General features: G+C 36.1%; 63 protein-coding genes and 3 pseudogenes (1 of these 66 running past the window's edge). 22 read left to right on the forward strand and 44 right to left on the reverse strand.

All coding sequences use genetic code 11. The annotated features are described in order from the left end of the window. The 15 genes from J2T59_RS07355 to J2T59_RS07425 form a co-directional block, all read right to left on the reverse strand. On the reverse strand, positions 1-542 hold a 542-nt coding region (locus J2T59_RS07355), incomplete at its 3' end, for a hypothetical protein (RefSeq protein ID WP_259135289.1). Between the two features lie 5 nt (positions 543-547). Next, the gene (locus J2T59_RS07360; RefSeq protein ID WP_259135290.1) at positions 548-811 is read right to left on the reverse strand and encodes a hypothetical protein; all 264 of its coding nucleotides are present in this window, start codon (positions 809-811) and stop codon (positions 548-550) included. 35 nt (positions 812-846) lie between these two features. Further along, positions 847-1,203 (reverse strand): hypothetical protein, encoded by a 357-nt coding sequence (locus J2T59_RS07365; protein WP_259135291.1) that lies wholly within the window; start codon positions 1,201-1,203, stop codon positions 847-849. A gap of 2 nt (positions 1,204-1,205) precedes the next feature. After that, on the reverse strand, positions 1,206-2,000 hold the full coding sequence (locus J2T59_RS07370) for a hypothetical protein (RefSeq protein WP_259135292.1): 795 nt from the start codon (positions 1,998-2,000) through the stop codon (positions 1,206-1,208). Between the two features lie 30 nt (positions 2,001-2,030). After that, positions 2,031-2,420, reverse strand: a complete 390-nt coding sequence (gene gp17, locus J2T59_RS07375) for a tail completion protein gp17 (protein ID WP_259135293.1) — start codon at positions 2,418-2,420, stop codon at positions 2,031-2,033. Then, complete coding sequence (locus tag J2T59_RS07380; RefSeq protein WP_259135294.1) at positions 2,417-2,848, reverse strand: HK97-gp10 family putative phage morphogenesis protein; 432 nt, start codon at positions 2,846-2,848, stop codon at positions 2,417-2,419. The genes gp17 and J2T59_RS07380 overlap by 4 nt, the downstream gene beginning before the upstream one ends. Further along, complete coding sequence (locus J2T59_RS07385) at positions 2,848-3,096, reverse strand: hypothetical protein (protein ID WP_259135295.1); 249 nt, start codon at positions 3,094-3,096, stop codon at positions 2,848-2,850. Before J2T59_RS07385 ends, J2T59_RS07380 begins: the two co-directional genes overlap by 1 nt. Then, entirely contained in the window at positions 3,093-3,452 is a 360-nt protein-coding gene (locus tag J2T59_RS07390) for a hypothetical protein (RefSeq protein WP_259135296.1), read from the reverse strand. Before J2T59_RS07390 ends, J2T59_RS07385 begins: the two co-directional genes overlap by 4 nt. Further along, the gene (locus J2T59_RS07395; protein WP_259135297.1) at positions 3,453-3,830 is read right to left on the reverse strand and encodes a hypothetical protein; all 378 of its coding nucleotides are present in this window, start codon (positions 3,828-3,830) and stop codon (positions 3,453-3,455) included. A gap of 8 nt (positions 3,831-3,838) precedes the next feature. Further along, a complete protein-coding gene (locus J2T59_RS07400) occupies positions 3,839-4,060 on the reverse strand; it encodes a hypothetical protein (RefSeq protein WP_259135298.1) in 222 nt (73 codons plus the stop codon). A 15-nt stretch (positions 4,061-4,075) separates the two neighbouring features. Continuing rightward, the gene (locus J2T59_RS07405) at positions 4,076-4,942 is read right to left on the reverse strand and encodes an encapsulin (protein WP_259135299.1); all 867 of its coding nucleotides are present in this window, start codon (positions 4,940-4,942) and stop codon (positions 4,076-4,078) included. 1 nt (position 4,943) lies between these two features. After that, entirely contained in the window at positions 4,944-5,474 is a 531-nt protein-coding gene (locus J2T59_RS07410; protein WP_259135300.1) for a structural cement protein Gp24, read from the reverse strand. A 1-nt stretch (position 5,475) separates the two neighbouring features. After that, entirely contained in the window at positions 5,476-6,498 is a 1,023-nt protein-coding gene (locus J2T59_RS07415) for a hypothetical protein (RefSeq protein WP_259135301.1), read from the reverse strand. A gap of 157 nt (positions 6,499-6,655) precedes the next feature. Continuing rightward, positions 6,656-7,864, reverse strand: coding sequence for a hypothetical protein (locus J2T59_RS07420; protein ID WP_259135302.1), 1,209 nt, complete (start codon positions 7,862-7,864; stop codon positions 6,656-6,658). Beyond that, on the reverse strand, positions 7,854-8,123 hold the full coding sequence (locus tag J2T59_RS07425; RefSeq protein WP_259135303.1) for a hypothetical protein: 270 nt from the start codon (positions 8,121-8,123) through the stop codon (positions 7,854-7,856). Before J2T59_RS07425 ends, J2T59_RS07420 begins: the two co-directional genes overlap by 11 nt. A 329-nt stretch (positions 8,124-8,452) precedes the next feature. Between J2T59_RS07425 and J2T59_RS07430 the strand changes: the two genes are divergently transcribed. After that, the gene (locus J2T59_RS07430; RefSeq protein WP_259135304.1) at positions 8,453-9,082 is read left to right on the forward strand and encodes a hypothetical protein; all 630 of its coding nucleotides are present in this window, start codon (positions 8,453-8,455) and stop codon (positions 9,080-9,082) included. Positions 9,083-9,098: 16 nt separating this feature from the next. Beyond that, positions 9,099-9,428, forward strand: a complete 330-nt coding sequence (locus tag J2T59_RS07435; RefSeq protein WP_259135305.1) for a hypothetical protein — start codon at positions 9,099-9,101, stop codon at positions 9,426-9,428. Positions 9,429-9,732: 304 nt separating this feature from the next. Here the strand turns inward: J2T59_RS07435 and J2T59_RS07440 are convergent, their stop codons facing one another. The 13 genes from J2T59_RS07440 to J2T59_RS07500 form a co-directional block, all read right to left on the reverse strand. After that, positions 9,733-9,939, reverse strand: coding sequence for a hypothetical protein (locus J2T59_RS07440; RefSeq protein WP_259135306.1), 207 nt, complete (start codon positions 9,937-9,939; stop codon positions 9,733-9,735). A 5-nt stretch (positions 9,940-9,944) separates the two neighbouring features. Beyond that, a complete protein-coding gene (terL, locus tag J2T59_RS07445) occupies positions 9,945-11,351 on the reverse strand; it encodes a phage terminase large subunit (RefSeq protein ID WP_259135307.1) in 1,407 nt (468 codons plus the stop codon). Then, positions 11,341-11,796, reverse strand: a complete 456-nt coding sequence (locus tag J2T59_RS07450) for a hypothetical protein (protein ID WP_259135308.1) — start codon at positions 11,794-11,796, stop codon at positions 11,341-11,343. The genes terL and J2T59_RS07450 overlap by 11 nt, the downstream gene beginning before the upstream one ends. After that, positions 11,793-11,960 (reverse strand): hypothetical protein, encoded by a 168-nt coding sequence (locus J2T59_RS07455; RefSeq protein WP_259135309.1) that lies wholly within the window; start codon positions 11,958-11,960, stop codon positions 11,793-11,795. The genes J2T59_RS07450 and J2T59_RS07455 overlap by 4 nt, the downstream gene beginning before the upstream one ends. Further along, on the reverse strand, positions 11,957-12,154 hold the full coding sequence (locus J2T59_RS07460) for a hypothetical protein (RefSeq protein WP_259135310.1): 198 nt from the start codon (positions 12,152-12,154) through the stop codon (positions 11,957-11,959). The genes J2T59_RS07455 and J2T59_RS07460 overlap by 4 nt, the downstream gene beginning before the upstream one ends. Then, a complete protein-coding gene (locus J2T59_RS07465; protein WP_259135311.1) occupies positions 12,151-14,922 on the reverse strand; it encodes a bifunctional DNA primase/polymerase in 2,772 nt (923 codons plus the stop codon). Before J2T59_RS07465 ends, J2T59_RS07460 begins: the two co-directional genes overlap by 4 nt. Next, a complete protein-coding gene (locus tag J2T59_RS07470) occupies positions 14,879-15,370 on the reverse strand; it encodes a hypothetical protein (RefSeq protein WP_259135312.1) in 492 nt (163 codons plus the stop codon). The genes J2T59_RS07465 and J2T59_RS07470 overlap by 44 nt, the downstream gene beginning before the upstream one ends. Continuing rightward, the gene (locus tag J2T59_RS07475) at positions 15,327-15,572 is read right to left on the reverse strand and encodes a hypothetical protein (RefSeq protein WP_259135313.1); all 246 of its coding nucleotides are present in this window, start codon (positions 15,570-15,572) and stop codon (positions 15,327-15,329) included. Before J2T59_RS07475 ends, J2T59_RS07470 begins: the two co-directional genes overlap by 44 nt. 2 nt (positions 15,573-15,574) lie before the next feature. Further along, positions 15,575-16,330: a phage recombination protein Bet gene (gene bet / locus J2T59_RS07480; protein WP_259135314.1), complete on the reverse strand. Its 756-nt coding sequence runs from the start codon at positions 16,328-16,330 to the stop codon at positions 15,575-15,577. 19 nt (positions 16,331-16,349) lie between these two features. Continuing rightward, positions 16,350-16,667 (reverse strand): hypothetical protein, encoded by a 318-nt coding sequence (locus J2T59_RS07485; protein WP_259135315.1) that lies wholly within the window; start codon positions 16,665-16,667, stop codon positions 16,350-16,352. After that, a complete protein-coding gene (locus tag J2T59_RS07490) occupies positions 16,664-17,011 on the reverse strand; it encodes a hypothetical protein (RefSeq protein WP_259135316.1) in 348 nt (115 codons plus the stop codon). The genes J2T59_RS07485 and J2T59_RS07490 overlap by 4 nt, the downstream gene beginning before the upstream one ends. A 187-nt stretch (positions 17,012-17,198) precedes the next feature. Next, on the reverse strand, positions 17,199-17,453 hold the full coding sequence (locus J2T59_RS07495; protein WP_259135317.1) for a hypothetical protein: 255 nt from the start codon (positions 17,451-17,453) through the stop codon (positions 17,199-17,201). 1 nt (position 17,454) lies between these two features. After that, the gene (locus J2T59_RS07500; RefSeq protein ID WP_259135318.1) at positions 17,455-17,577 is read right to left on the reverse strand and encodes an AbrB/MazE/SpoVT family DNA-binding domain-containing protein; all 123 of its coding nucleotides are present in this window, start codon (positions 17,575-17,577) and stop codon (positions 17,455-17,457) included. 103 nt (positions 17,578-17,680) lie between these two features. Here J2T59_RS07500 and J2T59_RS07505 point away from each other — a divergent pair, with 103 nt between their 5' ends. Together J2T59_RS07505 and J2T59_RS07510 are read left to right on the forward strand one after the other, a co-directional pair. Continuing rightward, positions 17,681-18,304, forward strand: coding sequence for a hypothetical protein (locus J2T59_RS07505; RefSeq protein WP_259135319.1), 624 nt, complete (start codon positions 17,681-17,683; stop codon positions 18,302-18,304). 79 nt (positions 18,305-18,383) lie between these two features. Then, positions 18,384-18,734 (forward strand): hypothetical protein, encoded by a 351-nt coding sequence (locus J2T59_RS07510; protein WP_259135320.1) that lies wholly within the window; start codon positions 18,384-18,386, stop codon positions 18,732-18,734. 165 nt (positions 18,735-18,899) lie between these two features. Here J2T59_RS07510 and J2T59_RS07515 read toward each other — a convergent pair whose 3' ends face one another. Next, positions 18,900-19,802, reverse strand: coding sequence for a helix-hairpin-helix domain-containing protein (locus tag J2T59_RS07515; RefSeq protein WP_259135321.1), 903 nt, complete (start codon positions 19,800-19,802; stop codon positions 18,900-18,902). Positions 19,803-20,011: 209 nt separating this feature from the next. Here J2T59_RS07515 and J2T59_RS10270 point away from each other — a divergent pair, with 209 nt between their 5' ends. The 7 genes and pseudogenes from J2T59_RS10270 to J2T59_RS07550 form a co-directional block, all read left to right on the forward strand. Beyond that, positions 20,012-20,161, forward strand: a complete 150-nt coding sequence (locus tag J2T59_RS10270; protein WP_259135322.1) for a hypothetical protein — start codon at positions 20,012-20,014, stop codon at positions 20,159-20,161. Between the two features lie 298 nt (positions 20,162-20,459). After that, positions 20,460-21,254, forward strand: a complete 795-nt coding sequence (locus J2T59_RS07525) for a metal-dependent hydrolase (protein ID WP_259135323.1) — start codon at positions 20,460-20,462, stop codon at positions 21,252-21,254. 479 nt (positions 21,255-21,733) lie between these two features. Further along, positions 21,734-22,996: an EVE domain-containing protein gene (locus J2T59_RS07530; protein WP_259135324.1), complete on the forward strand. Its 1,263-nt coding sequence runs from the start codon at positions 21,734-21,736 to the stop codon at positions 22,994-22,996. A 78-nt stretch (positions 22,997-23,074) separates the two neighbouring features. Next, positions 23,075-24,766, forward strand: a complete 1,692-nt coding sequence (locus tag J2T59_RS07535) for an McrB family protein (protein ID WP_259135325.1) — start codon at positions 23,075-23,077, stop codon at positions 24,764-24,766. Continuing rightward, positions 24,759-26,021 (forward strand): McrC family protein, encoded by a 1,263-nt coding sequence (locus J2T59_RS07540; protein ID WP_259135326.1) that lies wholly within the window; start codon positions 24,759-24,761, stop codon positions 26,019-26,021. Before J2T59_RS07535 ends, J2T59_RS07540 begins: the two co-directional genes overlap by 8 nt. A 71-nt stretch (positions 26,022-26,092) precedes the next feature. After that, complete coding sequence (locus J2T59_RS07545) at positions 26,093-26,302, forward strand: hypothetical protein (RefSeq protein ID WP_259135327.1); 210 nt, start codon at positions 26,093-26,095, stop codon at positions 26,300-26,302. Between the two features lie 387 nt (positions 26,303-26,689). Beyond that, positions 26,690-27,034, forward strand: a pseudogene (locus J2T59_RS07550) (IS1634 family transposase); the annotation flags it as partial. Between the two features lie 545 nt (positions 27,035-27,579). Here J2T59_RS07550 and J2T59_RS07555 read toward each other — a convergent pair. Genes J2T59_RS07555 through J2T59_RS07565 form a run of 3 tightly spaced genes read right to left on the reverse strand, consistent with a single transcriptional unit; the run spans position 27,580 to position 33,966 of the window. Further along, positions 27,580-30,570: a type I restriction endonuclease subunit R gene (locus J2T59_RS07555; protein WP_259135328.1), complete on the reverse strand. Its 2,991-nt coding sequence runs from the start codon at positions 30,568-30,570 to the stop codon at positions 27,580-27,582. Beyond that, on the reverse strand, positions 30,563-31,927 hold the full coding sequence (locus J2T59_RS07560; RefSeq protein WP_259135329.1) for a restriction endonuclease subunit S: 1,365 nt from the start codon (positions 31,925-31,927) through the stop codon (positions 30,563-30,565). Before J2T59_RS07560 ends, J2T59_RS07555 begins: the two co-directional genes overlap by 8 nt. Next, positions 31,924-33,966 carry a type I restriction-modification system subunit M gene (locus tag J2T59_RS07565; protein ID WP_259135330.1) on the reverse strand — a complete coding sequence of 681 codons (2,043 nt, stop codon included), beginning with the start codon at positions 33,964-33,966 and terminating at the stop codon, positions 31,924-31,926. The genes J2T59_RS07560 and J2T59_RS07565 overlap by 4 nt, the downstream gene beginning before the upstream one ends. 213 nt (positions 33,967-34,179) lie before the next feature. Between J2T59_RS07565 and J2T59_RS07570 the strand changes: the two genes are divergently transcribed. Together J2T59_RS07570 and J2T59_RS07575 are read left to right on the forward strand one after the other, a co-directional pair. Next, positions 34,180-34,551 (forward strand): CRISPR-associated protein Cas1, encoded by a 372-nt coding sequence (locus J2T59_RS07570; protein ID WP_259135331.1) that lies wholly within the window; start codon positions 34,180-34,182, stop codon positions 34,549-34,551. Between the two features lie 95 nt (positions 34,552-34,646). After that, positions 34,647-35,315, forward strand: a pseudogene (locus J2T59_RS07575) (IS5 family transposase); the annotation flags it as partial. 478 nt (positions 35,316-35,793) lie between these two features. On the opposite strand, the gene J2T59_RS07580 reads toward J2T59_RS07575, so the two are convergent. The 7 genes and pseudogenes from J2T59_RS07580 to J2T59_RS07610 form a co-directional block, all read right to left on the reverse strand. Continuing rightward, complete coding sequence (locus J2T59_RS07580; protein WP_259135332.1) at positions 35,794-35,991, reverse strand: hypothetical protein; 198 nt, start codon at positions 35,989-35,991, stop codon at positions 35,794-35,796. A gap of 106 nt (positions 35,992-36,097) precedes the next feature. Next, a complete protein-coding gene (locus J2T59_RS07585; RefSeq protein WP_259135333.1) occupies positions 36,098-36,229 on the reverse strand; it encodes a YgjP-like metallopeptidase domain-containing protein in 132 nt (43 codons plus the stop codon). Positions 36,230-36,441: 212 nt separating this feature from the next. After that, positions 36,442-36,774, reverse strand: coding sequence for a CGGC domain-containing protein (locus J2T59_RS07590; protein ID WP_259135334.1), 333 nt, complete (start codon positions 36,772-36,774; stop codon positions 36,442-36,444). Further along, positions 36,771-36,908, reverse strand: coding sequence for a hypothetical protein (locus J2T59_RS07595; protein ID WP_259135335.1), 138 nt, complete (start codon positions 36,906-36,908; stop codon positions 36,771-36,773). The genes J2T59_RS07590 and J2T59_RS07595 overlap by 4 nt, the downstream gene beginning before the upstream one ends. A 147-nt stretch (positions 36,909-37,055) precedes the next feature. Further along, positions 37,056-37,559 (reverse strand): annotated as a pseudogene (locus J2T59_RS07600) (threonyl-tRNA synthetase editing domain-containing protein). 623 nt (positions 37,560-38,182) lie between these two features. After that, positions 38,183-39,184, reverse strand: a complete 1,002-nt coding sequence (locus J2T59_RS07605) for a hypothetical protein (protein ID WP_259135337.1) — start codon at positions 39,182-39,184, stop codon at positions 38,183-38,185. A gap of 472 nt (positions 39,185-39,656) precedes the next feature. Next, positions 39,657-40,283, reverse strand: a complete 627-nt coding sequence (locus J2T59_RS07610; protein WP_259135338.1) for a MarC family protein — start codon at positions 40,281-40,283, stop codon at positions 39,657-39,659. 50 nt (positions 40,284-40,333) lie between these two features. Here J2T59_RS07610 and J2T59_RS07615 point away from each other — a divergent pair, with 50 nt between their 5' ends. From J2T59_RS07615 to J2T59_RS07625, 3 genes are all read left to right on the forward strand, one after another. Further along, positions 40,334-40,462: a hypothetical protein gene (locus J2T59_RS07615; protein ID WP_259135339.1), complete on the forward strand. Its 129-nt coding sequence runs from the start codon at positions 40,334-40,336 to the stop codon at positions 40,460-40,462. A 475-nt stretch (positions 40,463-40,937) separates the two neighbouring features. After that, positions 40,938-44,441 carry a beta strand repeat-containing protein gene (locus tag J2T59_RS07620; RefSeq protein ID WP_259135340.1) on the forward strand — a complete coding sequence of 1,168 codons (3,504 nt, stop codon included), beginning with the start codon at positions 40,938-40,940 and terminating at the stop codon, positions 44,439-44,441. Positions 44,442-44,534: 93 nt separating this feature from the next. Continuing rightward, positions 44,535-45,023: an AraC family transcriptional regulator gene (locus J2T59_RS07625; RefSeq protein WP_374761085.1), complete on the forward strand. Its 489-nt coding sequence runs from the start codon at positions 44,535-44,537 to the stop codon at positions 45,021-45,023. A 193-nt stretch (positions 45,024-45,216) separates the two neighbouring features. On the opposite strand, the gene J2T59_RS07630 is transcribed toward J2T59_RS07625, so the two are convergent. Beyond that, positions 45,217-46,593, reverse strand: a complete 1,377-nt coding sequence (locus tag J2T59_RS07630; RefSeq protein ID WP_259135342.1) for a dihydrolipoyl dehydrogenase family protein — start codon at positions 46,591-46,593, stop codon at positions 45,217-45,219. A gap of 926 nt (positions 46,594-47,519) precedes the next feature. Between J2T59_RS07630 and J2T59_RS07635 the strand changes: the two genes are divergently transcribed. Then, a complete protein-coding gene (locus tag J2T59_RS07635) occupies positions 47,520-50,198 on the forward strand; it encodes an NHL repeat-containing protein (protein ID WP_259135343.1) in 2,679 nt (892 codons plus the stop codon). Between the two features lie 879 nt (positions 50,199-51,077). Here the strand turns inward: J2T59_RS07635 and J2T59_RS07640 are convergent. Continuing rightward, complete coding sequence (locus J2T59_RS07640) at positions 51,078-51,230, reverse strand: DUF4177 domain-containing protein (RefSeq protein ID WP_259135344.1); 153 nt, start codon at positions 51,228-51,230, stop codon at positions 51,078-51,080. 78 nt (positions 51,231-51,308) lie between these two features. Between J2T59_RS07640 and J2T59_RS07645 the strand changes: the two genes are divergently transcribed. Next, a complete protein-coding gene (locus J2T59_RS07645) occupies positions 51,309-51,998 on the forward strand; it encodes a LiaF transmembrane domain-containing protein (RefSeq protein ID WP_259135345.1) in 690 nt (229 codons plus the stop codon). Positions 51,999-52,013: 15 nt separating this feature from the next. On the opposite strand, the gene J2T59_RS07650 is transcribed toward J2T59_RS07645, so the two are convergent. Genes J2T59_RS07650 through J2T59_RS07660 form a run of 3 tightly spaced genes read right to left on the reverse strand, consistent with a single transcriptional unit; the run spans position 52,014 to position 54,792 of the window. Continuing rightward, the gene (locus J2T59_RS07650; protein WP_259135346.1) at positions 52,014-52,781 is read right to left on the reverse strand and encodes an alpha/beta fold hydrolase; all 768 of its coding nucleotides are present in this window, start codon (positions 52,779-52,781) and stop codon (positions 52,014-52,016) included. After that, positions 52,759-54,030 (reverse strand): radical SAM/SPASM domain-containing protein, encoded by a 1,272-nt coding sequence (locus J2T59_RS07655; protein ID WP_259135357.1) that lies wholly within the window; start codon positions 54,028-54,030, stop codon positions 52,759-52,761. The genes J2T59_RS07650 and J2T59_RS07655 overlap by 23 nt, the downstream gene beginning before the upstream one ends. A 24-nt stretch (positions 54,031-54,054) precedes the next feature. Next, on the reverse strand, positions 54,055-54,792 hold the full coding sequence (locus J2T59_RS07660) for a hypothetical protein (protein ID WP_259135347.1): 738 nt from the start codon (positions 54,790-54,792) through the stop codon (positions 54,055-54,057). A 903-nt stretch (positions 54,793-55,695) separates the two neighbouring features. Here J2T59_RS07660 and J2T59_RS07665 point away from each other — a divergent pair. From J2T59_RS07665 to minD, 4 genes are all read left to right on the forward strand, one after another. Next, positions 55,696-56,112 carry a DUF4013 domain-containing protein gene (locus tag J2T59_RS07665; RefSeq protein WP_259135348.1) on the forward strand — a complete coding sequence of 139 codons (417 nt, stop codon included), beginning with the start codon at positions 55,696-55,698 and terminating at the stop codon, positions 56,110-56,112. After that, entirely contained in the window at positions 56,075-56,326 is a 252-nt protein-coding gene (locus J2T59_RS07670; RefSeq protein WP_259135349.1) for a hypothetical protein, read from the forward strand. Before J2T59_RS07665 ends, J2T59_RS07670 begins: the two co-directional genes overlap by 38 nt. A 287-nt stretch (positions 56,327-56,613) precedes the next feature. Further along, entirely contained in the window at positions 56,614-56,802 is a 189-nt protein-coding gene (locus J2T59_RS07675) for a hypothetical protein (protein ID WP_259135350.1), read from the forward strand. Positions 56,803-57,638: 836 nt separating this feature from the next. Further along, a protein-coding gene (minD, locus tag J2T59_RS07680) for a cell division ATPase MinD (RefSeq protein WP_259135351.1) crosses the window boundary here: on the forward strand, positions 57,639-57,671 show its beginning. It continues 807 nt past the right edge of the window; the window shows 33 of its 840 coding nt (coding positions 1-33); the start codon lies at positions 57,639-57,641; its stop codon lies off the right edge, out of view.

The following is a 57,671-nucleotide window of genomic DNA, read 5'->3' on the forward strand; positions in this document are numbered from 1 at the left end:
AACACTTCCTGTGCAAGTGCAACCCGTTCATATTCATTGTCCATTTCATGTAATGACTGGAGTATACGAATAAATGCATCTTCAGTTCCAATACTTCCATTAACTATCTCAGTTTGAGAGATACCTAACTTATCTAAAGCATCAATTGTCCTTTCAGTCCCACTCACACCTCTTGCTAATGTATCATTGACACGTCTTAGAGCTCTTTCAACCTCACTTGTCTCCATACCAGTTCTGCTTAATGCATAATCGAGTGCATGGAATGACTGTGCAGAAACATTGACACGTTCAGCAGCATCCGCCATTTCATTAGCTAGTTCTGACGTTTTCATGGTAAGTGCAATTAAGCTCCCACCTATCGCAGTAAGTGGTACAGTTATTCCTTTGGTCATTGCCGACCCTGCTCGTGACATAGTCTCACCAGCACGAGTGAACTGAGATCCAAGGTTACTCGCCTGTTCACCTACTTCTTGAAATGATTCCTTGAGTTTCTGAGTATCACCTATTATAGAGACTACAAGTTGACCTATTCCTGCTGACACTTCAATTAACCTCTCTTAACCCTATCACCATACAAAGCATGGAATCGTTTAATGTCAGGTGTATCCTTATCCCCTATTCCAAGCTCCTCTGAATTCCTGTCATTATTGCCATTTTCTTTCTTGCTTTGTTGCATAGCTTCTCCAAGAACGTTCCAGCACAATTTCGATCTCAATTCAACAAAATTTAATCCCTTTTCATAATAGAACAATATTTGATCCACTGATGTTTGGTCAAGAAGATAAGTGGGTGTAGCCCAACTGTACATCATACTCACCTGACAAAAAATGTTAGCTAGGGATAATCTCAGTTTTTTCCGGTTTTATCCTCCACTTGATCCAGCTCATCCATTTTTTTAAGAATTGGTTCAAGTACGAATTTAGCAAATTCAATTAAAGTTATCATATCGATATTATCCAGTAACCAATCCTTGGTTATCACAGGATTAGATCTCTGGCATGCAGTTGCAACCACGTCCACAAAACCATCAATATTCTGACCGTTCTCAAGCTGTTCGAGTTTTTCAGGAGTATCCGTCATCTCGATCAGTTTCAGAGTTGCACGAGTTGAGAATATTGAAACGTCCACGTCTTCACCCCCGATCTTAGCAAGACGTTTTGGTGGTATTATGTGATCAAAGTCCCTGATAATATCTGAACTCATATTCATTCAACTCCCTGTTCATCATATATCTCGAACAACTGGTCACCAACATCTCTTGTAGTATCAAGTATACCTTTCATCACCAATCTAGGCATTGCAGGATCATCATCGTCATCTCCAGGAAATTCTATTTCAGTTCCTTCATTAATTGTGGCTTTATAGAGTGTAATGCGAAACTCTTTCTCATTTTCATTGATGTTAGTTATCCGAATAACCCTGTCAGATATAGTGACCCTACCTCCAGATGTCATTGTAATGGCACTGGTGGGAGTGTATTGGTAGCTAACCTTAACCTCATCACCACTTGATAGAGCTCCATTCTCAATTCTGGCAATACAGGTATAACCTACAGAATCAATGGCTAGCACATAATCAGTGTTCCGTGTAAGTATGGTTTCATTCTCGTCTTTTACTACAATAGATCCAACCTCAGTACCGTCCCCGTTCCTGTACTGTAATCTCACAAAATCAGTGCTTTCAAGTACATGACTCTCATCTTCTATACTGGTAGGTTCACCTGCAACTGTTGTTAGTGTATCAAGATTACCTCGTACTGTTTTCATGGTCTCAAGGTTCACTTCCATCATATCACATTCAATGAATGCAACATGTTCCTTGATACCCACCTTGATAACACCCGCATTATCCGACCTAACTTCTACATCCTCCCACTCTTCTCGAAATAATGCGTTTCTAACTGCCCCGATATTAATTAGATTGTTAATATTTGGTCCGATCTCCAATTTACCTGACCCGAACCGAATCGCGTTTTTATTCTGTACTGTAGTTTGTGCCATTTATGTTACCTCATCTCATCTCATTTCATCTCATCTCATATGAATCACTTTAAAATCAATTGGAACATGGAATATTTCGGTCATATCTTCATAAACGTCCTCAGAACCAAGGTACACTACTTGTTTTATTGGATTACCTGATGCTGTACCCTTGAACCTGTTCAAACACTCAATCACAGTTTCTGAGAGTTCCTGGGCCTGAGAATACGAACGTGTCCAGCACGATACCTGGTAACGAGGAGTGGCTGTATTAGTAATATGATGAATTGGATAACTTATCCTATGAATTGAAATTGCAGGTAATTCGCAATTGAGTGGTAATTTATGTGGGTAGATCCGTTCATCCACCATTTCATCTATTAGTGGATTATCAAGAAGCATTAAGCGAAGAGAACTGTGTATTGATGATGTTGAACTCATCTCATTCTCCTGAACTTTCGTTTCATTTCTTTATTTATACGTCTTGATACCTCAGGTCCATTCTCATCAATTGCGGGTCTAAGGAACGCTCTTGGAGTTTGGTTATATTGTCTACCTATACTATCCATTCCAACAAACCCCAACTCGAGTCTGCGAGCATACTCTACATCTGACCCGATATCAACTCTAACAATACCATTTTTAGTATCACTACTTCTCCCCAAAATACGAATACTGTTTAGCAAATTACCAGACCGTTCATGTGGGAATTCAGTACCACCTTTTCTTGAATTGATCTTAGCTTCCCTGACAATGATCTCAGCACCTGAATCTACTGCATCCTCAAGTTCTTTCACCATTTCATCACCCAATACCTCGAATTTATTCCCCAGTTCTTTGAAACCATCAACCTTGAACTGTATCTTCATCAGAACACTCCACCAAGAATGAATACAAGTACTACCAAGATTATACCTACTAATAACTCGATTATAACAGCAGTCAGTTTCGAGTTCATACCATCGATACGACCTTCGATCCGCACTAACCATCCACGGATCTCATTGAGTTCCTTTTCTCTATCATCTTTTTCAGCTCTAATAGCATCACGGATCTCAACACGTAAACATCTTTGATTCTCAGTACACTCCGAACGAGTGACAGGCTCATTGTTCATTCAACAACCCCCAATTCACATTCATAATGATGGAGTTGTGACCTGAACATGTAATATACAGGTTTTATTGATATCACTCGATAATCACGTTCATAGCCTGTATCCTGACCACGTACGATCATTCCTTCAGTTACTGAGATGGTTGGCGGAAGCATGACAGTGGTCCCCGAATAAACTCTTTTACCACTACTCATATCCATAATATCCCCAGGATCCCTGATACCAACATTGATGAACCTACATTCAGTTTCAACCATTGTTTCTGTATATACAGGTGACCCATACTCATCCTGCCCAATTGTGGTCTTACATATTAGAGTGCACTTATGGATCAAGTTGATAGAATGTATGCTCATTCACACTGATCTCCCATTAACTGTACGAACACCAGCTCGACCCGATATTACTCTGGTTTTCGTGTACAAGTATTTTCGAATATATTCAAGTGCAGTATTCTCATGTTGCTGTATCTGCACTTCCACATCGTTCTGTTGTGTTTCTGACCCGAACTTGACCTGCTGTGCAAGTTCACCATTATATTTCATTTTTTCAAGTATTAGTGAGACTGAACGGTGAACACATGCGAGTTTCAGGTACGAGTTCTCAGTATCCGGGCCCGCATTTGATTGTGCGAGCACTGTGTTTGAAGCATGGGATATGATATGTTCAATTTCAGTATCATCAATTGACTTAGGGTCTACCAGCACCTTTACTTCATTAACTGAACATAGCATATCCAACCTCACTTTCCTTTACGTGAAGATCTCTTCCTGTTTGTTGCAGATGAACCTCCATTCTCAATATTTTGTGTTTCTTCACTCAACTCATTAATGACCTCTATGGAATTACCAAGTTTATTGATATTCTCTTTACCACCGATCTCGAAAATATCATGTTTTTTGTAAATAGTCTCTGTACCACCTGCATCAGTACAAAGGTTCTCCACAAGTACCTTGACCTTCATTCGCAGTACCTCAATTCAGATATCTGAGAGTTTACAGATCGCAGTAGGTTGTTTTATTCTCAGGATACCCGCAGAATAGACCCTACCATAGAGGTTGCCAGTATCAGGATGTTCCGATTCAGTACCGTGTTCAGTAGCAAAATCTTTAGTTAAATAGAAATCAACGTAAGGTTCACCTACTGCTTCTGTAGGTGCAATGAAACCGGTACCTGCACTCAGGACATTGGAGACCAGAACATCACCACCATTTAGCATATCCACGACATCACTATATTCTCGTATACCACTGGTAGACCTGCTTGCTCTCAGTTCCCTATATTGAGTTGGTGCAATGACAAGGTTGAAACTCAATGAATCCGTTGGAATATCGCTATTATCTAATAACGCATAGGCACCAGAGAGTGCATCGGTAGCATTCCCGAATGTACCAAAATCCTTACTCGTATTATAATCATTATCAGCACCCTGGTACAATCCTTCATGTGTATAATTTGTACCGTCACGAGTAACTCCCATGATAATAGCTTCATCTTCGGCTTTTGCTGCCTTATATGCTGCAAAGATAGCAGCTGAAGCATCAACGTCCAATCCCTTTGTGAGATAACCTTCGTATAATCTGCGATCGATCTTATAATCCTTCCAATAAACTGGAACCTTGGAGTTAGTTAATGTAACATCAATTGAATCGATGTTAGTGTCAGTGAATGCATACGATACCAACCCGTCACTTAGATCGATTATTTGACCCCAATCCACTGAAGTTATCCCGAAACCTTTAGGTTCAGTTACATGTACTAACCGTCTCCCTTTAAGCACTCTGCGTAACGGTTCCACGAGTTTCATATCGATCTCTTTTGAGAATGTTGCCAGTGCATTAACCATTTCAGATCACACTCCTTACAATGATCTCAGTAGCACCACTCGTTGCATTTATTGACTCTTCAGCATACGCAATTACCTGTCCACCAGGTACTAATGAACCCTGGAGTTCAGGTGTAGCACCCTCAACCTCATCTGCAGTATCCGTACCCTCTTTTACTGCAAGTGATACTGCAGCTTTCAGTTCACCATTATCACCAGCAACTAATGGATCTCCCTTACCCACATTCTCTGACTCTGCTAACATAGCTCTGATATAGAACCCGCCACCGTTTAGTACAGCCACCTGTGCCTCAGCACCATAGATAGATATGGGGTCCTTTGGCCGAAATACGGGATTGGTCTGTTCATACCCTAACCACCCGATAGGTTTCCCATCAGCCGTGTTTATAACAATATCCGAATCATTAGTACCTTTTTTCACTAACCTACCTGGATACATATTAGTCACAGTTTCAATGTTCAGTTCCTGAATCAGCGGTACACCCGCAGCGATTATTCTATTGTTTGGTTTTTGTATACCTGTATATACCATATTAGACCCACTCCTTTTTCACAGAATCAAATCTACCTACTGTCGTTGCAGTTTGGTTCGAATCCGCTGGATACTGGATTACATTATTCTTTGATGCATGGACCTTAATACCCTCAAACTCCATTGCAAGCTTTTCTAATTCACTTGCATTCAGATGCTGATATTCATCTGGTTTAGTGTCCAGGTTTAATTCTTGTCTTGCAGCCGTAAGTTTTTCCAGAGCTAATGAACGACTTAGTTCATCTTTATAGTCCTGGATCCTTGCAGCAGCGATCTCATTTGATTTGGATTCGATCAGTTCATTCACCTTGGACATGGGAACTGAAGTTGCTCTATCTTTTTCATAGGATGCGAGAACAGTTTCCAGTTCATTGACCCTGGATTGGAGTTTAGTGTTCGATACTTCGATCTCTTTAAGGTCAGTTATTTGTCTCTCTTTCTCCCCGAGTTGACGTTGTAGTTCTTCAACTCTAGGTTGAATATTTTCAGATTCAGATTCAGTTTCAGTTTCGGTTTGTTTGGTCATAGAGTCCACTCCAGTACTTTGACTTTGAATTGGTGTATATTTTGATGAAAAGAACAGTTGATTGGGTTCGAGTTCAGGTTCGGTCTTGGATGCAACAATATTGAACTTAGCTTCATCCCATGCAGGTTTTCGAACAAGGGTCACACTCCGATTCTCATAACCGTTCACCCACCCCTCATCTTCTATTGACAATGCTTTTCCATAAACTGACCATGTGGGTTCCCAGGTACCCTCAAGGATCTTCTGTTGAGCTAAAGTATCAGTGATATCTGCTCGTATCCGGATCTCATCTCCAGTTGACCATACATCCACCACCCTACCTATCTCGGTCCTGGGATCTTCAGTCACATCACAACCATGTTCAGAATCACGAGTACATACACGGACAACCGAACTTAGAAGAGACTTAACTGCATTCTCTATCTCACTTGATGGAATACCCCACCCGTTCTTATTGATCATACCAATTGGAAACGCAGTGCCTTCAATTAAAACCATTATAAGAAGTGCACGTATACAACCGCTATATAACTTTTATGCAACAGGGATATGAGGGGGAAATGCACTCTTTAGCTATCAAAAGTGAACTACCACCCTATGAATAGGGTGGTAGTTCACATTTGTTAACTGTATATAATATTGGTGGAAGGTCTCTTTATTGCTTTCCATTAAGGGAAAATCCTGCCCAATCCAATACCTGTTCCTTTGAAAGTATCTCTGCATTATACCAGTCCAGTATATCTTTTCCAGTCATTTGTGGCCTACTGAGTTCTTCGAATTCCAACCATACTGAATCAAGAGGCCAGTTCTTCATATCTAATCTCATGTTAATGAACTGTTGTACAATGTTCTGGATACTGTGTTGCAGACCTTCAAGCACGACCATCCTGTCAGCCTCGGAAACGTATCCCGCAGCATACGTGGACCCTTTGGTATCACCCATAGACAAAGGTGTCTGGAACAGTCCTAACTGGATCTCAGCTTCCAATGATCTCTTAAAGCTCATTACATCAAGTGAACCGTTAGAATCAATTGGTATTACATTTAAACCCACTGCAGCAATATCTTCATTCTCTGACAAGTATTGGTAATCCTCAAGCCAGGTATCAATGGCGTTTTGAGCATCTTCCATACTGATAAGATTCTGTTCAACCAATTTTTCCAATAATTGAAAGTTTATTAAGTATCGGCTATTCCCATACTTTTTAACAAAAGAGACATACCCGGAATTGATGTTCAACAGGTTTCGGATACTTAACTCTATAGGGTCTAGGAGTGAAGTCCCATACAATCCCCACGTTTCACGGTCCATGATATCTTTCTGAACACTATCCCACGCATTATATGTACCATATATCACGTCAGTTAAGTTAATATCCTGTTCTTGCACTCGGTTTCCAGTAACACCTTCATTCACTTTTATTTTATCAGCTGGTGCAGTTAACAGAACATTTTTACTGGATTTTGGGTTAAATCCTTCAGGCCAGATAGTGACTGCAGGCATATACAGAGGCTTTAATGAAACAGCTTCAGCATTTCCTTCAGGAATTGCGATATAAGTACCATCCCTGCACAGTAACCTTGAAAGTGTCTGTATCTGTTCTAGGAAATTAACACTTCTGCTCCATTTCTCAAACTCCTTAACATATTTCTTAGCAGTACCATCGAACTGCATGCCTTTAACTAAAGATAAACCTAGTTTGTTCAGTGAGGTAGAAACATGGGGTGTTGCTGTTGCAAGTTGTTGATAGTACCTGAACCTGTTCTTGGTATCGAACGCATAATATCCACCAATCGAAGTTGAGGTGTCCCTGCGTTTTATCCCGGAAGATGCTGTTAGAGTAACCGGTTTCTTATATGACATATTCTATCCCCAATTTTGTTAGGAGCAGTACAACTACAATTTCCAGTCCCCTACAAAACAAAAAAGCAAACAGATACAAATTATACTTTTTCTTCAGATCCGATTGAAGTTCAGGTGAAATATCTAGGTTCTTGATATTGCTGTACTTTAGTGGGGATTTACGAGTATGAGAGTGAACTATACCACCCACAAAAGCATTGATCTTGGAAGGATCTTCTAACAACTCATAGAGTGAGTGATAATTTTTAATATGTTGCATACAGGAAACTGCGTATACAACCAGTATATATGGTTTATGCAACAGTGGCATTCAATGCTTTACATTTTAAAATTCAAAATATGATGAGGTATTGGTAGCCATTTCAAAGGACCTGTTTAAATATAAATAGAAATTAAGAAAGCTTAATAACTTTAAAGAAAGTGTCCTTTGTGGTTTTAATGCATCTAGAAATACTAAATCAATATATGGAATATTGTAAAATTCGTAATAAAGCTTACAAAACAAAAGTAATTGATCTATCAGAATATTTGTTTTTATACCCGACGTGTTTACTTCCCCTAGTTAATTTTAAAAAAGATAATCCGAGAATGAAATATGTTCCCGCACCAGTAAATGTAGAGAAATATATGGCAGTTGTCGATAAAAGCAATTATTCAGAGCGTGCAACATATATACCAATAATTAACTTACCTCAAAAATATTTAGAGGCTGAAGTAGAAATTGAAAAATTACGTAAGCATCATAACAATGGAATCAATTATGGCGGAGAAGATGCTTTTAATTACATGATGGGTGAACTTATAGATAATATATATCAACATTCTCATTTCAAAAATGCAAATATAATGGCACAAAGATATGAAAAACAAGGCTTTGTGGACATTGCTATATTCGATGATGGTATCAGTATCCCATGCTGCTTTGAAAATCATGGGATACATATCGACAATGATTGTGCTGCTATAGAGATGGCTATACAAGGCAAATCTACAAAAAGCCAGGAAAGAGGATATGGGCTTGCAACTACAACAAATCTATACGTAAATGGGTGTAATGCAGAATTTTTAATAGTTTCCAGAGAAGGTGCATGGTATAAATCGAAAGGTTCCGAAAGGTTTTATAACATCAATGGAATATATAGGTTTAATGGTACTTTGATATCAATAAGAATTCCTTATCCACTAAAAAAAGTAAATCTATATGATTATATTTCATAATAAAAGGGAGCATAAAATGAATTCAGATAAAACTAAAAAAATAAAAATTAAAGATGAAATAAATATACATTTATCGTTAAGAGATTCTGCTGATCTTTTTTTTGATGAAATATCCCTTGTCAATAAAAATACAAATTTGGTAATTGATTTTGAAGGCATCAAGAGTATTAGTCGTTCCTTTGCACAACAATTTCTTTATAGGGTGGAAAAATCTGAGAATAATATTAAATTTGTAAATGAGCCAAATAACATCAAAATGATGTTTGATATAATAAAAGCCAAAGGTAAAAAGCCAAATGTTGTGGTTAGTAACTCAAGCAATGCAGTAAATCTGTCATCTGCTTGAAAGCGTGCTTTAATGAATTGGTTAACAATTCGGTTAAAACAAGCTCTAGATAGTATAGTAATCACATGGTTTGATTAATATAGAGAAGAGTTAGAGCTTTACTACCACTGAACATATAGTAGCAAAGCTCTAACTAATTTGGGAGAAATGGGGGTTGGGGGTCTAATTCAGTGATGCTAGAATTAGAATTAATTAGAACTTTACTACCTAATTAAAGATTTAAACGTTTATTATAAATAGATATCTAATATGGATGAAATATGTTGCACTGTTACGTGTGTGGATAACTTTGTGTGTGTATATTTTATTTAACAAACCGCTGATGTTTCTTTTGCAATTTCTCAACCACTCTATCAGCAACCTCATCCATTTGATTTTCACGCATACGCTCGTGATAATATTTTGCTATAAAATCAATGGCTTCACTGCGGTTACACTCACGTTCTTCCATGATCCTGTGAAGGATGGACATTGTTCTCTTTTCAATAGTTGCATATAATCTTAATCTCAAAAGTATCACCTGACCTTGTTAGTTTTTCGAATTAATGTAGATAGATCGATCTTATCTATATGCTGTTTTACCATGACCTGTACTGCGTAGGATAAGGTATCCACTTGATCATCATGAGCACCTGTGGGAAACGATAACAGTTCATCTTCAAATTCAGTAAGCCAAGAACCATGCAGAAAATAGATCGAACCAGATTCCATACGGGCAGCTGCTGGTAATGCCCGTGTTATTTTATCTCTATCAGCTCTCAATTCCCTTATAGGTAAACCTTCCCTGACAAGCATTTGATAAAGTGTCTTGCCAAGTCCGACAGATTCCACTGCCTGGAATGCTGGTTGCCATCTTGTATACTGTTGTTTGAATAAGTTTATCTGATCCGGACTCTCCATTCGAGTCCTTAAAACATCTAAGAGTATTAGATCATTATCAGGTGTTTGGGCCCAGGTAGATAATACGAAATAATCCGCTGTTGTACGAGTGGATGCTGCAGGATCACATGTCTGGAACACTCTACAATCCTTATACTTAACTTTCCTTGTATCATTTAATGAGAAAATACCATTTTCAAGTTTAGCATACCTGAAATATTCGCGTTTAAATGTACCGCCTTCAAGTGCCTGGGGGCGTTGTTGATATAATGCGTTCCACCAATATGACCCTAAAGTCTGTTTGATTTCTAGCAGGTCATCTACTGAATATCTTTGTGGGAAAAGAGCAGTACCTAATTTGCGGTCAAGTAGATCGTTCTTCATTGCCAGTGCAGGTAAATTGATAACAGTCCATTTATCAGACTCTTCTTGTAATAATCTACCAGATAGATCGTCCTGGTGCCACCGTGTCTGGATAATGATCACTGCACCACCGGGTTCTAGACGAGTATAGGCAGTGGACCGATACCATTCAACTGCCTTGTTCCTGTATGTCCTGCTGTTAGCCTCTTCCGCATTCTTATGAGGATCATCGATTATGAGCAGATCAGCACCTTTACCGGTAATAGCACCACCAACACCTGCTGTAGACATACCACCTACGTGACCTTCAATGTCCCACCGATTGACTGCAGAAGATCTTGATGCTACACTTATCCCGAACAGTTCAGGCCCGAATTCACTTAATACATTACGAGCTTTCCGACCCCATCCTGCAGCAAAATCGGCTTCATATGAAGTTAATATTATCCGTTTGTTAGGGAAATGACCAAGGTACCATGCAGGAAAATATTGAGAGGTTAACATCGATTTCCCATGTCTTGGTGGCATTGAGATCATTAAATGACCAATTTCACCACGAGCCACTTTGATAAGTGTATCTGATAAGAGCAAGAGATGTTCACCCGGGATCCATTTGAATTGTGTACAGTATTGAGTGAACAATGCAGGTGTTGCAGTCCAAGGAATTTGATCAGTTATCATTCTCATCACTCTCGGTTTCATAGACTTGGTTGATCTTGCGGGACAGTTCATTAGCTTTCTTGAGGATCTCTGGAGAATTTACTATACCAACTGCATTAGTAATGTTAACCTGTGGAGTATTATCGGTAAGACCCATCATATCTGCAATGAATTTGAGATAATCTAATTCTGTACTCCTATCTTCATTTGCAACCAAACTTTTCTTTTCAAGAGTTTTCAGGGCCCTGCGTAAAATACCGGCCTTAGTAGCACGTTCATCTAACAGTATGAGCTCGGCCACCTTTTCCTTGAATTCAGGTACCTGGTTCCATTTAGTAACGGTTACACGGTTGACACTACACTCATTTGCAATCTGTTCCTGAGTCATAGTTCCGCTTGCCATCAATTTAGCAGCTTTCAGGCGTTGTCCTGTCCAGTTCCATTTTGTAGTTTTCTGTAAACTCATACATCCTCTCTTTCAACCAACTTAACACCACGACTAAGTGTATTAGAAACAATGAACTCAGTTTCACAGTTCGAGCAAGTAACAATGTCCTGTTCCGGTGTCATCACGAACAAGGCTACATTACAGCTAGAACAGCGTTTAGATATCGGTTTAAAATTGTTCATATTCTGATCTCCCACACCAAACCGTTCCTACACCTACCAATTTTCTTAATATACCCACGATAATGTGCCATCTGGACAGTACCTCTTTGTCTCAGTTCAATTGGAATATCACTGAACGAGAATATATTGCACCTAACATGCTGTTTGACCTTCTGCACCCATACACGAGGTGGATCACTACCTTTTCTGGTCATGTCCTACACCACCACCCATCCTCGTTCAATTTCTTCATTACCCACAAACAATTATTATACCCATAACTCTGCCTATGTCCAGGATAATTCCTGCAAAACTCGAAATTAACTTTCTTGATATCATCGATCACAAAATTAGGGTACTTTTTCTTCACAAAACTGGTCATATCGTAAGCTAAGAGCTTGAGATCGCCATCATTTAAACCTAAAGATTGGTCAAAGTCAGTATTGGAACAGTGATGTGATAGCGAATGACCAAAATTTGTGCTGCTATTGATACCGGTTTTATCATCTTTGGGTAGGTCTTGTGGGTCACTATCACACACTATCACATCGCTATCACATACATTTTCGCTACCAAGCTCCGACTCGCACATTTTTCCCGGAATATAAGAGAGAGTATTGTGATAGTCATGTTGAAATTGGCTATTCTCACACGTACTATACATTTTCTGTTTTTGTGTGATAGTGTATATAATTGTATTATATATTCTATCTATTGTTATTGATTTATCACTATCACATTTAATGTGATGGTCATGTGATAGCGTGTGATAGCCACCTGAAACCAACTGTTCATACTCAGTTTTGAAATTATCATATTCTTTCTCGATACAATCCACATCTATATTGACAACATCTTCATACGAGTTAAGACCCAACCTATTATCATAACAGTATACGGTCTTTCTAGTACTCCTGCTATCACTTGATTGTATCGTTACATTTTGTGAAAAAAGGCCAGTGACCTTTGAAAGTAATCCACCGTCCCCATTTCGGCCTCGCATCAGATACTTTGCAGTGGTCTCACTTTTCCCTATCAGATCAGCTATCTGTCTCGCATCAACCTCATGTTTACCAGACATCCATCGCATGACCTTCAGTTCAGTTTCTGTAAGGTTGGTCGCATTACTTTCTGCTAATCCTTTATAGATACTCTTAGCTCTTCTGAAATCATCGACTGTGGCTAAATATGCATCATGGAACTTTTCACGTTGTTTCACATTATAGAACGTAACAGATTTCAGAATGTCCATGAACATCCCAAAATTTCGACGATTATCCTTGTTATTCCAACGGATACAATTAGTATATGGAAATACTATCTTATATTCTTCATTTGAACCAAGTATATCAAAAACTGCTCTGCATACAAGCACATCATCATTTACTATATCTTCAGTGATACCTAACCGTTCCATTCGTGCCTGGTGTTGAAATACTCTCTCATCCTGCTCGGGTGTTGCGTCAACATCAACTCCAAGAAACCTGTTCCCCATCTGATCATCATCAAAACCAAGCACTGATGTCATCCACCATGATATTCTGGGTGGAATTGAATATTGTTGAAATTCCTGTTTTTTTACAGTATTATGTTCTGTTGTAGTTTGAAAGTTAGTTATAGACTGTTTAATGGTAGCAACCATATCATCATTCAATTGAACATCGTCTGTATAGATGATCGTACCTTTGGTAAGGTCAGGATTATAGAACATCGACTTTGCTGATAGTGAACCACATAAGATTTTATTCTCTGGTAGAAGATGTAAGAACTTCTTAGCACCATCAGATTTACCTTTCCCAGAATCACCTGAAGGTTTTATATGAAGACCTTTTGAATTGGTCATATATGTCGATGCTACTGCACATGCACAAGCTTCCCCAATAACCCTATCACCCACATGATACTGATTCCATGTATCAACAATGAACTTGAACGCATCACCCTTTTCGAGTAATAGTTTAGCCCATTCCAACACATGTTCAGGGTATTCTTCAATTTCTTCCTGACCAGTTTCACTCACAAGCATGGGTTCAGGTACTTTTCCCCTTGTATTGATCTCATTACAATATTGTGGAAATTCCGTACATAACATCTCAGATCTCCATGGATATCCTTCGATCCTTGACCACTGATAAGAACTGATCTTATGATCAAAATCGTGCCTGTATATTAATCTGGAGATGAATTCACCATCATCTTTTGAATCGAACCCGTTTGCTTTTAGCTCTGCACAAAGAGCTATCATCAACCTTCGACCATCACCTCCATGCAGGATATCAGGTGTTCGTTTCGGGTCAAAAAATTCCTTTACCCATGCTCTGCATTTCGTTATGGCCGACTTTAACCTATTCTCTTCATAGATCAAGTGAATTAATCTATTTTTGAAAATATCCGGCATTTTTGGTATATCATCATTTGATATGATCTCGCGGTTCCAACGATATTGTTCACCTGTACAATGAATCGAGGGTGGTAATACTAGATTCCCACCACCACCTTTGGTATTATCGTTGCGTATATCTATTTTGATGTAAGAATATTCGTGATTTATTAGTTCAGTATCATCTTCGTGCTGGAAAAAGATATGTCCCCTGTTCTCAATACGTTTTGAGATGAGCCAGTCAGATATATCAATTCCATCTATCAAATAATCCAGGAAAATATCATCATCTATATCAATAACAGTTATTCCACTAACTCTGCCACACACTACACCAATATTATACTGTTTTGAATTATTGTTACTGCAATCCCACCATTTTTTTATTTGAGAGTCTGTTGGTGGTACTTCCAGATTAGCCCAATTTGATAATATCGGCCTTTTACCAGGTGCAGGTCCATCATCGTATGGTGATGAGAGTGGATGTATTACCCATCCAAGTTCTTTATACTTGAATGCTGAAGATAGAATATCCTCATTCATTCCTTCACCCCTTACCTCATCCCATACCAGCAATTGCAAAGTACCGGGTAGATACTTCATTCATATCCACTTTATAAGAATACTCTGCGATCAACACATTCACATTATTATTATTATTATTATTATTATTATTATTATTATTATTATTATTATTATTATTATTATTATTCGACCCCTTTTTCATGATATGAACTCGGTCCAATCTTGCACCTAACATCTCAGGATCACTTCTCAATTCAGTGTCAAGAACGTATAGGAGCGGGAATCGTTCCTGGTACCACTGAACAGGCCTTTCACTTGGATCAATGCTTACCCATTGTGTATCTCGATCCAATTTCAAGCCAGTATACATGTCCTCGAACTCGTTAAATTCAGCTACTGTTTTCTGGGAGTTCAGTTTATACTGAACTCCACCACTATGAGTATATAGTGTAGGTAATATCATCTCGATCACCACATACCCATTATTCTGAGTAGCTGCTAAGACCAAGGCCAGGGCCAAGGTCATTGTTTTTCTGCTGGATTATTTGACATTGTGATTTGGGTACCCACTCGGTCCTATCACCGACCTTGAGCATGTAAGCTTTCTCAGTTTCATGGTCAACAATACATTCCTTAAAATCAATACCATTCTTCTCACAGATCCAGTCCTCTACTTCTAATGTTTGGCCAGGGAGTATTGTTGAGTTTGGCTTGATATTAATGATCATTATCAAACCACCTCTTCCTGTGTCATTAGACCAGAAATACCAAACTGGCGTTTCAGTGCCAAAGCTTCCGCACATTTACTGATCATAGCAGAAGGATATGTTTTCCAGGTAGAACTGTTCTTTTTATATTCATTAAATGGTGCGAATTGGAGTACAGGTATTCTTCCTTCGCGTTCAACTACGGCCCATGCACCCACGATCTCACCACGGTCCTTAACTCCAAATGAATGTTGTACCTGATTCTCAGCTACATTCATGGTAAACTGATCATTCTCATGCACTACTGCCGACTTGATACCTCTAAACTCAGGGTCACGCTGTGCGATCTTAAGGTACCCGTCCCTTGACGTCATTATGCATTTGAGTTCAGATGAATAGAATATCTCTTTTAAGAACGGGTCCAACCCATATGTCCTGCAAATATGGAGAAACATTGCAAGTTCATTATCATCAGCACCTCGTGCAACTGTGTTCGTGATGGTACTCACCTGTTCCTCAGAATATTTTATCGGTTTGGGCTGTAGTTGGTATACTCTACATTCCTTATCGGTAATTATTTGAGTTTGAACATCATTTCTAGCATATCCCTCGTCACCTGATTTTTCGCTTTGGGCAGCAAGATCTTGGATGGCGGGGGTATAGTGTTCATTATCATCTTTTCTAAGAACCTGAGCAATTGCATCTTCTTTCTCAAATCCCTGTTCCACAAGTTCAGCAACTTCTAATCTCTGTTCAGTTGTCATATTTTCAGTGTTCATCTTATTATCTCCTTTTCAATCAATGTTCTGTCATACATCCATTCTTAGCCTCTTCAATGACCTTCTTGATAACCTCAGTATCTCTGGTCCCTGTACTGTTCTCAATATAGAACTCAAGTGATTTTCGAATACTTTCAACCTCGTTTGCAACCTCGTTCCTCATCACCACCCTTTGAGAGAATAACTGTGCTTGTTGTTGTATCTCCTTCTCTCTATCCTTGAGATAAGATTCATTTTTTCTCAACTCTTCAGCAAGAGCAATAATAGTTCTTTGATGGTATTCTGGAAGAGATGTGAGATTTCGGTACAAGTTAGGTCTCTGAACACACTTTTTCATACCAATACCTCATGGTCCTGTGAATGATCGAACACAATTATACGAGGTCCCGAGAACGGTACAAAATCGTACCTGGTAACACTTCCAGTAACAGAATACATTTCGATCAAATGCTGTAATCTTACCAGAAGAAAATGTGGACAAAAACCGCGTATCACTACAGTGATCGGATATTCAGTATCGATCTTCTTCTCGGCCCATGTTAAGATCGTCCGTACATCCTGGTCACTTAATTCCAGCTTACCTGATGGTGACATTGTACCAATTCGGTTAGGTAACTTATCTATATCAAGTATAACCTCGATCTCAGTACCTCTACAATCATTGCTACTGTTTCGGTTCATTTCCTGTACTCCTTTCCTTTCATTTTTTTTAGACCTAATATAGGCCAAACCGTTGACCGGACTTGAACCGGTATTGTTCCTTATAATATGTGCACTAACCTAACACAACCATACTACAACGGCAAATAGAATCGTGCGAAAAGCACTGATCACTTAAACCTCTCCCCAAACCCACAATCATATCAATCTAACAATTTAATGTCATCTGATACTTTTCACCCACACCCTTCTTCTTATTATTCTTCTTCTTATTGGGTCCTTCACCTGCCAACATCCTGATAACTCGAACATATCCCTTTTTCTCATCACTCCCAAATTTCTCCCATACTTCCAATATATCTTTATGTTTCACCAATGTTTCTTTAGCTCTATCAATGATCTCTTGTGGCTGGCCCCTTTGAACATCTTCCACCGTGATCTCATTATACACCACGTCTGACATTTCATCTACCCTTCTTTGAAATTGGTCTCACTACGATCACTTCACCATCAAATTCTATACTCACTTCATCCCCATTTTTTAAACCCAAATGGTCACGAATAAAAGCAGGGATTCTCATGATCATACATCCTCTACTATCCTGCGTGATCTTCCGTATATTCATGTGATACAACATGTGTATCCCATAATATTTATATATTTTTAATATGTATATACATATGTATATCATGGACAAGAAAGTAACACCATCAAGGTCATATAGACTACCGGATAGAACACTAAAACTCATTGATTTTTTAATTGAGAACGGTGCTGCACGAAATGGTACTGAAGCTATTATAATTGCTATTGAGAGGTTTGCTAAAGATTATCAGCCTGGTGGGAATATGGACTTGATAAAAGGAAATATTGAACAATATCTGAACAGTGATGATGGTAAAGACGTACTTGAAGATGTTCTAACACAAATTTTAGTTGAGAAACAGAGAAGACCTCATAATCCTAATTCTACACAAATAAGTGATGATCGTCATGGTATTAGAAATAGAGAAAATTCATTTAATGAACCTGGAAAGTATGATGATAATATCGAAATGATCGAACTGCTAAAAAAACAACTCAAAGCTGAGCGTGAACAGGAGTGTGATTATAGACATGTTTCTATTAAGGACGATGATCAAGTAGTTGATAATATAAAAAAAGAGCTTGTGAAGGACTCAAAAACTGTTAAGTTACCAAACAAAAAGCCAAAAGTTAGATATGTATATCATCAGGCAGGTGAAGTTGACCCACTCGACGAATACGATGATGGTGGTGAAGTGATCGAACATATCATACATCGATTCGAATAAGATCTACCACTCAGTTAATACTTTCACCCCGGGTACTGTATTATAATAAACAATAAATGCATACATTTGATCGAGAGAGATGTTTGTTAAATATAAATGCAGTTGTTGTGGACAAAATAATGTCATCAATGTCTCGGTTGAAGTTATCGAGGAACGTAGAGAACGAAAAACCCATTACAAAGTAAATGACATGGCGATCACTACAAAGTCATGTGGTCTGGATGAGTTTTCGCGAGATATTTTTCATGAACTGAAACACTATGTTTATGACGGGATCACTACACTTCAGTTATGTAAGATATTAAGAGAAGACTTTAATGTTAGCAGTGATTTGTGTTGTGGTATTATTGAAGAGTTGATGATCAATCTTTACATGTATTCTCCTGACAGAGAACACCTTTATTACGTGGATGAGGTTAATGCGTTATGAATAGGGAGAGGTTATCTGAGTTGTAAAATTGTTTGATGAAAAATGAGTATGTTATGTCAAGATTTAGTTGCAAGTGGAATATTCTATCTCTAAAAATAGATTACTGAAACAGATACTTCGAATACTAAACACACTTGAATTTCAATATCTTGACAAATATTTCATTTATCGATATCTTATTGTACTTCTAGCAATTATCAGGTTCGAGTTGGCATCAACGAGTTTTAGATTTATTTCTTCAGGTCTTTGAACATAGATTTGATTTTCAGGAACTGTATTGAATATAGATGTTCCATCAAAAACTACATAACCTTGATCCATTATTATATTCACGTTTTCAGAACCTATGCCGGATACTCTAACTCTTAAATCATTAAATGATGTAAATGTTTTATCTTTTCTTAAATCGATTATCTGATTGGATCTATCATCACCTATCTGGTCTATATATTCCAATTCTTCTTTATTTGCTGTATTGATGTTTATTCTTATATACTTAGCCGGTCCATCCACAGTTGCATAGCCTTGATCTTCTAAATCTTCCAAGGCAACTGGACCAATCCCGGAAACTCTTGTAATATCATCTAATGATTTAAATGGGCCATGGTCAGTTCTATTATCAACAATCCTCTGAGCCAGGGTATCCCCAATTGCATCTAAATATTTAGCCATTTCTTCTTTAGTTGCTTTATTGATATTTATTTTGATTTTTGTAGTAACTGATGATAGGTATATGGAATCACCAACAGAAAACAGAGTATTTGAAGGATAATCAAAGGATTCAACACCATTCACTATAACCTTAACATCATTGCCGTCAAGGTTTATAGAATCCCCACCTAAATGCTGGACTCTAATAATATCACCAGATGCCGTTGAATCAACTGTTGTTTTGATGATCACATTTGATGCTGGTGATTGTGGAGATATATCAAATACAACTAGAACAATTATACTTGCACCTACAACTGTAAAAAATACCAAAACCAGTGCTGCAATAACAGGTACACTTGCATCTCTTCTTGAGATCAGGTTTGGTACTCTTGTAGACATCAAGACAATTCCCATTAGCTCTTAATTAAACATATATCTACTATATTGTATATAACCTCATTGTTAAGAATATTTATGAGTTAAAAATAAAGTAAAAAATTCTTGAACTTGGTTTTTCTAGATTTGTTTATCTATACTAGTAAAAATGCTATGGATGAATCTATTAAGAAATTAGTTAATTATTACTGGATTCACCATCACAATTGTTTTCTTCCATTATTTGCTTGAAACTTTCAACTGCTGATTTCAAGTCTTCAATTATCTCATTGGCTAGGATATCAGGATCGAGTAGATTTTCAAGGTCTGCAAGACTTTCATCTTTTAGCCAGAATATATCCGGACTCGTTTTATCCCGTGCTATGATCTCATCATAACTGAACCTGCGAAACCTCCCGATTGGATTATCTTCAGTCCATGTTTCTTTTCTTTCATGTCTGTTTTATCCAAACTTCCTTGGTTCAAGGCTCCTTTGATGTTTCAATCGGAAATGATATATTCTTATTTGGCGTAACTGTATTTTTTCTTAGTTTTTGTTGCATTTGGATCGAATAATACAAAGCTAAGAACACTTTTATTAATTGTGACTGGCAAACTTAGTAAAAATATTGCACTTGGAAAAACTATTTAGAAAAAAAACAAACTATTTTACTCATTAAGAACAATATAGTAATTATGCTTGGAAGGGAACATTTGTCTATATCTGTAGCAACAGTTATCCCATTCATAGTCCCCTTAGTTTTTTCTGGAAATGTTGAATATCAGCTATATTATATTGCTTTTTTGATTTCAGTAATAGTTGGTTCTTTAACTCCAGATGCAGATTGTGGTGGTAAACCCAAACTATATTATGATTTTAAAATTGTTTACGACATAATGATTCCTTTGCAAAAAGCTGTTATTATCGGATTTAAAAACCTCAGCTTGAATTATGAATTAAATTTAGAACACGAAGTAAATAATAGGCACAGAGGGATAATGCACTCACCAATTGGAATACTGATAAGTTCTTTAATACTAACACTCATCGTTTCTGCAGTTGTCTTTCTTATTTATCAAAAGATAAACATGTTGATGGTTTCATTTGTATTCATAGGATTGTTGTTTGGTCAATTTTTGCATTTGTTAGAAGACTCATGTACAGTAACAGGGATTAATTGGAAATTTCCATTTGGAACGAAATTGATAAATGGCAAAATCTATACTTTTCCAAAAGAAAAGGGAAAAAAAGATATTCGCACAATTATTTATCAGCAGGTACTATGGATTATTACAGTCCTTTTGGTTCTTGGTTTCTTATTTGATATAATTGCTTTTAATCAATTAACGTTATATCCACTTATTGTAGTCTCTGTTACTTTTGTGTGGATATTCATTATAGCCACATCAAGAACAGATTATGGCTTTTGGTATCAAGATGTTAAAAAGATAAAAGCGGCTAAAAAGACGGCTAGAAAATTTAGTAAATAATCTTATTATAAAAAACATTTCAGGGCTTTTAACCTCGTGACTTATAGCCTCGGAGGCTTTGACCTAAACCTTTTCATATTAATTTTGAGCCACTTTATAATACTATGCTGTCTTCTTCATAACAATGCCAGTAAAATTTTTGATGTTAGTTCAAACTTAATATAAATCAGCTAAATGAATTTAAATGTAATCTGCTAATAAATAATATCTAAAGTATAACTGACTTATAATTATTACTAGTATAGGGATCTCTAAAGAGCCTTAGTTAATAACAAAATGTAAGCATTTTCTCAAGTTCTGTTTAAGACTCAGTGATATTTTAAAAAACAGCAAAATTATTTATAAAAGATTAAACGATTATAATTATTAAAGATTTTCTAGGGGTTATTCAAAAAAGTCATGCAAAATAGATATTTTCTGATTGTCTTAAAGTGTACTAAATATTGTTAGCTAATTTTTACAAAGAATTATGTGGTTTTATGGAAGAAAATGATGAAATTATTAAAAACCTTGTAAATGAATATTTTAATACTTTTAAGGATTCTAGTGGCTATAATCAAAGAAAAAAACAGCTTCAATTCTGTGATTTTGCTAGAGATATAATTAAATTAGTGGCTGATAAAGAAAAAATTAAAAACGAAGATTTGACTGCATTAATCCAAATATTGGGTCATGAATCTAAAAAAGAGAATGTTAAAAAGTATATTGACAATATTGCCTTAGATGAATCAATTTCGAATAAGCTTTACCAAAAATATATTGAGATTGGAGAAACAGGGTTTACAGGTAGAGGTAAAGCAGCTATTAAAGGCCTTAATGAAAATGAACTTGCTGTCATTCATGATTTTTTAATAAGAGTCGTAAATACATCATCTGAAGAAGAAATAAGAAATGCCATTTCTTATCTCGAAGATAATAAAATATCTCAGTTAAAATACGGTATTTATTCACCATGGCTATATTATCTCCATCCCACAATTTGTCCAATCGTTGCAGGCCCTGTAAAATATTATTTAACTAAATATTTGGGTTGGAATAATAACAAATATTTAGATGCATGGGACATAATGAAAAAGATAAAACAATTGACTGAGGAAGATGATTATGGTTTTATCGATCAGTTTTTCTGGAAAAAATCTCAAAATCAAGTGACTAATTACTGGCTGTTCATAGTACCAAAAGATTATAATGATGGTAAACTTTGGAATTATTGTAAAGAAAATTCAATTGCTGCTATGTGGTATAAAAAAGGAATACATGCTCCAGGATTAGTTACTAAAAATTTGAATCAGATAAAAAGAATTGAAGCTGGTGACAAAGTCATAGTTTATATAAATGATAATAAAATTGGTGGTATTGGAGAAGTCATTAGAGAATTTTACGAAGACGAGTCTGAGAATAATGGTTTTGAGGGGCAATTTGGTCAAAGAATTGGTTTAAAATGGATTTCTGATAAATTTGAAGTTAGTTTTAAAAACGTGAAGCCATACTTGCTACAGTTTCCAGAAGTACTAATGTCTCAAACAATACATGAGCTAAATGAACATGATTTTAATAAGATTTACAAATATGTTGATGAAGGCATAATTGAATATGACAGTCAGCCTGTTAAAGAAGACAAGCTTAGTAATGATCATAATCTTTTACTTAAGAAAAAACAGATAATATACTATGGACCACCTGGCACAGGGAAAACATACAAAACAAAATCAATTGCTATTCAGTTAATAAAAGACAACTAATTATTTCTTTTAGCTTTAATAGGTAGTCTTCAATAATGATGTAATTAATTCTTATTCTGTTAATAATAGGGAACTAATATGACCAATGTTTGGCTTGAAAAAAGAATTGTAAAAGGAAGATCTGATCTTAAAGAAAAAAATCTACAATTAGGGAATTCCTTGTGGTCACCTCAAAACGATAAGAGAGGTGCTAATATATATTCCAGTATGCTTGAGGTTAAGGTAAATGATATTGTTCTTCATTTAACAGATAACAAACACATATCAGGCATTTCAAAAATTGCGGGTCTAGTTGATACTAATTTTAAATGTCCTCCAGAATCAGAGTGGGGTGATGTTGATGGGTATTATGTTAAATTAAAAGATTTTATTGATTTAACTGCACAAAATAAAGCAATACCTAAAGAAAAAATTTTGAGCTTAAAAAATAAAAAAGAGTTACTTGAAATTTTAAATCAGAGAGAAGAAGCCATATTTTATAATAAAGCTTTAAACTTGAACCAAGGTTCATACTTAACAAAAGTGCCTGTAAAGCTAACAAATCTGATTAATAACGCTTACAAAGATCAGTATAAAGAAAATATTCCATATTTAGGTGATATTGTTCATAAGGATGAAGATAGTTCTACAATAAAAAGAAAAACCGATTTAAACAACAATATACTATTCAAAAAAAAACAACTCATACTTTATGGTCCACCAGGGACAGGGAAAACATACAATACAAAAAGAAAAGCTACTGAAATTATTTTTAGTGGGAAAAGGCAGGTAAATAACTTGAAACAAGAAGATATAGACCAACAATATAATGAACTAAAAGAGGATGGCAGAATTGAGTTCATTACATTTCATCCATCATATAGCTATGAAGAGTTTGTAGAAGGAATAACAATTGATATTGATCCTTCAGGCAAGTCAACAGAACAATTGAATTACAAACTCAAGCATGGTATCTTCAAACAAATTGCTATGAAAGCTTTAGGACATTCACTCGGAGTAGAGAATTTCAATATTTCTTTAGGAGAATTAATTGCAAAGTATAGAACTGAAATGAGAGAAATAACTTCAGACTTGAATTCTAATCTTGAAAAACAAGAAGAAATAAAAAAATGGTGGAAAGATAAACCAAGATATGTTTTAATTATAGATGAAATTAATCGAGGTGATATATCTAAAATATTTGGTGAACTTGTTACACTACTTGAAGCTGACAAGAGGTTAGGTATGGAAAATGAGCTGGTTGCGAAATTACCATATAGTCAAGAAGATTTTGCAATTCCGCCAAATCTTTACATAATTGGAACTATGAATACAGCTGACAAGAGCATTGCCTTAATAGATGTAGCTTTAAGGCGTAGGTTTGGGTTTATTGAAATGAGTCCAGATTTAGAAAAAGTTATAACAAATCATATAGATCATAATTCCGAATTAATCAGTGAAGATGTTATTGAAGGACTAAAAAATTCGATTACAGCGCTTGAAATTATTAATAATAGAATTTCAAGTGATCCTTCAGTAGGACGAGATAAACAAATAGGTCACTCCTTTTTATTTAAAGTTTTTAATCAAGCCGATCTTATTCTGGTTTGGAAAAATGAAATATTGCCACTACTTGAGGAATATTATTATGGCCAATATTCTCGCATTAATGAACTCCTTTTCAAAAAAATGGATGATTCTTATTGGCTAAGTCAAAAAGAAGGTATCAAAGATTTTCAAGATTATGAAGATTTAACCATGTTTCTAGATGAAGTGATTAATAATGGATGATATGGTTATATTAGAAGAATATAAAGGAAAAACTGTTGGAAAAATCACAGACAATGATGTGGAATATCTTAATCTTTTTTTCCTAAGAGAAAATCCTAATTCATTTAATATAACTTACAACAAAGATGGTGACGTTAGACTTGAAAATACATCTTATGCTGGCGTTATCCAACTAGAAAATGTTAGAATACATTTCTCGACTAAAGTTAAAGCAAATCTGTTCTATATGTTGAGTTTCCTGAAGTCTGAAAAACATTTTATTTTTGATTCACAAAAAACAATTGAAATTAAAGACGGCGGGAATTTTTTTGATATAATAGGCAAACTATTTTATAATGAAATTGAAGATGTTATAAAATGTGGTCTCTTAAAAAAATATGTAACAAAAGAAGAGAATGAGAAATTCTTGAAAGGTAAACTTCTCTTCAATGAGCAAATTAATCAAAATCTTTTTTTTAAGCCTAAATTTTACTGTAGATATCATGATCTTACTTATGATAATCTTGAAAATCAGATCATACTAAGAGGAACTAATTTATTGATTCCATTAATTCGGTTTAATGATAAACTGCGTTATTCATTATCAAGTGTGGAAAAAGATCTTAAACAAGAGATTAGCTTTAATCCCTATTTATCTAAAAAGGATTGTGATTCTATTTGTTATAATAGATTAAGTGAACACTACAGTCCATTAATTGAATTTTCCAAACTAATTTTTGAAGAGCATTTTATTCGATCTGTTCAAAAAGGAGAATCAAAGGGCTTTAATTTTATCGTTAATATGCCTAAAGTATATGAAGACTTTTTGACAGAGATGATAAAAGAAGTCGTTCATGAAGAATTTCATAATTTTGAAGTTGCTTCACAGTTATCATTTAACACTCTTGTTAAAGAAAGAAAACTTACAACAAGACCAGATATTATTATAGAGGATAAAAATGGTAACTTTCCTATAATTCTGGATGCTAAATATAAAGTGTCTGATTCAAATACCGATTACTATCAGATGATTGCATATTCTTTAGCAATTAAAAGTTCGAAAAAATGTTGTTTATTGTATCCCGAAAATGGGAATATTGAAAATGTCAACTATACTGTTTATAAGGATCTAGAAAATTCAGAGTCCGATACTATCAATCTTTGTATTAGGACAATACCCTTATTTGAAGAAGAAAATGAAGATTTCGATTCGTTTATTAAAAGAATAAAAATATACGTCAAAAATATACTTGATGGTTTGCTTGAAGGTTATTGACGATTTAACCAAAAAGTTTGAATATACTGAAATAAGCTCATATTTGAATTATTTCTAGAAGACCCATTTAAATGAACTTGCCAAGAGTAGACATGTCAAATTATGGTCACAGAATAAGAAAACTCAAATTAAAGAATAAAATATATAGAATTACAACGAGAACCCCGATAGAGGATCCTATTTTCGAGCGAGATCCAAACTTTGTTCCCTTTGCATTTTTTGTTGAAACTCGACCCTTTGTAGAAGGGTTGGTGTGGTTGCAAGCTACAAACAACAGTTAGGGTATAGAATCAATCTAAAATTAGGCTCTGTAGAAATCCTCTATATTCGAACAAACAGTTAAAGTTACAGTAAATCAAAATGTATTATCATTTGCGATCTACAGTCGATGATCTGTATAGGTTTTCTATATAACCTAAGTTTGCCAGTCATAAATAATAAAAGTGTTCTTGGCTTTGTATTATTCGATAAAAATGCACCAAAAACTAAGAACAAACACAATTAAGCCAAATGAAAATATATCATTTCCGATTGGAACCATTTTAGCAGTTGATTACTTCTATGAATCACTTGATTTTCTACTTTTTTTGGAAAGCATGAGAAGAATGGAATAGATAGCAACAAGTATAATTTCAGTATAAACAAAGCTCATAAGTGGATTAAGCAAGAATTTGATAGCAAAAGATGCTCTTCAAATCGAGCGCAAAAAAGATCCCGTGGAAAAAATCATCAATTCTCTCAAAAATGAAATTGAAATCAAACCACTAAGAGTATGGTCGGATGCTAGCATTTATGGTGCTGTTATCATTGGTTTTATTGCACAATTGTTCATATCGTTGATGCGATATGAGTTCAAAGAACTCAAGTCAACGTCAACAAAATTCATCAAAAACAGTCTATTGAATTTGACAGTTACCATAGATGTAACTAAAAAACAGACTAAAAATCACATTTATGCCAATTTTGATACAATAAACACTCTGATTTTAGTCCCAAAGTGGCTAAAATCATAGTGAATTGGATAAATTTGTTTGAACTGTCAAATGGTTTATCTGACACAAAAAATGAAAATTTGAGACTAACTAGAAGAAATTTTATTCAAAATTAGTTCAAACTGTCAAACTTGGGGTATAAGTGGGCCGGAATTAAGTGATTGTTTCTTAAATATGTTAAATGCTGGACCGAAAGTGTGTCGAGAAATGAATACCTCTTTTAGCGACTTTTTTTTAATATTCAAACCATACCATGATGATAACGTTACAGAAAATTCAATTTCTTTCTATGAAAATTATGATTATATTACAATTTAGCTACGTCCCCCGTACAACTAACTGATAACAATACTAAAAAAGCAATTTCTCCAGTTGCACCTGCATTCGCATTTGATTTAGAATGGCAATTAAATAATGGACTTGCTTCCCGAAAAGAAGCCGACCAGATGAAAAGAAAATTTGATAAAATGCTGGATAGGGTAAATCAACTGAAGATTCACAGGCATGGCTTTTGTATTCCACAAGGATAATGTGCGGCAAGTTATAATAAAGGGGATTTACAGAATTCAGCTGTACTCTTCAGTAATTGCCTGATATACGTTGTTGAACAACTTCTCCTTGATAATCTTGGCAAATTCTTCCTCGTTCTTGATCTTGGAGAATAATTCAAAATTGACATCAATCAACTTGTTCAATTCTTCTCCAAAAATCTCGTTATAGATGAGTTTGACATCCTTCTTCTCGTTCACTTCAGATGCTGAAGCCTGACGCATCCGCTGGTTTGCGATCATATTGGATTGCATGTTACCCAGTACCTGAGCAACCTTATCCTCGTCTGTCAGCATCTCTGCACCGCTGGCCTCGTTGATCTCTTTAACGATCTCCGAAAGCGGTGTCATCTCATCCACTGGTTTTATGGTTGCTCCTGGCTCGGGTACAGGTTCCAGGTTTCCTTCATCATCTGACAGATATATTCGTCCCTTGCTGGTTTCCTGCAATCTGAACGAACTCATTTTTACCTTGTCGGTGACCTCTTTTGGCAGACGGTCATATTCTATATGCAACTCTTTCACAAGGAATCTGGAGAACTGGTAGAGTTTTTCAAGATCATCATCAAAGAAAGATATAATCTGGGAGAGGAAGGCATACTGGCGTACAAAGGTGGTCATTTTCTTCTTGAAATCCCGCCTCTCATCTTCTTCCAGTTCCCCCCATCTCCTGATTGGTTGGTGCAGGGCTGTATAGAGATTTGCCTGCTTTCCCTTGGAGGAGAAATATTCTGCAGCGAAGTTATTGATATCTGTATCATCAAAAACACCGAAGCCCCGCAGTTGACTTTCATAATCATAGAGTTTGTTGGGATCGGTTGCTTCAATGAGCTTGGTTTTTACATGATACCTTTCGAAAGGTTCTTTGATCTTTTCTGCCTCGTTGACAAAGTCCAGTACCATCGTATCTGATTTATCGGGATGGATACGGTTCAATCGACTCAGTGTCTGTACTGCATCCACTCCACCGAGTTTCTTGTCCACGTACATGGTGTGCAGCAGGGGTTGATCAAATCCCGTCTGGAATTTGTTGGCCACGATCATTATCCTGTATTCATCTTCATTGAACTTCTCTGCAGTCTGCGAGTCGGGAAAACCGTTCTCTCCAGATTCGGTGAATTCCTTGCCTGTGTATTTCTTGTAGACATCTTCCCCTTGCACAACTCCCGAGAATGCGACCAGTACATCGAAGGGATATCCCTTTTCTGCAATCTGCTTCTTGAATTCCAGTTCGTATCGGACTGCATTGGCTCTGGAACCTGTCACCAGCATGGCCTTTGCTTTGCCATCGATCCTGTTTATGGTATTGGTTGCAAAATGGTTGAGCATGAGTTCAGTTTTCTGCCTGATAGCATACTCACTGGAGCCCACATAGTTTTTCAGGAGGGATTTGGCAGCCATCTTCTGGTACCTGGGATCGTCCTCGATGCTTTTCATCAGTTCAAAGTAGGTGGTGTAGGTTGTGTAATTCTGCAGTACATCCATGATGAAGCCTTCCTCGATTGCCTGCTTCATCGAATACAGGTGGAAGGGTTCGAAAGTGCCATCTGCCTGCTCTTCCCCAAACATTTCCATGGTCTTGTTCTTGGGAGTGGCGGTGAAGGCATAGAAACTGATATTTTTGGGCTGGAGTTTGAGATCGGTGGTGATCTTATCCATATTTTCATTGATTGTGTCTTCCACATCCCTGACCTGCTCGTCCTCATACTCCACGGTATCCTCGGTTACCAGCACCTTTCTGACATCCCTGGCGGTATTGCCTGTCTGGGAGGAATGGGCTTCATCGATTACCACGGCAAACCGTTTGCCAGGTGTTTTGTGGAACAGTTCGATTGCAAAGGGAAATGTCTGCAGGGTTACGATTATGATTTTCTTGCCTGCTTCGATGGCTTCGGCCAGTCTTTTTGATTTGTCCCTGTCAATGGCTTCCACTGTTCCCCTGACCTGTTCATGTGCCATGATGGTGTTTCGCAGTTGTTCATCAAGCACCCGCCTGTCGGTTATCACTATGATGGAATCGAAGATGTTCTCATTATTTTCGTCGTGTAATCCAGCAAGTTTGTTGCACATCCAGGCTATGGAATTACTTTTCCCGCTTCCTGCACTGTGCTGGATGAGATATTTTCGACCGACACCATTGATTCTGGTGTTTTCCACAACCAGATTGACTGCATCCAGTTGGTGATAGCGAGGGAAGATCAACTGGCGGGATATGTTGCCTTCTTCATCCTTCTTGTCCACTATCTGCAGGAAGTTCTGTATGATATCCAGCAACAAATCCTTGTTCCAGATTTCCTGCCAGAGATAGGATGTGTCATAATCGTCATACATGGGTGGGTTGCCTGCACCATACTGATATCCCCTGTTGAAGGGCAAAAATACTGTAGACTCATCCTGCAGTTTTGTTGTCATGTACACCAGATGCGGATCGACTGCGAAGTGACCGAAACACCTGCCAAACTGCAGCAGCGGTTCTGCTGGATCCCTGTTGGTCCTATACTGTTTGATCGCATTTTCCACATCCTGTCCGTTCAGGGGATTCTTGAGCTCGGAGGTGATGATGGGAATCCCATTAATGAACAAACACAGGTCTATAGATTTATGCGGGTTTTTCCTGCTGTATTGAAGTTGACGGATAATGGAAAACCTGTTGTTCCTGTACTTTTTCTGGTGGGCTTCATTCAGTGCAGTTTCAGGTTTGAAATATATCAGATCGAAATGACAGCCCGTATCCTTCACCCCTTTCCTGAGTACATTCAGAGTACCCTGTTTCTGGAGGACCTTGGTAAGCCTGTTCAGGAACTTCTCCTTAACCCTGTCATCGCCATGCCTGTCCTTTAATTTCTGCCATTCCTCGGACTGGGTGGAGCGAATGAAATCAAAGAGCATATCAGCATCCAGACAGAGTTCCTTATTGTAATCCTGATTTGCACGCTGGATATACTTCTGGTCCCTTACAAGCGATTCCACTATATCGGTTTCAAACTTTTCTTCGGCTGGATCAGTCACTTACAGTCCCCCTGACGTCAATCTTCCCCGTGACGGCACTGGATATGAGTGCAGTACGATATTCCTTCAGGTATTCAATGGATTGTTCTGTTTTTTCGATTAAGTTGTCAATCTGTGATGTTTCATTGTCGAGGTAATCTGCTATGGCCTGTTGTTCTTTGAGAGGTGGAATTGGAAATGCAAATTCATTAAAAACATTTTGATACAAATGCTGTATTGTAGTACCATTGGACATATATTCAAAAAAGGCAGTAAAGACTTCAGAATTTAATATCCAGTACATAAAATCAGTGATATAATTGTTTGATAGAGGTCTTGTTACAAATATTCCACTATTCAATGTAGCTTCAGATTTTAATCCTTTGACTAGTGCAACCTTCCCAATGGTTCCATCTTTAGTAATCAGCAAATCATTTTCTTTTAGTTGTATATACGGGTCTTGATCATATCGATTTTTACTAATATGATAACAAGAATCCCAATTAATTCTTCCGTTGACAAAATCGGTACCTGTGACCAAAAAAGCTCCCTCATCAATAAATTCATCTGACCTTAAACCATGCCAACCAATCCTTCCTTTTACATAAGTAGCATGTTTTATGCGAATGGTATCCCAGTGCTCGGGAATCTCCCCTATCCACTCAATCCCCGAATCCTTCATTGGCACATCTGGATTGAGTCCCTTCGTGACCGCATGGCTGATCAGTGCCGAACGCCTTTCCTCCAGCAGTTCGATGAATTGCTGTTTCTTCTCCACAAGGGCATCGATGCGGGATGTTTCACGATCGAGGAAGGAGGCTATGGTGTGCTGTTCTTCGAGGGGTGGATATAGAGAAAAGATGTTTTTAAAATCATCATACCTTAAACTGTTCATATCGTCACAAATACCGTATGAAAAACGTCCAAATTCGGATATGTACTGTGGTGTCTTATATAAATAATAAAAATACCTTGCATCTGTCTGGATTATAGGTTTCAATATTACATAAGCTGGACTTACAATTCCATTCCATTTTGATTGACCTACAGCTCCCTGCCACATTCTCATTTTATTATATACTAAATCATCTGATTTTACTAATTTATAATTTGCTTTATTATCTGATGATATGTCCTTACGTTCAGTAAGTTTTTTATTCTCTTTTTGCAGGATGACCCCATATGCTTGAGATACTGATAATAGTGGTAAATGAGGATAATTTTTAACATTGCGCTCTTCAAATAATCCTATATTTCTCACCAGAGACCAATGTTTTGGGATATATTTTAGTTGCTTAATATAAGCATTTGAATCCTTGTACTCGGGGTATGGTTTCATCCCCGAAGAATCCATATATTTGACCTGGGATGAACTCATTGCTTCATCACTTCCAGAATCTGCAGGATATCGTTTTCCAGTTTGTTGATATCGCCCTCGATCTCCTGCAGGGGACGTGGTGGCTGGTACTCATAAAAATACTGGTTGAAATTGATCGTGTATCCGACCTTACCGATCTCTCCGTCCTTCTCATCGGTCACGGATTCATTGATCCAGGCATCAGGAACATAAGGTTGCACTTCCCTCTCGAAATACTCCTGAATATCCTCATCCAGCGGTACATTTTCATAATCCCTCAACTGAGTATCGGCCTCAATCCTGCCTTTATTGTCCCTGCATATCTCGGCATTCTCATCCTGTTCGGACATCACAGTCAGTATAGCCTTTCTTACAGGTGCTTTTATCGGCACTTTTGCCTTTTTCAGGGCTGCATCGAGGTCTTTGAGAAACTCATCACGACTCATGTATACCTTATCATGATTCATTCCTGCAAGCACATCAATAATTAAGTCCTGCAACTTCCTGCCTGCAGCCTCTTCCCTCTCCTTCTCTGCAGTATCCTTGCGTTTTTTGCTTGTGGCAAGACTCTGGAAAGCCTTCTGCTCCTTCAACTCCTTGATACGTTCCTCGGTGACCTGGCACTTCAGGCGCAGGGGTCGCTCAATTGTGATCTTGCGATAACCAAATGCAGTATTATCAAATATCTGAGAATACTCATTTTCCTCAAACTTGGCATGGAGGCGTGTCAGGGTCTCGATCTGTTCCTGAGAAATCTCATGTCTCTTATCCCCGAGACTCTTCCTCATATTAACATAACATGAAGTCCCGTCGATCAGCTGGACCTTACCCTTCCTACCTTCATTCTTACGATTGGTGCATATCCAGACGTAGGTATTGATTCCCGTATTGTAGAACAATTGGTCAGGTAATGCCACGATCGCTTCCAACATATCGTTCTCCAGAATCCAGCGTCGAATTTCACTTTCTCCTGAACCCGCATCTCCCGTAAATAGTGGCGAACCATTCATGACAATACCCATTCTGCCTCCGCCTTCCTCAAGAGGACGCATACTGGAGATCATATGCATCAAAAACAGCATCTGACCGTCACTTGACCTGGGCAGACCCGCACCGAACCGACCACTGAATCCCTTGTTCGCTTCAGCCTCCACAATCTTCTTATCCTTCTTCCAGTCCTTCCCGAAGGGAGGATTGGAAAGCTGGTAGTGGAAGGTCCTATCGGTGTGCTGGTCATTGGATAACGTTGATCCCAGCATAATATTCTCTGAATCCCTGCCATTACCTTTGAGCAGCAGTTCTGACTTGGCAATCGCATAGGTTTCGGGGTTGACCTCCTGTCCGTACAGGTGCATATCAACATTGGGATTGATCTCCTCATGAACATAATCCTTGGATACGGTCAGCATTCCTCCAGTACCACATGCAGGATCATATACGGTCCGTACAGGATGATTATGACCGATGATATCCATATCCTGATGGAATAGCAGATGAACCATCATGGTGATTACTTCTCGAGGGGTGAAATGTTCTCCAGGATTCTCATTCATGTTCTCATTGAACCGCCTCAGCAATTCCTCGAAAATATATCCCATATCCATATTGCTGACAGCATCAGGATGCAGGTCCACATTTCCAAACTTCTCCACAAGCATGTATAGCAGATTGTTTTCATCCAGGAAATCGATGTAATTGTCAATATTGAATTTGGACAGGATCTCCTTGACATTATCCGAAAATGAATCCATGTATGCCAGGAAATTCTTCTTTATGTTCTTCGGATCATCAAGCAGTTTTTTCAGGTCATACTGAGAAGTATTGTAGAATCGACAATCTGCTACGTCACACAGGGCACTGTACTTGTCCTTGACCTTCCCTTCCAGTATTTTATTTCTCTCAAGTACATCCTCCTTTGTGGGTTCAAGAACACATTCAATCCGTCTGATTACGGTAAAGGGTAAGATTAGGTCCCTGTACTTCCCTGCCTTCAGGTCGTCCCTAAGAACCTCGTCTGCCACACTCCAAATGAAATTCGCTTTTTCCTGGAAATTGCTCACATTATCACTGCCTTTCAGTATGCATTTGTTTATTATATATTTGATGATTTTAATCTGTTATTTTTGGCCAATTGAATTTCATGATAAAGATTTGGCACTGCAGATAGACATTGACAATGTTCTGATTGTATTTTACGGCTGTGTCACTATTTTGCTGTAAATTTCCATGTTTGATAGTCTATGAAAGGCTCGTAAGCTATACTCTGGTAATATTTGGTAAGCGTTGCAAGAAAACTAACTAATGAATTCAACATGATGTTAAACAGGAAGGTAAGTTACAAGAACACCAATAAATCATGGAGTTACATTATATTTTTAAAAGCAAGAGAGCTTACACATTACCTTACAGGAAAGAAGGATAACATAGATTTTAACAAACCGTTGTATAAAATTGAAAGAGCTGATTCAGATGCACTTAGACAAAAAATAATTGATTTGTCTTACTCTGAATGGAAAGAAATGGGATTCTCTAAAGGTACACTACATTATATGAAACAGAATGTTAAGTCAGGTAAACCCTTTAAACTGAACACTCATGTTAAAGAAAGATTTGAAATGTGGGAAACTTTGAAGGGTGAAGCATGATAATTTAATCTTATGTCTAAGATTCTATTGGATTAGAAAAGCAGTAGTGATAAAATAAATTAGATGGTGAGCCTATTTCAAAACTCCGGATACACTTTTATTACCATGGTGAAAGAATATATCTTACTGCTATTGATTCAAGTGGATTTACAGGTGGACATTGCAGTTACTATTATTCAATGAGGACTGGAAAGAAAAGGAGATCATATCTAAAAACAAGTATAGCAATTGATGTTGAAAAATTTATTGTTACTGGATTTAAGATCTCAAGTAAACCTGTACACGATACAAAACACGCACAAACATTGCTGAAGCAATGTCATAGACTTCGTCATTCAGAATACTATGTCCTGGATAAAGGGTATGACTCTGAACAAATTCATGTTCTCATACGAGAGAACATGAATTCAAGTCCTCTTATCCCTGTAAGACAGAGGAAAAGAAAGAAAATAAATGGCAAATACCGTAGGAAAATGGTTGAAGAGTTTGATGAGAAACTCTACCATTCGAGAAACCTAGTAGAAACAATGTTCTCAGTTCTGAAAAGAAAATATGGTGAAGAAATTAAGTCAAGAAAGTACAGAAACCAGGTAAAGGAAGTGAAATGTAAGATGTTAATACATAACATCTAAAGGTATCGCTCATTTACAATTATTATTTACATAAGGATTTCTACAGATCCCAAAATTCCAAATTATTTAACTGATGTTTACCAAAAGTATTTATATAAAATCAGAAACAAACTATATATAGTATTAAGCTAAACTGTAACTAAAAGCACAGGCTTGGTAATGTTTTACCGCACCCCGCCCGAGGCTTATCTATTTTTCAGTTCAGAGCCCATATTTCGTTGATACATGACTATTGGACCTCCTAGATAATAACTTTATGTTTTGGAACTGTCTGTGTTTTAGAAGCCTGTTTGTGTAATTGCTAACTCTACTTTAAGCAAGGGATTTTATTTACCGTCTGACCTGCAATGTTTTGATGTCTATAAAAAGCATATTATTGGCTGTAATAATCAATAGTAGACCTGGATAACTCAATGATTGCAAGGGCAGCTCACCCCCTCAAAAATATTTGAACTTTTTTATTGTGGAAGTTACTGTTTAGTAGATATGCGCAAAATCTCTAGGGTGCACTATGTTAAAAATTTTTTAAAAACTCCATCAAACTACACATGGGGTCAGTACGCGATATATGCACATTCGATCATTGGTAGACACATTACCACAAGGCTCTCTACCTAAAAGCGTTAGTTGAATTAAGACGCCGATACGACCTATTGCGCAGGTTTTTTAAGACCATATGAGCCGCTGAGAGGTCCGTAGAGACGATTCTATTAAAAACATAGCCAAATACCTGTTTGCCATTAAGTCCTCTCACAGCTCCTCCAGCTAACTCAAAACCTACTTCAATGGGTAATGCGCTCCGTTTCATGAATGCATAAATCCGGCTGAAATAATGTTAGCCTATTAGAATTATCTACAGGTATAGGTGGTGAAATATGATATTATGTATTAAATTCTAAATGCACAAATGGATTTCAATAAACCCAGTTCTCATGGGCCAGTGGCATGTTATTCAATTCATCCCTGTACAATCTCCAATGAGGCATGTATCTATCCATCAGATCCCTGAAATGGTCATTGTGCTTTCTCTCGAGTAAATGCACCATTTTTCATGGACAAGGATATATTCCAGGCAGTGAGGTGACTTTTTGAGGGTTCAGGGACGAATGGTAACTTAAAATATCAAAACTCTACTCTAAGATTTTCACATTGTGATGCTTTGATGATTTCATACCTGAACATCCGCTTTTGCACACTTCCCTAATGAAGTAATTAGAGCCGCACTTCTATTTAAGCTCAAGAGGTTTCTAAATAACCCTTAATGGGTATAATCGATTAATCGTATTGAATCACCGTTGTTCTTTTTAATCGCTGTTATCATCTGTTCTGAATGAGGGCATGCAAAACCAGTAGGATTTCCTCGCGTTATACATGAAGCAAGAACTATTATGTCCGCCCCTCGTCTAACCATTTCAGCAGCCCGCTGAATTGCTTTTTTACCAGGACAACCACCACATGAAATAACACCGATCACTTCAATCTCATCCTCGACACCCTCAAATGCAAGTTTTTTCTCCTTCATTACTTTAAAATCCGTTGTCGCAGGACATATGTCCTCTGTTTGCATACATCTTATCAATCCTACTTTCATGATTCCGCCTCTTTTCTATCTCCAAATATATTTTCTTCAAGTAAAACATTAAGTCTATATTTAGGACACCATATTAGGTGAAAACCAATATTATACACTGTTGTATTGCTATGTTTCCATCGTTGGGTTGCCATAATAATGTATTATATTTCTGACAAATATATAATTTATGGTTAACTAATAGGTGGGGTACGATTCACCCCACCACTAAAGTAGTGGGCTTTCTCTACCCCTACACTCCGTTAATCGTAAAACTGAAATACCCGTCATGTCTAGCTGTTTCATATTTCAACGAAAACCTTTGCAAGGGATTCACCCTTAAAATGGATAGAGAATTGGTATAGGTATACAAAGGGCACGGTATACACTTTTATTCCTTTACTTCTCAGTTTTTCCTAAATCGATGCGATGACTTCCATTGCGAATTCAGGTGATGATTTGCTGGAAGACAGATGAGCAAAGGAATGTAGTACAATTTTTTCCTTGGTCACTTTATTGAGATACCATTTGATGTTTCCCACTGGACTTTTAACGATTTTGTTTTGTCTCTCTTCATCCTGAGACTCAGCATGAATGAAAACAACGGCAGTATTCTCTATCCTTTCTTCGATTTCGACATCTTCCACGCTTTCAATTGTCTTGCTGGAAGCACCAACAGAAAACAGAGTATTTGAGGGGTAATCAAAAGATTCAACACCATTCACTATAACCTTAACATCATTGCTGTTAAGGTTTATCAGATATCCACCCAGATTCTGGACTCGAATAATATCGCCAGATGCCATTGTTTCAATTGTTGTTTTGATGATCACATTTGGTGATGGTGATTGTGGAGATATATCAAACACAACTAGAACAATTATACCTGCACCTACAACTGTAAAAAATACCAAAACCAGTGCTGAAATAAAGCTTAACACCTTTAGGAGTTAGCTTGAATTTTTGGGTTTGAAAATAGATTACTCGGTTGCTTTGAAATGAAACTCAGTAATATTTTGTTAGATTAGAGTTCCTTATATATTATCAAAAACTATGATAGAGAAGTGTTGCTGAAAACTTGATGTCAATTACCGTAAGAGACTTATTTGCTAGAAAGTCATTTACCTTTTCCTCTAATCTTTTTTCAGTCCAGCTAATTATATTTTTTACTTTTATGGTACATCACTTACGTAACAATCTTTCAAAACTTGTTTATACATTTTAATATATAAAAATAGTATGAGAATAGTGGAATGTACCACAATTCTCTAAATGAGCAGATTGGGTAGGGGTAAGAAGGCATTCAGTTTACAGCATTCAATTACAAAAAAAAAGGTTCATGCCATTAATTGTAGTTGAATGCTGTGAACCTTGTCTTTATGGTTATTTTTTAGTTTTGATTTACTACAGAACTGTCGTACAGATACGTTTACCACATTGAGGGAGAATAATCAAATTCAAACTCATCTACTGATTTCGAAGGTAAACCCATGTTAGTGAGCATTTCTCTGAAAACTTCACGATATTCCTCTTCTGAAATTATTTCTCCTTTACTAGCTCTTATCCTAAGATCCATGCCACCCAGTTGATCCAGCTTAACAGTGTATCTAGCACCATTAACCACGTGATTGATCTCGTTATTGGGAACTATAAAGTTCATTTTACCTATGATTTCATCATTTAAGTAAAAGGATTGTGTTGCAAATCCTTCGCCGTGTGTTAGAGAAATAGCTGATTCAGTGCTTCTCTCGCTTAGATCATCATATATTGACTGGGGATATACAGGCATATTTATGTTTATCTTTGGCTCATTATCTTTCTGAATATTATCTTTTAGATTTCCTAAATGATTTTCAGCGGTCTGACTATCAATTTCATAGATGTACTTAAATCTATCAACAATCCAGCTGTTATTTGGCAGATGCTCTTCCCTAAATGGGGAAAAATAAGGGTCTGGACGACTATAATTAAAAAACATCACGGAGGTTTTAGATTCATCAAAAAACCTTATTTCCATAATTGAATCATTGGTATAATAATATGTAACGTAATTTAGAAGATATTCATCGCCAAATTGTTCTTTAGCTTCCAAAATCTCAGGAGAATACAATCCTGTTGCATCCCGAACCTTCACATTTACAAAATAGGGACCTTCAACCTGGTAACCTGCATTCTCTGCTCTTAGAAGAATCTGATCATAGTCAATATCACCCAGGTTTAGTCCACTGGTTGAATAATATGATGCATGGTCATATGTAATCAAGATTAAAGCAAATGAGCCATAAACAAGAGCAAGAATAACTATTATCAGTATAAGATTCAGTATAGATTTCTTAAAAGTCCTATAATTCTTTTTTTTCCATATCATTACTGACAGTACAATAAAAATAAGGCCCAGAATCACCGAAATAATCTCAAATATACCTATCATAAAATCATCCTATCTCCTAAGCTTGAGATGAACTACGATATTAAATAAATATTTATTATAATTATTTATACAAACTTAGTAATATGTGGTGTCATGAGATACAGTAACATGAATTGTGGAGTGCTCTACTTCTTGCATTTGAGTTAATCTTACTATGACATGCTTTGAGGGTAACTTCAGGGTGTGAAGTTCATGGGACAATATGGAATGTCTGAAAACCTAATTCAACTAAAAAAGCAGGAGTCCCATTTCCGTAAGGGAGGAGTAGTTAACTCAAACATTTTATTGAGGGGATAAAAATAATAATCAGTAATGAAATGTATAGAGGTTCAACATTTGCCTTAGTCAGAAATGATGGAAATCTATGAATGCGGATACTCTAATCTAAGGCCAAAAAAGGTTATAATCAGGACTGCTAACAAGTTAATCAATTTCTCTAATATATTTTAGCTAAAAAATACTATAGAGATAATCACATTGCTGAATAGATATTCCATATTCCGGTTGATATCATATCAACTGCAATAGCAGCCAGAAACAGTCCCAACATTCTAATTATTACTGCCATACCCGTATATCCGATCCAACGGTGAATTCTTCTGGAAAATAGTAATGTAAGCAAGGCAATTGCAAATGTAAGAGCAATGGCAAGAAACAACAGAATCCTGTAAAATACGTCGGTATCTCCTGACAGTACAATGACAGTTGTAATTGTGCCAGGCCCTACCAGCATAGGCATTGCAATGGGAAATATCCATATATCTTCACGAGTGTGAGCAACATCAACCTCTTTTTCGGTGACGCTCTCTCTTGAGATTTTTGCCTGTATCATATCAAAAGCAATGGTGAAAAGGAGTATTCCACCTGCAACCCTTAGTGAGTCGACACTGATTCCAAACAGATTCAGTATGGTCTCACCTGATATGACAAAGAAGGTTGCAATAAAAAAAGCAAGTATGACTGCCTGCTTAGCTATCCTGTTTTTCTGTGAAACTGTCATATCATTGGTAAGAGATATGAAAATCACAACAGCTCCGATTGGACTGACAATTACAAACAGTGAAACAAAAGAAAATATGAAGAATGCAATTGGGTCCATAGAATATTCCTATTTTCTTTATTACTATTAAAGTATCACTTATTTGTTTCATGGGTCAGGCTGGCAAAGTCCATCTTTTCAGATTGAAAACACAACTGTACCTTTCTACAGAAGAATTTGTTTTCTATGACACTTCAGCTGAAAATAACCTTTCAATTGAACATTTCGAGAATAAATAGTATACCATCAATGCTTTTTTTTTACCTATCACTGCCTTTTTTGGAACTATTAAGACATTTATGAAAGAAGTATTTGAGTAAATATAGTTATATTTTTGTTAGGAACTAGGGGTAGTGATATGAACTCTTCACAATAGAGAGATAGTGAAGCACCTATTTTTATAATCAGGCGAGCAATAATCCACATTTTTGAATGTACTAACTAGATTTGGATTAACTCACAATTGTCTTTTTTATCATCTACAGCTGCAGCTTTTTAGAATCAAATCTAATAAGATTGAATAATTTAATTTTTAGGTTGCTCAAGGAATTAGACAGACACGTTAGTATCTGGTTACCGGATTTTAATTTCGGATTGTATTTTATAAACTGGCAGCCAAATTAGATTATAGATTTTAAATTAAATTTTGAAAAATATACTTAAGGGGTTGGGGACATGAATAGAATTTACTTATTATTAGTTTTATCTTTATTAATGTTAGTGATTACGATACCAGTAGGCGCAGAAACAGTTGAAAATTTAACTAGATCGAATGAGGATACATTTGATGGTAATATTGATATTGGTGTAATTTACAATGGAACGACTAAGATAATATCAGTTCAATACATTAGTGACGATACAGAATATGATCCTGAAAGAATTCGTTTTTTTGCTTATAATTTAGATAATGATATTGAAAAAGTTGATGGACAAGATATAACTTATACTGATTGGAGTTCAACACCCGGTCCAAACTTATTTGGAACATTTTCAAGAAATTATCGTTATAATCCAGCACCACCAAAGGGCTACGGAATCAATGAACCAATCATATTTGAACTAAAAAACACTTTTATTGAACCGATTTCTCCAAATCCTGATGGATATACATTTCTTGTACACATTCAATTTTCTAATGGACAAGGTGCATATGTTACAGATTTTATTTCATCACCAAGGCCTGACATTAGTATCAAGAAATACACTAATGGTGAAGATGCCATGAATGGTCCTGGTCCTTTCATACCCGTTGGTGAAGATGTTACTTGGACCTATAATGTCACCAATACTGGTAATGTCGATTTGACCAATGTTACAGTTACTGATGATCAATTAGGTAATATCAGTGTAATTGGTGATCTCCCTATCGGTGAACTTGTAACTGTTTCTGCAACCAATACTTCCATTGCTGGTGAATATGCCAATATAGGTACTGTTACTGGTGAATACAATGGTATTACCGTTACTGACGAGGATCCAAGCCATTACTTTGGTGTTGATGCTAACATTAGTATCAAGAAAGCCACTAATGGGGATTATGCGAATGAACCAACTGGCCCATTCATTCCAGTTAATGATACTGTTGCCTGGACTTACAATGTTACCAATACTGGTAATGTTAATCTGACCAACATTACAGTTACGGATAATATGACCACTTTGAATTACGTAATTGGTACTCTTGGACCTGGTGAATTGTATACTGTTACATATACTGGTACTGCCATTCTCGGTCAGTATTCTAACCTTGGTACTGCTACTGCAACTTATAATGGTATCAATGTAACTGATGAAAATGCCAGTCATTATTTTGGATTTGATGCCAATCTTAGTATTGTTAAACTCACGAATGGTCATGATTCCAAGGAACCGCCAGGTTATGATATCCCTGTAGGTTCTGCTGTAAATTGGACTTATGTAGTTACTAATACCGGTAATGTTGATCTAATTAATGTTACAGTTACTGATAATGTAACTGGTAAAGAGTTCATTATTGGTGCTCTTTCCTCTGGATCTTCTACCAGTGTTAGTGATGAAGGTAAAGCTGTTGCTGGTCAATATGTCAACCTTGGTACTGTTACTGGTGAATATAATAATATCACTGTAACTGATGAAGACCCAAGCCATTACTTTGGTTTTGATGCTAACATTAGTATCACGAAACTGACTAATGGTTTAGATTCCCCCCAAGCTCCCGGTGAAGAAATAGAAGTAGGTTCAAACGTGACTTGGACTTATGTAGTTACTAATACCGGTAATGTTGATCTAATTAATGTTACAGTTACTGATAATGTAACTGGTAAAGAGTTCATTATTGGTGCTCTTTCCTCTGGATCTTCTACCAGTGTTAGTGATGAAGGTAAAGCTGTTGCTGGTCAATATGTCAACCTTGGTACTGTTACTGGTGAATATAATAATATCACTGTAACTGACAGTGATCTCAGCCATTACTTTGGTCTTGCTTTACCTAACATTAGTATCACGAAACTGACTAATGGTCATGATTCCAAAGAACCACCAGGTTATGATATTCCTGTAGGTTCTGCTGTAAATTGGACTTATGTAGTTACTAATACCGGTAATGTTGATCTAATTAATGTTACAGTTACTGATAATGTAACTGGTAAAGAGTTCATTATTGGTTCTCTTTCCTCTGGATCTTCTACCAGTGTTAGTGATGAAGAAGGTACAGCTCTTGCCGGTGAATATGTCAACCTTGGTACTGTTACGGGTGAATATAACAATATCACTGTAACTGCTAGTGATCTCAGCCATTACTTTGGTGTTGCTGCTAACATTAGTATCAAGAAATCCACTAATGGTGAAGATGCCATGACTCCAACTGGTCCCGAGGTAACAGTAGGTTCAACGGTTACTTGGGAATATATAGTTACTAACACTGGTAATGTTAACTTAAGCAACATTGAGGTTACTGATAACCGTACAGATGTAACTCCTGTTCTTGTTGACGATGGTAATGGTGCTGGCATTCTCCTTCCTGGTGAAAGCTGGACCTATAATGCTACCGGTATTGCCGTTGCTGGTCAATATGCCAATTTAGGTAATGTTACTGGTGAATACAATGGTATCACTGTAACTGATGAGGATCCCAGCCATTACTTTGGTGTTACTGTAACAGCTCCAAATATTAACATCAAGAAACTCACTAATGGTTATGATGCCAAGGATCTAACAGGACCTGAGATACTAGCCGGTTCAGTAGTAACTTGGACTTATATAGTTAATAACACCGGTAATGTTCCACTTACCAACGTTACAATTACTGATGACCAAGAAGGTTTCATATGCGAAATAGTTGGTACTTTTGGTGTAGGTGCAACCCATACTTGTACAGCAGAGGGCACTGCTCAAATTGGTCAGTATTCAAATGTAGGTAATGTAACAGCTTTCTATGGCACAATGGAGGTTAGTGATGAATATCTAAGCCATTACTTTGGTCTTGCTTCACCTAATATCAGTATCAAAAAATACACTAATGGTATTGATTCTCCCCAAGCTCCTGGAGAAGAAATAGAAGTAGGTTCTAACGTGACTTGGACTTACAATGTTACCAATACTGGTAATGTCAATCTGACCAACGTTACTGTGACTGACAATAAGATTGAGTCTATAATAGGTACTATTGATAATCTTGGGGTAAATGAAAGTATAGAATTCTCTGCAAATGGTACTGCAGTTTCTGGTCAATATTCTAATATTGGTACTGTCACTGCTGAATATGACAATATCACTGTAACTGATGAGTATTCCAGCCATTATTTTGGATTTAATACATCCATTAAAATTAAAAAGTACATTAATGGAGAAGATGCGAATGAACCATTTGGACCGGTAATCCATGTAGGAAATAAAATTGAGTGGAAATTTAATATAACCAACACAGGAAATGTCAAGTTGAATAATATCACAGTTTTTGATGATAAACTTGGCCTAATCTGTGAGATTGATGAACTGGAACCCGGAGAATCAAAAGTATGTATAGTGACAGGCCATGCAATTGCAAGTTCACAAAGGAATATTGCTACTGTAACCGGCTGGTATAATGAGCAGATCATGGTGACGGATGATGATCCTGCTCATTACTTTGGCTACATGGGTGGAACAAGTGCAGATGTTCCAACAGCTACAGGTATAATCACTGTCCTGTTTGTTGGGCTCTTTACCCTTTTGTACACGAAGAGAGAAAAAGATTGAGTAGTTGATGGGCAATTAATCATATTGCCCAATTTCATCTTTTAAATTTACTTAAATAAAGAGTTGATATTAAAATTATGATAGGTGAAAATCTTGAAAATTGTAAATGAACCAGAAATAAAAGAATTAGATGGAATGACAGTAGCATGCGTTTCATTTGTAGGTAATTATTTAGGAAACGTCAAGGTATTTGGCGATTTGTTTAGTAAACTTTGTGGATGGGCAGGGTCTAAACAATTAATGGGCCCAAATACGATTTTAATGTCAGTCTATTATGACGATCCGGGTATTACACCAGTTGAAGAACTTAAGTTGGACGTGTGCATGACTATTGACGATGAGATTAATGTTGATGGACAGATAAAAAAGAAAGAACTTCCTGGGGGGAAATATGTAGTAATGCGTACAGAACTAAAAGGACCAGAAGAATATAGTCATGCATGGGAGAAGGTAGTTGAATGGTTAACACGAAACAATCTTGAAATTGATATGACTCGGGCAAGTTACGAGATATACTTAAATTCTCCTGATGAACATCCAGAAAGACATCATATTGTTGAGATATGCATGCCTGTAAAATGAAATATGATCTATCTCTGAATCTAATAGATATAAAGTTATTCCACAGTCTACAAAACATTTAGCTAATATAAAGGAACTACAAAAGCCACACTATTAATATCACAAATCCTCGTTATGCTAGTATCCTAGGTGAACTTTAGTACTTGTAAATGTTACAGTGACTTGTTAATTCATTTCTATTTTAATATTGAGGTTATAACATTGATCTGATATCTGTGGATACTGTAGGATACAAGTAGGGGAATGTTTTTAGTTTTTCTGCAGGTATTTTTAGACGTATAGCCATTGCAAATAGATTTATCACTTCTTCTGCTCCTGGTCCCAAAAGATGTGCACCTGCAATAAGTCCGGTACTCTCATCAATGATTATTTTGGAGGCACTGTATGTATGATTTGTATATCTTGTAGAGTGCCACGTACTTTTATCATTGAAAACAACTTTATGCTTGTTCTTATCCACATGCGTCTCATCAATTCCAACAGAAGCTAATGTAGGAATTGTAAAAACTGCACTTGGTATTCCTGTATAATCAACAACTTCAACATTTCCTTGAATGATATTAGTTGCTACAATGGGCGCTTGATGGGTTGCTGTTGGGGTAAGTTGCTTGAAATCACCGGTAACATCACCAGCCGCATATATATGGTCACATGAGATACTTTGCATATACTCATTCACGATAATTCTACCTTTCTCAGTTGAAATACCTGCCAAATCAGTACCCAGATTATCTGTTGCAGGCATTCTTCCTGCACCATTTACTACAAGCCCACATTTGAACGTATCTCCATCTTTAGATGTTACTAGATAAGATTTATCAGATCTTTCTATTGATACGGGTTCTTTTTCAGTAATTACATCAATTCCTGCGCCTTTGGTTGCTTTTACCAAAATATCAACCATTCCAGGATCAAAACCTTTAAGCACCCGATTGGTCCTTTGAAGAATAGTTACTTTTGCACCAGCTCTAGCTGCTACATGAGCAAATTCAAACGATATGAATCCACCACCTACAAAAACAATTTCATCTGGTAACTTATCGAGTTCCAAGAACTGTTCACTGGTGACCATATGTTCTTCACCTTCAATCCCCAGTTTTACTGGCTTTGCACCTGTAGCTACTACAATGTATTTCCCTTTGACCTTGGCTCTATCCACATCTAGAGCGTACGGTTCTAAAAAACGTGCACGATCTACATCTAGAGTATAAGCATCCAGAAACCTTGCATGTCCTTTATAAGTATCAATGCCTAAAGAACTGAGCCATTTTTCGATATTTTCGGGAACAGGCTCTGTGAAAGTTCTTTTAAACTCAATTAATTCATTCCACTTAATAGTAAATTTACCATTTACAGGACTTCCTTTTCCAGCCATTCTTACAGGCCAGTCAATCATTTTTGCACCGCTTACCAGCACTTTTTTTGGAACACAACCACGTTGAGGACATTCACCCCCATAACCTCTAGAATCAATTATTGCGACACTCATCCCATTTTCACTGCATTTGGATGCAATCGCACTGCCCGCAACTCCTGTACCAATTACAACAACATCATATTCCTCTACCATTTAAACCACCATTTTTCATTTGAGCCAATTTTATGGAAAAAAGAGTTTCCAATTTAGAAGTAAATAAAATTGTTATTCATAAGAAATAAGTTGTTCTTATTTTGCATAAGTTTAATAAGGGGAATATGTCAATAAATCTATCCCAACTGTCAAGTATATTCAGCTAAAAACTTAACTCATTTATTATCAAAAAGTGTTGAGCTAATTGGGATCATCCAAACCTTCTAAGAATTACACGATAATCAGGGAATAGTGGTAAAGATCTTAATCAAATCAACTACACCAAACAATTAACATTGATAACTAATTTGGAAACAGTTATCTATTCAGCTTTTAATCAATAATAGCTCTATTGCACTCATTTTTTTCTAAATTATGTGTGTGTAGATACACCTTTCTTTTAAAATTGATGTTTCTGAAGTACTATTTTTCTTTTATGTCAGGATTTCAATAAAAAGAAAGGTTTTGTTCATAATAATATTCGTTTTTAGCTTTTTAAGTTAATATTGAGGGTAGAAGAAAACGGGACTAATAAATATTTTTAAGTATTATTGTAGAAATTATTAGGGTTTTTAAACTTAATTTAGTTATTTAAGCCTTTAAATAAATTAAATAAAATATTAAAATTAGAATTTGAAGTTAGAATTAATTTACCGTATTTATAATCTTTAAATAATTATATAAACTAAAAAATGCATATATTTAGTTGATATTCTTTGTTTTATTTGTTATTTTTTTATATTAGGCTTTATTGAGCTATTAAATAGTGGAAGAGTATCTGAATTAAATTGGAGTTCTAATAATAAAAATAGATGATATACACAGAATTTGTTAATCCAAATTTCCTTTGATCTCATATCTTTGAATTCAAAACGGATATTTGGACCTGGATTGTGTTTAGTTGATTTGAGTGGAGGTATAATAAAATGAAATTAAAAATTAGTATGATATTAGTGTTCTTGCTAAGCTTAGCCATTCTCTTTGCAATGGTATCTTCTGCAGGAGCACAGGAAGGGGATATTCTTGAAAACAATTTCGGTTTTGTCCCAAATTCCTGGGATGCAAGTGTATCTAAAGTGGACCTGTTGAATTTTGAAGAAGTGGCACGTTACTATACAGCACCTCGTGATGGGGTAGATGTCAGATCTTGGCGAACCAACCGTATAGCCATGGATGCTGAGGGCAATGCTTGGGTACTGAATACCGGGACTGATGCTTTCGAGTATGGTCCTTCAGAAGGACTCCAGGGACAAGTGATTCGTATTCAAGGTGATACTGAAGGTCTAGCTAACACCCATGCATATCCGGATCCTGTCTTGGACTTTGATACTGATGATGCTGTTCAAGTCTTTAATGTTAGCGAAATAAACGATATGCCTAGAGCAATAGCGGTCGATTCTGATGGATACATTTGGGTTGGTTTTTATGGCAGTGGTGAATTACATAAATATGAATATACCGAGAATGGAAATTTGGAAAATGTTTGGATCTTTAGCCCAGAGGATTCAACCATAAGATTCTATGAAATTAAATTTGCTCCGAACGGGAATCTTTTCATATCCAGCCGTAGTTCAACCCCATCAGTTTCAGGTGATTTTGGTATATGGACGTTTAATGAAAGTGAAAGTAACTTTTCCCGAGAAACAACCTTTAACCCATACTCAATCCTAATAGCTGATGATGGAACAGTGTATGCTACAGCATATAGTAATTCGCTCCATATTCGTGATAAGGATACAAAAGAATGGAGTTCAGTTGTTGTAGGGGGTCCCCAGAACCGTGGTATAGCATTTGATGACTTTGGTAAAATATGGATTTCTAGTACTACTTTTCAATCTCAGATATTTGGGGGCACAGTTGTTTACTCTTACAATATAAGTGATGGAACTGTTGGACCAACATATAATCTTTTGGATGGTACTGTCCCAGTTGGTATCGGAAAGGATCCTAACGGTGTTATGTGGGTCATATGCCGCAGTGATAGTTTAGACCAGGGCTACATCGAAGGGTTTAATCCCGTGACCCAAGAACAGATAGCTGCAGTCCAGGTAGGACCTCGTCCATACGCATACGGTGACTTCACACAGACTGTTCTCCAAGAAAAACTAACGGTCACCAAGACCGCTGAAACATCCTATAACCGTACTCATTTCTGGGACATTAGTAAATCAGTTAAGACAGAGAATAACCACATTGTAGAAGATGACATTGCAAAGATCTGGCTTTTTACCGATGGTAGTGGCGATGAAACTGCTACCTGGTTTGTGAATGTCAGCTACGAAGGCTTCAATGACAGTGACTTCACGGTTTGTGGTGAGATAACAATCAACAACACCGGCACACTCCCTGCTAATATTACCAGTGTAATGGATAAACTTGCAGGTAGTGAGATTAATGTGAACTGGGTAAATGAAACAGGTGGCATTGTAGTGTTCCCTTACATACTTGAGGTTGGCGAAAATCTTACAGGAACTTACTGTGTTGGAGTAGATGACTATTTAGTAGGGTTCAATAATATAAGTGTTACAACTGAGAGGGACTTTACATACAATGCAAGCGCACCGATCATCTGGGGAGAAGAGCCAGATAATGAGCTTTATAATGAAGTCAATATCACGGATACAAGTGACTTGTTTGGTAAGGTAGATATTGGAACAGTTAATGCTCCTGAGAGCGAAGTGTTCACCTACGACAATTACTTTGCATGGGTTAATTATACAGATAGAGAAGAAAATGACAATCGAAAGGACGGATCATATACCTACGAGAACACTGCCACCATAGTTGAAACGAATCAGTCTGCAGACGCAATTCTGAAGGTAAACGTACTAGGCTGCTTGAATATAACCAAGGAATGGATTCTCCCGGGTATTGAACTACCAGACAACATTACTATCCTGATCGAAGGTCCTTCCTTTGAGGATGGCAGCAAGGAGATAGTCCTTAAAGCCGATGAAGGGTGGTCATATGAGATATGCGACTTGATACCTGGCATTTATACAATATCTGAACTTGTAGACACAGATAAATGGTCTGCAACTTATATTGTCAATGGAATGGTGTCCAATGATGTCGGTGTGGTTGAAGTGGAGGCCGGTCAGATATCAGAGTTAACTATAAGGAACGCTGGTATTCTGATTGGAACTAAAACTTTCTGGGCCATTCTAGATACCAGTAATTCTGGAGCTGAAGTAGCTGGAGTGATTTATCACAACAATAACGTAGATGGCAACCCATCCAACGCATGGGGATGGACCAACTTCATCAATGAATCTGGCATATACGTATTCGAACTCTGGGCCGGTGCAGGACAGAACGACCTCAATAATGGTGTGTATGTGGGAACTTTAATTGTTGATGTAAATGAGGAATCGGATACTACTTTCAACGCAACGGTCAATTACCATCTTAATCCGGGTTATGTTCTTGAAGAATCCCATTTATGGGTTGGTGAAACAAAACTTCCAGTGGTTCAGCGTGGTAGAAATACATTTTTCACAGCAGCACCCGGTCAATTCCCGTACTCTGATGGTGTGACAGTATCAGGTTTAAGCGAAGATGGATTTTATGTAGCTGCACATGGCGTGGTCACTTCCACTCCATAATGTTCAGTAGTTAAATTTTTAGGAACAGAATGTGGAAAAAAATTGAAAAATAAGGGACATGGATGAAATATCTCTGTCCCTTATTCATTAAATGTCTGGCTATGGGGTGAACTACTAGACTAAGAGTACATACATCATTTTTAAACTATTTTCAGTACACTCTATAATATAGAAAATTGAAACGTAGAATCTCTAAATATTAATAAGAAAAACAATGAAGGTATATTATACCGAAAAACTGTTTCCTGCAATACGATATAACAATAAATCCATATCTAGTATTGAAAATGATGATATATGTGAGTGGCAGCTATTATTAACCCCCGCTCTCCTAGACTGCCACTCCTATTTTGAATGAGATCATTTAGCTTAGAATTAATAACAACTAATAAGTAGAGTTTAACTTCTACTCTGTCTTAACTGATAAGGTAGCAGCTGCAACTGTAAATTAATATCAAAAAATTCTAGTAAGTAACACAGTTAACTAATTGCACAATTTATTTATACTTATATGTCCATTACTGAAAAGCCGATAAAGAATGTAAAAAGTGAGCGTTTTGGGGAACGGGGGTTTATCAGCGATAAGCTGGAACAAGTTAAATTCAGCTTATCATTCTACTTATTCTTTCAATAATATTAATAAGATATAAACCTTTTGTTTGTATTTTTATTTTTAAGTACTATCAACACATCTCCATAAAATTAACGTTGATTATTGAGATATCATCCGTCTGATATCACAATTTCTATGTACACTAGTTGGTGCCAAGGTCAGGTGTGAAGTTAAGAGAAACTGTTCAATATCTTAAAATCTAGTTCATGTAAAGTTTTAGGTCAGGGCAGAATTAAGAAAAATGTAATACTTGTTTAATAGCTAACTTAATCTGTTATTCGCTTAAAATAGTGCCAGAACAATACTACATCCACCAGTTCCCAACCCTGTGCACCATATTCATTAAGTACTCTAGTAGTTCTGTCCCCCATACCTAGTATCAGAACACATTTATATTCATATTTGTTCATTAATTTCATTTAACAACTTATAGTAAATAATATTTGTCTATTTCTACAGAACAAATTATATAGGACTAATTAATAACATGGATTTATATGAAAAGGATCTCATCTCAAACTCTGCTAGGTATTATTATTTTACTTTTTGGTATTTTATTTTTGTTAAGAAATTTAGAGGTCTATGACACCGGTTTACTTTTACAATATATTCCTTCATTTTTTATATTAGTGGGCTTATATGCCCTTTTTAAGAGCAGGTTTTCCAGTATTACCGGGCCCGCTATACTAATTCTGATAGCTACATTCATCCAGTTAATAGTTCTAGATATCATTACTTGGAGCGATATTTTTGTATGGTGGCCAATTATTCTTATTGTTATAGGTATTGATATATTACTTCACAGAAAACGCCGATCATGTGAATCTAAAAGAAGTCGTCCAAAAATTGATATTACTGCAATATTTGATGATGTTAATTTAGTAAATAATTCTAAAGAATTTAAAGAAGGAGACATTACTGTATTTTTAGGTGATTCTGAACTGGATTTAAGGGATGCTGAAGTCGATCCGTCACCTGCTAAGATCAATGTCACTGTTTTACTTGGAGATGCAGATCTTATAATTCCTAGATATTGGAATGTTGAAATTGATGTTATTAATATACTTGGAGATATCTATGATAAAAGATCAAACAATTCAGAATTAGGTGAAAGTGCTCATGATAAACCTGATCTTATAATTACGGGAATTCTAGTTTTAGGAGATCTTACTATAAACCAAAGATAAGATTTTAATGATATATCAGATCCGAGATAAGTGATTTATAACAATACCATTGAATTTTTCAGATTGTTCTATAGAACATACATGACCACACCCTTTGATAATTTCAACATATGAGTTGGATATGTTCTTACTATGTTTTAATGTATCATTCAAGAATAAATAATCTTGACTCCCTGAAATAAACAGTATACTAATATCCTTATTTAAGCTATTTAACCATTCAAGACTATTCGCGGTTTGCGGAATAATATTTAACCATTTACAAAACTCTTTATGACCTAATTTTCTTGCTTCATTTACAAAAAAAGTTCTTGACCTGCGATGATTTTTTTTTGGCATTATAACATATGCAAAGAATCTGTAAAGAAACATATAATTCACTTTATGTTTCAGCCTTATACCTACGGATATAAGAAATCTTGTTTTGAGACTCAATCTAACAACACCGCCACCCATAATAAGTGAGCTAACATTATTTGGATATAATACTGCAAATCTTAACGATATCAATGAACTAAAAGAAAAACCAATGAAGTGAGCTTTTTCAACATTGTGATATAACATAGTGTTATGTATAAGTTCACAGATCGTGTCAAGGTTGAGTATTTCTAATGTAGTATCCTTATGCATTTCCAATACAAGAAGATTATAATGCCATGAAAAAGTGTCAATTTGCTTATTCCATGTCCTAGCATTACCTCCAAATCCATGGAGAAGTATTAACCAATCTTCATGCTTATCATTTTCATATACTTCAGCACTAAATACCCTTTCTTCTACCATCCGTAATTCCTTTCTTGAAAGAGTAATATCTTAAATATCTAGGAAAGTTCTTTTGCACATACTCAGGCATTTGTTTGAACAATTCTTCTGAAACTGGTTCCCATTCCTCCGCTAGCTCAAAACTTTTCATTGCAAGTTCTTCTGCCGTTTCAGGGTTAGCTAAATGTGTAGATTTTGCACCCGAACTATTGACAACATCTATAAGTGACTGTGGATTATCTATTAGGGGACATGCTCGTAACGGGTTGGTTGAGAATGGTTGAGCATTCCTAAACTCAGTGAAGAACTTTGATCTAAGTGCATCAACAAGTGAAACATCATATATGTTCGAGTCCGAATAATGACAAAATGCACAGGGTTCAACATCACCTTTAGCATTTATGTGAGCAAACCCCACACCTGCCCCAATACATCCAAATGAAAGATGGCCATTATTCCAAAAATCTATGACAACATACTCGTTTTTATTAGTATAATCAAGGATTTTTTGCTGTACATAAGCTCTTTGTTCAGTCGTACAGACAAGACTAGTATCAGCATTACTTCCAACTGGTATATACTGGAATAACCATCCAAACCATGCACCTTTTTCTCTCATATGATCAAGGAACTCATCACTTGCAATTGTTTTATAGTTATCAGCATGATAACATGCTGAAAATGCGAATGCTATTCCATTCTCATGTAAGGTATCCATGGCCTTAATCACCTTATCATAAACACCTGTACCCCTTCTAAAATCGGTTTCTTCTCTTGTACCTTCAATACTCAAGAATACGTTCAAGTTACCCAATCGAGCCATTTCAGCTGCAAAGGATTCATCGATCAATGTTCCATTTGTGAATAACCCAAATGTCATTTTATTATGTTTTTCACACAATTTCAAAATATCATCTTTGCGGAGTAAAGGCTCGCCACCGGTCATTAAACAGTCCATTATCCCAAGTTCTTCAGCTTGGCTTAATATATCATCCAATTTTTCATAGGATATATTATGACCACTCTCATAATCCTGTGACCAACATCCTTTACATTTTAGGTTACAATCACTGGTCGGATCTATTAGGAGTACCCGGGGTATAGAACACTTGTTCTTAACACCTCTGTATACTTCCTTTAAATGAATGAACTCGCCCATTGTCAAGTGAGTTGTTATACCTTTAGCAAAAAAAAACTGTTTACTTCTGTAAATATAGGCTTTATGATGTGGGAATGGAGGAACTTTTTCCTTTTTCCCATTTATCATCATGTATTTCAACTACAATACCTCCACTCAAGCCTTTTTATTCACGGTAACTTTTTGTGGAATCACACCATCGAATACAAACTCACCATCATCATTTGCATCAAGACTTCTTATTTCAAGGCCCGGGACCACTTCATAGATACGGGGTAAATACTGTTCCATAGTCCGCACACTATCATCTTCCAGATATCTTCCAGGAAGAGGTGCCGAGCCAAGATAGAAAGAATCTGGATTAAAGTTTAATTGATTATTCTCTATTGTAGTGTGACCTTTACTATAAATATTCAATCTGTCAGGTAATGGTAGCGGAACGTCATCAGCGACATCTGAATAGAGATCATGTTTCAACCTCTTTATATCAGCTTTACTTGAACCCTCCATACTTCCATCCGGATTAACTTTTACCTGTAAATCATCGAACCACCAAAATCCCGGTGCAATCTCATTGAGTAGTGCAGTAGCTTCTGAGTTGCTTAATGTGAACTCTTTGTGCTGATAATCCGAGAATTCAAAATCATAGTCATGGAACGATTTTGGTTCAGCATTCATTTTATATTCTTCTAATTCGTCACCTGTCATACCTTCAAATTCTATCTGAATACCCGTTTTTGCTAATGCATTCTGATAATCTTCATGAGTATATGTGACTCCCAGATCTTTTGGGCCCATGATAGAAAAACTTGCAAAGACCACAATCACTCCAATTACAACCAATACAGCTGCAGCAGAAAGTATTTGTATTATTTTTCCAGTAAATCCAAACATCGATACTACTCCTTCATTTTAATCATATTTTATATGTTATGATTTAATTATATTTAAGGAGCATTATAACATAATAAGTTTATTTTCAAAGAAAATGAAACCTATTGAAAAAACGAGTTATAAAAATACTTTTTGTTATAGGTTTGATATTAATGAGACATGGTTTAATATCAATACATTATTTTGTTCGGACAATCAATAAAAATTCAAAATAGAAATACTACCAAATTCGACAAACTTCTTATTCCAGTAAGACAGGGGAAAAAAAGAGAATAAAAGGCAGATACTTTAGGAATAAGGGAATGCTGGGGATTTCCATGAAAAATTGTACCATTTTAGAAATTCTAGTTGAAACAATTTTTTTCAATTCAGGAAATAATATTCTGAATAAATTAAGGCTATAAAGTAGCTAAAAAAGATAAAGAAAGTTAAAAATATGATTTTAATTGATAATATATCATAATATCTCTTTTTAAGATTATTAGCTATGTAGAGTCACATAAAAAAAATAAATATTCATACATTAGTATTAAATTATAATTTAATATACATAATATCATTTAAATCTAAAAATAAGATGAATGAAATATTTATATCCTAAAAAAACATATATGTGATGATAGTTACTCCAGAACTCGGGAGGCTAATTGGGAGGTGACATTGCGTATGGTCAAACCACTGGACTCAAAAAAACCAGGAAATGCTGCCAAAAAAGGGGAGCAATCCAAAGTTCAGCAGTCTAAACAGCAAAAAAAGTAAACTGATTTTTTGCATAACTTGTATAAATCTTAAGGTTGCTTTTAGAGCAATCTTATGATTTTTGTATCTTGGGTATAAAAGCATGATATGTTATGACAAAAAATACCAAAAATCACTTTAACTGCCTGAGATTTATAGTGAACCATGTTCATAAACTCTTTAAAGTACCCTCTAAAACTAGATGAAGATCTATTGAGAACATTAATTATTGGAACTCTTCTAGTCATAGGTTCAATCTTAATAATACCTGCTTTCATCCTAATAGGCTATTTTGTTCAAACAATCCATAACGCTTCAAAAGGAGAAATACCACCAAGATTTGAGAATTATCTACAGTTATTTATAGATGGATTGAAACCGGTAGCTGTTTTTTTAGTATATATGATAGTGTTAGGAACGATAATGCTGATTACAGTAATGGCAGGAGCAATAAATGAAACGTTGGGTACAGTATTTTTCTTGGTTTTGTCAGTTCCAGCCTACTTTGGACTGATCTACATATATCTTGCAATACTACACCATCTTGGATCTTGCAATACTACACCATCTTGGCCAGAATAAAGATGTCATGGACGCATTTAGGATAAAAGAAATACTAAAGACTGCTTTTAATTTCAGATATCTGAAAGCATTTATTTTGGTCGTTATACTCATACCACTACTGTTTGGTGTTTTACAGTTCGCACTTGCAATAACTGTAATTGGTATAATATTAATACCTGCAACTTTGCTATACGAGTTCATTGTTTATTCTAAGATCATTGGAGCAATCTAATCGCTGAGGATTTTAATTCTCTTGGCAAAATCTTGAGTTACTCCACATTACTTTTTTTTATCTTTTCAATGCTAATTGACCTTTTTTTTTTAAGTAGTATACCTGTAATTCAGACAGTGGCATAAAGAAATGTTTACTTTTTTTTGTTTAATATGGCTACACAACAAAACTCGACTAAATAAGTTTAAATGTAGTAAGGAACTAATATACTATTCATTCTGAAATAATAAAAACAGAAAACATTATTTCCAGAACATAGTTTTCAAGAAAAAAAGGATGTGTGAAGTATGGATATGGGTGCGTTAATTTATCTTGTTGTTTTAACAATAGTAATTTTTGTAATTTTGAAAGTATTCTTTAACTTTAAGTTAGGAAATATTAAATTGAAATCATCTAAAAAAGGTTTCCAATCCAAAAATGAAATGGACTATTCAGAACCAAATGTTGTTGATATATCAGACTCAGATGATAGATGATTAATGTAAAATTATATTCTATTAATTTTTAAGATAAATTGCTCGAATTATAATTTCGAATAAGTTATGTATCATTAGCCTGGGTATTGTGAAGAAATATTAAAACCTGGGTTATATAGCTATTTCAAAAGTGTCATTGATCTTGATATATAACTTAATCTAGTTTTTATAATGTAACACTAGTTGCACATAGTAATAGAGGATATATAGCATTAGAACTATTACAGTATAAATCTCTCAGCAAGAAACATTAAAGGGATTAAAACATTTCATCTAGTTGGGAAAGGAATAGGTTAATGAACATAAATCGAAACATATTGAGCACTTCGTTGTTACTTACACTATCTAGTGTATTCTTATTACCATACTCATCAAGTGATGGCTTCAGGTTTAATTTTGGATATCCTTTCTCTTTTGTTACGACATATGATTGGCCAAACCCAATAGAAGCTAATGAGATCCTACTGATGAGAGTTAGTATCGATATATTTCCCTTTTTGATAAATGTTATAATTATATACTTGATAATTTATTTGGCTTATGAAGGGATAAAAAAACTAAAAGATTCCAGCTAAATCATAACTGATGCCTAAAAACGATCAATAATAAAATATATAGGTTCTATTAGGTTCTTTTTAAATATAAGTTTGATCAAATAACTCAATGTTAATTCCAATTTTTTTCATCTATCAAATCTTAGAAGAAATTGGCTTGATATCAACCTGTTAGTTAATTTGAGCAGAATAGATTATAAATGTATAAATATACTTTTAGCATAGAGTTATTTAACTAGTATAAAATCGAAGAACCAGTTATTTAGCCTATCGGAGTTTTTCATGTCTGGAGAAGTATATGCAATTGCATCAGGT

Source organism: Methanosalsum natronophilum (genome assembly GCF_024808815.1).
GTDB lineage: Archaea > Halobacteriota > Methanosarcinia > Methanosarcinales > Methanosarcinaceae > Methanosalsum > Methanosalsum natronophilum.

Excerpts from the sequence above, each read along its gene's own strand:
- J2T59_RS07640 (WP_259135344.1), bottom strand. The coding sequence starts at position 51,230 with ATGAAATTAATGAACAAATATGAATATAAATGTGTTCTGATACTAGGT.
- J2T59_RS07675 (WP_259135350.1), top strand. The coding sequence starts at position 56,614 with ATGGATATGGGTGCGTTAATTTATCTTGTTGTTTTAACAATAGTAATT.
- J2T59_RS07545 (WP_259135327.1), top strand. The coding sequence starts at position 26,093 with ATGAACTTGCCAAGAGTAGACATGTCAAATTATGGTCACAGAATAAGA.
- J2T59_RS07660 (WP_259135347.1), bottom strand. The coding sequence starts at position 54,792 with ATGTTTGGATTTACTGGAAAAATAATACAAATACTTTCTGCTGCAGCT.
- J2T59_RS07475 (WP_259135313.1), bottom strand. The coding sequence starts at position 15,572 with ATGATCATTAATATCAAGCCAAACTCAACAATACTCCCTGGCCAAACA.
- J2T59_RS07645 (WP_259135345.1), top strand. The coding sequence starts at position 51,309 with ATGAAAAGGATCTCATCTCAAACTCTGCTAGGTATTATTATTTTACTT.
- J2T59_RS07540 (WP_259135326.1), top strand. The coding sequence starts at position 24,759 with ATGGATGATATGGTTATATTAGAAGAATATAAAGGAAAAACTGTTGGA.
- J2T59_RS07580 (WP_259135332.1), bottom strand. The coding sequence starts at position 35,991 with ATGAAACGGAGCGCATTACCCATTGAAGTAGGTTTTGAGTTAGCTGGA.
- J2T59_RS07415 (WP_259135301.1), bottom strand. The coding sequence starts at position 6,498 with ATGGTTTTAATTGAAGGCACTGCGTTTCCAATTGGTATGATCAATAAG.
- J2T59_RS07605 (WP_259135337.1), bottom strand. The coding sequence starts at position 39,184 with ATGATAGGTATATTTGAGATTATTTCGGTGATTCTGGGCCTTATTTTT.
- J2T59_RS07420 (WP_259135302.1), bottom strand. The coding sequence starts at position 7,864 with ATGTCATATAAGAAACCGGTTACTCTAACAGCATCTTCCGGGATAAAA.
- J2T59_RS07365 (WP_259135291.1), bottom strand. The coding sequence starts at position 1,203 with ATGAGTTCAGATATTATCAGGGACTTTGATCACATAATACCACCAAAA.
- J2T59_RS07380 (WP_259135294.1), bottom strand. The coding sequence starts at position 2,848 with ATGAAGATACAGTTCAAGGTTGATGGTTTCAAAGAACTGGGGAATAAA.
- J2T59_RS07635 (WP_259135343.1), top strand. The coding sequence starts at position 47,520 with ATGAAATTAAAAATTAGTATGATATTAGTGTTCTTGCTAAGCTTAGCC.
- J2T59_RS07590 (WP_259135334.1), bottom strand. The coding sequence starts at position 36,774 with ATGAAAGTAGGATTGATAAGATGTATGCAAACAGAGGACATATGTCCT.
- J2T59_RS07450 (WP_259135308.1), bottom strand. The coding sequence starts at position 11,796 with ATGAGTTTACAGAAAACTACAAAATGGAACTGGACAGGACAACGCCTG.
- terL (WP_259135307.1), bottom strand. The coding sequence starts at position 11,351 with ATGATAACTGATCAAATTCCTTGGACTGCAACACCTGCATTGTTCACT.
- J2T59_RS07370 (WP_259135292.1), bottom strand. The coding sequence starts at position 2,000 with ATGGCACAAACTACAGTACAGAATAAAAACGCGATTCGGTTCGGGTCA.
- J2T59_RS07515 (WP_259135321.1), bottom strand. The coding sequence starts at position 19,802 with ATGGGAATTGTCTTGATGTCTACAAGAGTACCAAACCTGATCTCAAGA.
- J2T59_RS07390 (WP_259135296.1), bottom strand. The coding sequence starts at position 3,452 with ATGAGCATACATTCTATCAACTTGATCCATAAGTGCACTCTAATATGT.
- J2T59_RS07620 (WP_259135340.1), top strand. The coding sequence starts at position 40,938 with ATGTTAGTGATTACGATACCAGTAGGCGCAGAAACAGTTGAAAATTTA.
- J2T59_RS07400 (WP_259135298.1), bottom strand. The coding sequence starts at position 4,060 with ATGAAGGTCAAGGTACTTGTGGAGAACCTTTGTACTGATGCAGGTGGT.
- J2T59_RS07510 (WP_259135320.1), top strand. The coding sequence starts at position 18,384 with ATGTTTGTTAAATATAAATGCAGTTGTTGTGGACAAAATAATGTCATC.
- J2T59_RS07560 (WP_259135329.1), bottom strand. The coding sequence starts at position 31,927 with ATGAGTTCATCCCAGGTCAAATATATGGATTCTTCGGGGATGAAACCA.
- gp17 (WP_259135293.1), bottom strand. The coding sequence starts at position 2,420 with ATGAGTTCAACATCATCAATACACAGTTCTCTTCGCTTAATGCTTCTT.
- J2T59_RS07535 (WP_259135325.1), top strand. The coding sequence starts at position 23,075 with ATGACCAATGTTTGGCTTGAAAAAAGAATTGTAAAAGGAAGATCTGAT.
- J2T59_RS07455 (WP_259135309.1), bottom strand. The coding sequence starts at position 11,960 with ATGAACAATTTTAAACCGATATCTAAACGCTGTTCTAGCTGTAATGTA.
- J2T59_RS07665 (WP_259135348.1), top strand. The coding sequence starts at position 55,696 with ATGTTCATAAACTCTTTAAAGTACCCTCTAAAACTAGATGAAGATCTA.
- J2T59_RS07395 (WP_259135297.1), bottom strand. The coding sequence starts at position 3,830 with ATGCTATGTTCAGTTAATGAAGTAAAGGTGCTGGTAGACCCTAAGTCA.
- J2T59_RS07525 (WP_259135323.1), top strand. The coding sequence starts at position 20,460 with ATGCTTGGAAGGGAACATTTGTCTATATCTGTAGCAACAGTTATCCCA.
- J2T59_RS07585 (WP_259135333.1), bottom strand. The coding sequence starts at position 36,229 with ATGGTGCATTTACTCGAGAGAAAGCACAATGACCATTTCAGGGATCTG.
- J2T59_RS07425 (WP_259135303.1), bottom strand. The coding sequence starts at position 8,123 with ATGCAACATATTAAAAATTATCACTCACTCTATGAGTTGTTAGAAGAT.
- J2T59_RS07485 (WP_259135315.1), bottom strand. The coding sequence starts at position 16,667 with ATGAAAAAGTGTGTTCAGAGACCTAACTTGTACCGAAATCTCACATCT.
- J2T59_RS07470 (WP_259135312.1), bottom strand. The coding sequence starts at position 15,370 with ATGACCTTGGCCCTGGCCTTGGTCTTAGCAGCTACTCAGAATAATGGG.
- J2T59_RS07615 (WP_259135339.1), top strand. The coding sequence starts at position 40,334 with ATGGGTCAGGCTGGCAAAGTCCATCTTTTCAGATTGAAAACACAACTG.
- J2T59_RS07435 (WP_259135305.1), top strand. The coding sequence starts at position 9,099 with ATGAATTCAGATAAAACTAAAAAAATAAAAATTAAAGATGAAATAAAT.
- J2T59_RS07460 (WP_259135310.1), bottom strand. The coding sequence starts at position 12,154 with ATGACCAGAAAAGGTAGTGATCCACCTCGTGTATGGGTGCAGAAGGTC.
- J2T59_RS07595 (WP_259135335.1), bottom strand. The coding sequence starts at position 36,908 with ATGGCAACCCAACGATGGAAACATAGCAATACAACAGTGTATAATATT.
- J2T59_RS07495 (WP_259135317.1), bottom strand. The coding sequence starts at position 17,453 with ATGTCAGACGTGGTGTATAATGAGATCACGGTGGAAGATGTTCAAAGG.
- J2T59_RS07610 (WP_259135338.1), bottom strand. The coding sequence starts at position 40,283 with ATGGACCCAATTGCATTCTTCATATTTTCTTTTGTTTCACTGTTTGTA.
- J2T59_RS07505 (WP_259135319.1), top strand. The coding sequence starts at position 17,681 with ATGGACAAGAAAGTAACACCATCAAGGTCATATAGACTACCGGATAGA.
- J2T59_RS07405 (WP_259135299.1), bottom strand. The coding sequence starts at position 4,942 with ATGGTTAATGCACTGGCAACATTCTCAAAAGAGATCGATATGAAACTC.
- J2T59_RS07530 (WP_259135324.1), top strand. The coding sequence starts at position 21,734 with ATGGAAGAAAATGATGAAATTATTAAAAACCTTGTAAATGAATATTTT.
- J2T59_RS07465 (WP_259135311.1), bottom strand. The coding sequence starts at position 14,922 with ATGAAGTATCTACCCGGTACTTTGCAATTGCTGGTATGGGATGAGGTA.
- J2T59_RS07650 (WP_259135346.1), bottom strand. The coding sequence starts at position 52,781 with ATGGTAGAAGAAAGGGTATTTAGTGCTGAAGTATATGAAAATGATAAG.
- bet (WP_259135314.1), bottom strand. The coding sequence starts at position 16,330 with ATGAACACTGAAAATATGACAACTGAACAGAGATTAGAAGTTGCTGAA.
- J2T59_RS07430 (WP_259135304.1), top strand. The coding sequence starts at position 8,453 with ATGAAATATGTTCCCGCACCAGTAAATGTAGAGAAATATATGGCAGTT.
- J2T59_RS07500 (WP_259135318.1), bottom strand. The coding sequence starts at position 17,577 with ATGATCATGAGAATCCCTGCTTTTATTCGTGACCATTTGGGTTTAAAA.
- J2T59_RS07360 (WP_259135290.1), bottom strand. The coding sequence starts at position 811 with ATGATGTACAGTTGGGCTACACCCACTTATCTTCTTGACCAAACATCA.
- J2T59_RS07410 (WP_259135300.1), bottom strand. The coding sequence starts at position 5,474 with ATGGTATATACAGGTATACAAAAACCAAACAATAGAATAATCGCTGCG.
- J2T59_RS07490 (WP_259135316.1), bottom strand. The coding sequence starts at position 17,011 with ATGAACCGAAACAGTAGCAATGATTGTAGAGGTACTGAGATCGAGGTT.
- J2T59_RS07630 (WP_259135342.1), bottom strand. The coding sequence starts at position 46,593 with ATGGTAGAGGAATATGATGTTGTTGTAATTGGTACAGGAGTTGCGGGC.
- J2T59_RS07385 (WP_259135295.1), bottom strand. The coding sequence starts at position 3,096 with ATGAACAATGAGCCTGTCACTCGTTCGGAGTGTACTGAGAATCAAAGA.
- J2T59_RS07655 (WP_259135357.1), bottom strand. The coding sequence starts at position 54,030 with ATGATGATAAATGGGAAAAAGGAAAAAGTTCCTCCATTCCCACATCAT.